Below are 43440 nucleotides of genomic sequence, written 5' to 3'. Positions count from 1 at the left end.
TGTTGAAAAGGCCCACAGGCTCTGATTGACAGCAGGGAAGGGCCTGAATAGGCCCCTCAGTTAGTTCTTTCGGGTTCTTTCAGGCAACCCGTGTGTCAGCCGGAGTGTCCAGACTAAACTGTTTAATGGCGGTTGCGATAATATGTCGGCCGATCGGTAGCGCTGAGGTGGCGGCGGGGGACGGCGCATTGCAGACGTTTATGGTACGGGCGCTATTGACGAACAGGAAGTCGTCGACCAGTTTACCGTCGTGAGATACCGCCTGGGCTCGCACGCCGGCCGGGTAGGGCTGCAGGTCCGCTTTTTCGATTATGGGGCAATACTTGCGCACCAGCTTCAGGTAACCGCCCTTGTGCAGTGAGTTTTTCAGTTCGGAGAGGCCCGGTCGCAAATTCTGCTTCAGCACCTTGATAATGCCTGGATAGGACAGGGTTTCGAGGCTGTCCCGCAACGAAATGTCGGTCTTGCGGTAACCCTCCCGTTTCCAGGCCAGTACCGCGTTGGGACCGACAGTGACGCTGCCATCGATCATCCGCGTCAGATGCACTCCAAGAAACGGCATCGATGGATCGGGAATCGGATAGATCAGATGGTTGACGATCTGATTGTGTTCGGGCTTGAGCCTGAAGTATTCGCCGCGGAATGGGCAGATCCGGAATGAGGGCTTCTGGCCAAGCATGCGCACGATACGGTCGGCCATAAGACCGGAGCAGGAAATCATATAGCGGCTGCTGAAGGTGCCCTGGCGGGTCTGGACCTGTACCTCTGACGCCCGCTCCTCAATGGTGGTGACGGTACTGTTGAAGTGGATCTCGCCACCCGTTGCAATGAACTCGCGTCCCATCGCTTCGGTGACGGCGCGGTAATCGACAATACCGCTAGAGGGGACGAAGATAGCACCCATGCCGGTGATATTGGGTTCACGTTCCTTCAGTTCGCCAGCGCTGAGCCAGTAGCGTTCCAGGCCGTTGGCCTCGGTGCGCTCCCATAAGGCCTTCATGCGCTCCATTTCCAGCGCGTTGGTGGCCACCAGCAATTTTCCGCATGTCTGATACGCAATGCCGTGGCTGTCGCAGAAGGCCTTGGTGTCGCGATTGCCTTCGAGGCAGAACTTCGCCTTCAGGCTGCCCGGGGTATAGTAGACACCGGCATGGATCACGCCGCTGTTATGGCCGGTCTGATGCTCGGCCAGCCGGGACTCTTTCTCGAGGACCAGAACCTTGCGCTCGGGAAAGGCTTTCAGCAATTGCATGGCCGTCGACATGCCAACGATGCCGCCGCCGATGATGATGAAATCGTACATCCAGACCTCACTTTTCGATCGCTTGGGCCACCGGTGCTACGGTGGCCGGAAGGTTGATGCGGCCCAGCCAGAGTTAACCTTAGGCTGAAGCGCTTGGTGTGCAGGGCAACCGTCAATGCCGGTAGCTGTTCGCGGCTGCCATGTTCAGGCGTTCGCTTACTGGCCCGGGTTGCGCAGGACCTTGGCGTGGGTGAAGTAGCCGCGCTGACGCATCAGTTCGCGACGCAGCCCTTCGTGCGGCGTGAACTTGTCACGGCCGTGGAGCCAGCAATGGTTGTTCATCAGCAGGAAGCTGCCGACCGGCACCGGAATGGACAGTTTTTGTGCGCTGTTCTCCAGGGCATCGGACAGATCGGCCAGCCATGTGCCTTCTGCGAAATCTTTCGGCTGCACGAACTGATCAATATAGGACATGATCGGCCGACCCAGGTTGTCGACATTGAACACCGGGTGGAATACGTCCTTGCGGATATTTTTGCTCGGCGGTGCGGCCCAGCGCATAACCCTGTGTGCCATCGGATCGGCGTTGAAGCACGCCAGATGTTCCCAGTCATCAAGATGCAACAGCAGGGAGTTTCCGCCGTCCATGTTCTGTTCATCGATTTTCAGCATCATCACGTAGTCGGTATCCTGCTCCACGTAGGTACCGTCATTATGCAGCTCCATGACTCGATGCGGCTGGCGCAGGTAGCTATCGGAGTTGTCCACATTCTGCACGACGAAACGAGCGTAGTACTGTCCGCTCATTGCATCGAGGTTGGAGCGTCCGAAGAGGTGCGCGACCGCCGTGGTGAGCTTGACCATCTCCTCAGCCTGTTCCACGCGTTCCAGCCCCTGCAGATTAATCAGCAGAGCACCGGTGGCACGGTCGGCCAGGGTCTCAATAAGCAGGGGCTGGAGCTGATTGCCGCAGAGGTCGTCCAGAATCTGGCCGGCCCGAAAGCGCAGGAAAGACTTGTACTCCAGCGCTTGCACCGGGTACTCGGCCATGGCTTCAACGAATTGACTGATGGTGTCGGCGGAGAAATCCAGCGACAGAAGCCGCTTGGAATAGTCACTCGCTCTCAGGGTAAAGCCCTGATAGTCAGTCATTCTGTTCAGATTAGCGGTGTTTTGGGCGGCGGCAACTTGAGTCATGGTGGCAACCTCGGAACGATAAGGGATAGGTTTAAGTGAATTAATATATTCGTTTTTTAAAAATATCTACATTTTTTGATTTCGTCAACAAAGTATTTGAATGCATTCTTTCTATCAGGCGAATTCAGTGGGTATAATCGGCTTGCTGTGAACTGACCCGGACTTTGTGACAAGCGATGATGATGGAAGCTGAACGACAGAATCAGGCGGTGATTGCCTACGGGCTGCTCAAGCGGGATATTACGAGCGGGCAATTCCGGCCGGGCGACAAGCTGCTCATGAGCCACCTGAAAGAGCGCTATCAGATCGGTGCCGGTCCTATGCGCGAGGCGCTGTCGCAACTGGTGGCCGAACGTATGGTCACGGCGGCCAGCCAGCGGGGCTTCCGGGTGGCGAAAATGTCACTGCAGGAACTGAACGACATCTACGATGCGCGCGCCCATCTCGAGGCTATGATCGTGCGCCTGGCCGTCGAGCGTGGCGATGAACACTGGGAAGCCGAGGTGATCGGCAAGGCCCACACGCTGGCCAGTGTTGCAGCACTCCACAGTACCGACGAGATGATATCCCTCTGGGACAAACGGCATAAGGAATTTCATACCGCCATCGCCCGGGGCTGCGGTTCGTCGAAACTGCTTGAGTTGCGCGCGACCCTGATGGATCAGGCTGAGCGCTATCGGCAGCTATGGTTACGTCAGACGGTATTTTCCACTGAAGCGCTGGTGAACAAGCGCCGGGAACATGCGGCGATAGTAGAGGCGCTGCTCGAGCGTGATGCGCAGCGGGCCGGAACCCTGATGTTGGATCATTTGCTGACGCCGGTGCCGATCATCACGGCGATCGTGCGCGAGGCGAAGCTCGCAGAGGAGTAGGCCTGCGCATTTTGGCAGGAAGGCCGCGGGCACTATATCTGCTGTAGCCAGTTCCTATGAACCACCTGAGTACCCTGATCGAGACTTCTCAACTGGCGGGCTGGCCACTGAACTCGTGGATGACGTCCAGAAAGAGCGCGGTGAGTCTGTTCGGCTGAGCGCGTTTCTTGGTAATGGCCGCGATCCCGAGGGTATAGAAGCGGTCATCACCGCCGAGCCGTTTCAGCTGGCCGCTCTGCACATAGGGCTCGGCATAGATTTCCGGCAGGAAGGCGATGAACTTGCCGGACAAAATCATCGCCAGTCGGGTTTCGTAGAAGTAGGCCGTCGCTCTCAGGCTCATGGCACAAAGCTGTTGACTGGCCTCCTCGTGGAGTTTCAGGCCGGGCTGTATCGCTGTATAGCCGTCGATCATCTCATCGGTGAGCTCGTCGTCGTTAAGCGCGAACAGGGGATTGGTCTGGCTACAGTAGAGCCGGCAGATATCGCTGTACAGGTGGATATAGTTTAGGCCGTCGAGCCTGCGGTGGTAGGGAGTCAGGCCCACATTAGCTTCATCGTTCAGCACTATGCGTTCGATATCGGACATCGCGGCGACCTCGCTGTGCAGTGTCATCTCCGGTGCCAGGTCGCAGAAGCGGCTGATCATTTCCGGGAATCGGCAACGCGGGTCCAGGCTGATGCCGTCGCTGACTACGATACGCAGTTCCCCTGCCGGGTTGTGACTCATCTCATTGGCAACATCGCGGAACTGCTCGAGGGAATCGAGCAGTTTGTTGGTCATTTCGTAGATCACTTGCCCCTCTTGGGTCAACGCAAAACCGCCTCGCCCGCGCCGGCATAGTGTCAGATTGAGACGCGCTTCAAGATTGGAGATATGGATGCTGACCGTCGAGCGACTGATATTGAGCTCAGTTTCGGCGGCGGAAAAACCACCGTTGTCGACCACCGCCTTGAATATCCGCAGCTGTTTAATTTCAAAGTCGCCGACCTGCCCGAGTGAGTAGTTCTTCTGACTCATGAGTTACTTTCTAAAACTAAACATTAAGAGACCATCATCTGTCGTGTGGCTGGCGATTGCTAGTATTGGGCGAATGACAGGGTGCATATATTAACGATGCGCAAAAATTCATGTTAAGCGACTTCGGATAGCATAACAATGCAATACAGCAATCTGAAACGAGAAGCGGCCTATATTAACGGTGCCTGGGTAACGGCGGACGACGGTGCAGTCATGGCGGTGATTAACCCGGCAGACGGTAAGCTCATCGCTAACGTACCGGATCTGGGCGTCGCGTCGGCCCGGGCGGCGATCGATGCGGCCAATGTGGCCTTTACCAGCTGGAAACATACCACTGCCAGAGCCCGTGCGGAGTTGCTGCGGCGTTGGCATGACCTGATCGTCGAGCACGCCGATCAGCTGGCCCGGCTGCTGACCCTAGAGCAAGGTAAACCGCTGCGCGAAGCAAAGGGCGAGGTTCTCTCTGCCGCCTCTTTCTTCGAGTGGTACGCCGAAGAGGCCAAGCGGACCTATGGCGAGAACATTCCGTCCAATAGCCGTCGCACCCGTTTGCTGACGATCAAGCAGCCGATTGGAGTAGTTGCGGCAATCACTCCCTGGAATTTCCCAATCTCGATGATCGCCCGTAAGGCGGCGCCGGCCATCGCCGCCGGCTGTACCATTGTCATCAAACCTGCGGAAGACACGCCGCTCTGTGCCTTGGCGCTGGCGGCGCTGGCGGAAGATGCGGGCATCCCGGCGGGCGTGATCAACGTCGTCACGACAGCGCGCCCGGTTGAAGTTGGACGTGAGCTCTGTACCCATCCGGTCGTGCGTAAGGTCTCGTTCACCGGTTCGACCCCTGTGGGCAAGGTCATCCTCAGTTTGGCGGCGCAAACCGTCAAGAAGGCCTCAATGGAGCTCGGCGGTAATGCACCGTTTATAGTGTTTGATGATGCCGATCTGGAGTCGGCGGTCGCCGGTGCCCTGGTGTCCAAATATCGTAATGCCGGCCAGACCTGCATTTGCACCAACCGGATCTATGTGCAGTCCGGACTTTATGAGCGTTTTGTCGCCCGTTATCAGCAGGAAGTGGAAAAGCTTCGCCTTGGTGCCGGCAGCGATGACAGTACCGATATCGGTCCGCTGATCAACGACGCGGCGGTGGCCAAGATCGACGGCCTGGTGCGCCGAGCGCTGGAACAAGGGGCAGTGCTGAACAGTGGTGGTTACCCGGTATCGCAGGGACAGCGTTTTTATCAGCCGACGTTATTAACCGAAGTGGATGAATCGATGGAAATTGCCCACGCCGAGCTATTCGGTCCGGTGTCCACGGTATTCCGTTTTGACAGCGAAGAGGAGGTGATTGCACGCGCCAATGCCACTCCCTACGGCCTCGCGGCCTATGTCTACAGTCGCGATATCGGGCGCGTCTGGCGGGTGTCCGAAGGGCTGGAGTTCGGCATGGTCGGGGTCAATGAAGGCATGATTTCCAATGAGCTAACTCCTTTCGGTGGCGTTAAGGAATCTGGACTCGGACGTGAGGGCTCACGTCACGGGATTGATGACTATTTAGAGCTGAAATATATCTGCATGGGCGGCATCTGACTGTGTTGTAGACGCTGGTTAGGAATTCATTTAATAGCGACCAAACCTTAGTTGGCGATGCGTTATTTTTCGCTTTGTCCGGTTGATATGTCGTTCAGGTTATACGTGTACCATTTGATCACTCTATTCGGGGTTTTTGTGAGATGAAAAAGTATAAAAGCCTAGATGCTTTTTGGATGCCCTTTACGTCGAACCGGTCTTTTAAAGCGAAGCCGCGTATTATCGAAAAAACAGAGGGCATTTATTGTTATACCGATGAAGGGCGCCAGGTTCTGGATGCGACCGCCGGCCTTTGGTGTGTCAACGCCGGTCATGGCCGCCCCGAGATAGCTGAGGCAATTGGCCGGCAGGCGCTTGAGCTTGATTATACCTCACCGTTCAGCTTCGGGCATGATATCGGTTTCGAGTTTGCCGAGCGTCTGATTCAGCATACGCCGGGAAACCTAAACAAGGTCTTTTTTGCCAACTCAGGTTCCGAAGCTGTTGAAAGCGCACTGAAAATTGCGCTGGCCTACCAGGTGGCCCGCGGTAAGGCTGGAAAATACAAGCTGATTGGCCGGGAATTGGCGTACCACGGGGTTAACTTTGGCGGTATATCGGTCGGGGGGCTGATGCCGAATCGCAAGGGGTTCGGGCCGTTGCTGCCGGTCGATCATCTGCCACATACGCTGGATTTGACCCGGAATGCCTTCAGCAAGGGGTTGCCGGAGCACGGGCTGGAAAAAGCCGATGCGCTGGAGGAGCTGATCCGGTTGCACGATGCCAGTAGTATCGCTGCGGTGATAGTGGAGCCGATTAGCGGTGCAGGTGGCGTTATCCTGCCACCGGCCGGCTACCTGAAACGGCTGCGCGAACTTTGTACCCAGCACGATATCCTGCTGATCTTTGATGAGGTTATCACGGGTTGGGGTCGACTGGGATCCGCCTTTGCATCCACCGAATTCGACGTGGTGCCTGACATGATCGTCTCGGCCAAGGGCATCACCAACGGTATCGTACCGCTGGGCGCCGTGTTCGTCGACGATGCCATTCACGACTGCATTATGGAAAGTGCCCCCGCTGGCGCCGTCGAGTTCTATCACGGCTACACCTACTCGGGTAACCCGGTCGCCTGTGCGGCGGGGCTTGCCACCCTGGATATCTACGAGCGTGAAGGCCTGTTGACACGAGCCTCCGGCGAGATCGGCCAGTACTGGCAGCAGTCGCTGCATTCGTTGCGGGATATCGAGCAGGTAGTGGATGTGCGCAACTACGGCCTGATCGGTGCAGTACAGTTTGCGGAAGGGGCTTTCGGCGACAAGCCGGTCGGCGCGGCCTTCCAGGGCACCTGCTACGACAACGGCGTGATGATTCGGGCGGTAGGCAACAGTATCGCCTTCTCGCCGCCATTGACCATCGAAAAGCCGCATGTCGATCAACTGGTGACCGCGATCCGCAAAACGGCTTCGCAGCTGTTTTGAGGGGGCTGCCGGATTTCCCTCGCCGCAGCGGCAGGTGAATGTTTGATGGCACCTCACCTTTAGGTGTGCAAGACGTGATGTAACGGCCGCAGGGCTGTTGTTAACCTGCCCGCGAACTGATGAGTGAATGGTCGGTTCGCGGCTATTTCAAATAACTAGAAAGGTAATTTTGGATGCGGACATTATTGGGTAGATTGAAGAAGCAATTGATGACGGGATCCGTTGCACTTCTGCTGGGCTGTACCACCCTGGTATCAAGCGCCTCGGCTGCGGAATACAACTGGCGTTTTGCCAACCTCTATACGCGAGGCACGGCGTTTGGTGAAGTTTATTCGAGCCTGGCACAGGATATTGAAACCATGTCCGGTGGGCGCATGGCCGTCAAAATGATGTATGCCGGAGAGGGTGTGGCGACCACCGGTATTCTGGGGGCGGTTAAATCGGGTCTTATTACTATGGGGGCACCTTTTCAGCCGATGAATGCCGGAGAGATGCCGGTGGGTATTGTTGAAGTGGGTCTGCCAGGCGGTACCGCCGATGTAGGGGAGCTCAGCGTCCTGTTTCATGAGAAGGGCTGGGATAAGGTGTTGAAAAGAGCCTACGGCGAGCAGGGGTTGGTATGGCTGGATCCCTATATTCAGCCGCCAGTCTACCTCTTGACCAAGGAACCGATCAATTCAATTGAAGACTTTAAGGGCTTGAAACTGCGGGCCCCGGGCGCCTATGGTAAATTCGTGCGCAAGCTCGGGGCTGCGCCTGTGTCCCTGACCTGGAGCGAAATCTATACCGCGCTGGCCACAGGGGTTATTGATGGCTCCATCGGCAGCAACCTGATTGATCATCGTGATGGTAACCATGTCGAAGTGGCGAAGTACATGTACCGTCTGCCGTTGGCCGGAGCCCAAGTGCTGCCGGTAGTGGTTAATCAAAGTGCCTGGAATAAATTGCCCGAAGACCTCAAAGCCATAGTGCAGTCTGCCACCGCCAAGCATGCGCAGCTGCAGATGACTAAGTCTCGTCTGTGGGAGTCAGAGGCTATCGCAGACATGGAAGCCAAGGGGATGCAGTGGAGCCCTCTGCCGAGCGCCGATGACCAGTCTGCCTGGGCCAGTGCAGGTGAGTCCCTGTGGGACGAGTACGCTGAGCAGGACAAATACAGCAAGCAGCTTGTAGATATCCTGAAATTGAAGTAATCGCCGACCCTCTAGACAGGGGCGCACTGTGCGTGCTGCGTCAATTATATTCATCGCCGCTACCCGAAGCGGGGGGCTAATTGTCGAAGGCACGGGTGTGGCCTCTGCCTATTCTTCTCAGAGCTTGTCCATGATTAAAAACGTTCTCAGAACCTACTGCGCCAGTGTTGAACGCCTAGTGGCCTTTATTGGCCGTTCCACCTCTTATCTGATGCCTTTGCTTGCTCTGATCGTGGCCTTCGAAGTGTTTTCCCGCTATCTACTGAATCAGCCAACTATATGGGCCTATGATTTGTCGTTGTTTTGCTTCGGTTATCTAGCGGCACTTGGCGGCGCCTATGCGCAACAGCGAAAGGCTCATATCAACGTCGATATTCTTTATATGTCGGTTTCCGGCAAGAGTCGCCGTATCTTTAATCTGTTGTCGGCGCTATTGGCGATTTTCTTTATGGTGATAGTCATTATTGTCTGCATCGAAAAGTTTAACGAAGCAATCGAGTTTAAATATCGCCGCATGAGTGAATGGGCGCCGAACATGCACCACTTCTGGCTTATGCTGGTGATCTCGGCGGTGCTGATGATCCTGCAGCTTTTCAGCGACATGATCAGGGATGCTTATCATCTACTGGCGGGAAAAGACCTGCTGCTGAATCCGAAGGAGGTCCGTGAAGATGGGAATTGAGTTGCTTACGGGTGTTTTGCTGCTTTGTATCCTGATTGCGTTTGTGATTGGAACACCGGTTGGTCTGGCGCTGGGCGGTATTGCCATGGCCGTGGGGTATGGCACCTGGGGCGAGGGGATTTTCAATATATTGCCCAGTACCTTTGAATCGACATTGTTCAGTTTTATCCTGCTGGCGATTCCGCTTTATATCTATATGGGCCAGTTGCTTACCCGCTCGGGCATTGGCGACGCGATGTTCAATGCCAGCCAGTTGATCATAGGACGGGTGCGCGGGTCATTGGCAATCAGCGTGGTGGGTGTCTGCTCCATGATTGGCGCAATGGTTGGTATTATCGGTGCTGGTATCATGACCTCCGGCAGTATTGCGCTAAGGCCGATGCTGGAGCGCGGCTATGACCGACGGCTGGCGCTGGGGGTGATTATGGCCGGCGGGGGCCTCGGGATTCTGATTCCTCCCAGTGTGCCTATGATCATGTTTGCAGCCTCCACCCAGAACTCTGTCGGGAGGATGTTCATTGCCGCATTGGTACCGGCGCTGGTTACGATCTGCCTGTTAGTGGCTTATATCGTTATCAGTTGCAAGCTAAATCCGGCACGTGCTCCGATGGGGACGGGAAAGGAAGCGTCGATGTCACCGCAGGAACAACTGCGGACGCTGCGGGATGGTCTGTTTTCTCTCTTGCTGATTATGGCGGTGTTGGGCAGTATTGTCAGCGGCATCGCGACACCGACCGAGTCCGGCGCCATTGGGGTCGTCGGGGCCTTGATACTTGCTTTCTTTTTCAAGCGTTTCCGCATGGGCATGTTTCGCATGGCCGGTATCGAGACGGCCATGCTGGTCAGTGTGGCTATGTGGATTATTCTGGGAGCCACGCTGTTCAGCAACTTTCATCTGATGATGGGCGTGCAGGATATGGTGGCCGGCTTCACCAAGGACTTGGGATTACCGCCTTTGGGCGTGGTAATTCTGATGCAGCTGATTATGTTGTTGCTGGGCTTCATTATCGATGAGTTCATCATCGTACTGATGTGCGCGCCGCTCTTTACTCCCATAGTGGTGGATCTTGGTTTTGATCCGATCTGGTTCGGTATTCTGATGATCCTGAATATTGAAATCGCGGTGCAGACGCCGCCCTATGGTTTTGCGTTGTTCTATCTGAAGGGAATTGCGCCCCCCGATGTCAGCATGCTGGATATCTACAAGTCGGTGACGCCCTTCATTCTGCTGAAGCTTATGGTTCTGGTGTTCTGCATGCTCTTTCCGGAGCTGGTCATGTGGCTGCCGAACCTGGTGATGGGGTAGGTAACGAGTATTGATTTTCTGAGATCAAGCGGGCGGTCAAGCTCTGCTGGTCGGGGCGGTAAGACTCTATTTTCGATCAGGTAGGTGCTCAAGATCGCACCCGTTTCTTTATCTTCTTTATTGCTGATCCCGCTCGGCGGATACTCAGGCTCGCAGCGGCCTCACGGCTACAGTACGGCCGCGGGGCCACCGCGGTTATAGGCATCCAGCAGGCCTGAGCCGATCACGGTGATATCGCTATGACGGTGCAGTGCCTGTACTTGGGCACAGGTTTTGATGCCAAAGTCGGTGGTGAGTGGGAGGGTTTTGGTGGCACGGATTGCGGCCACGTAGTCTTCCAACGACAAATCCGGGGTGCTGCTGCCAACTGTGGTTATGGGAGGCGGCCAGTCAAAAGGACTCGTAGGGAACGCTGGCAGTAAAGGCCGACATACCTCCTATTTCACCACTATAGCCTGGCACTGTTGTGATCATCAGGCCCCTAATCACCGTGGGCTGTAACTACTCTCATTGGTGTTATCAATCGATTCCGCAAAGGCAATTAATCTTCATGTTGCTTTGGCTTAATATCGGGCCGCCTGCTGTCGTATTGACTCGGCAGCTGAACAATTGTGGATGCGGAGACTGTGCTATGCGTCGAGTGGTTGTAACCGGAATGGGAATCGTATCGAGCCTGGGCAACAGTCTGGATGAAGTGTTTGCATCGCTAGTAGGCGGTTGCTCGGGCATCGGGATAAACAGCACTTACCGTGATGCAGGGCTGCGTTGTCATTTGTCCGGTCAGGTGACGGCTAATTCTGCGTCAATTGAGCGCAAGCAGGCACGTTTTATGGGGGATGCAGCTGTCTATGCCTGTTTGGCGATGCGAGACGCCATTGCCGATGCCGGACTGAATGCGGATTTGGTATCACATCCGCGAACAGGGTGTGTGCTGGGATCCGGGGGCGCGTCGAGTAAAGATATTGTCGAGGCTAACCGTCTGCTCGAAAATCAGGGCGCTCGCAAGGTCGGTCCCTATCGGGTACCCCGAACGATGGCGAGCACCGCGTCGGCTTGTGCATCTAGCTATTTTGGCATCAAAGGGCTGAACTACTCTATTGGATCGGCCTGTGCCACCAGTGCGCACTGTATAGGTCATGCCTTCGAGCAAATCCAGTTCGGCAAGCAGGAAATTGTTTTTGCCGGCGGTGCGGAAGCCGAGCACTTGAGTCAGAGCTGCATGTTTGATGGGATGGGCGCCTTTTCAACCCGCTTTAACGCCACACCTGAGCGGGCGAGCCGACCCTATGACCGGGATCGCGATGGGTTTGTGATCAGTGGTGGTGGGGGGGTAATGGTACTTGAGGAAAGGGATCACGCCCTGCGCCGCGGTGCCCATATCTATGCCGAAGTGGTGGGATATGGCACCGCTTCGGATGGCCTGGATATGGTGGCGCCCTCCGGCGAGGGCGCTCTGCGCGCAATGCAAATGGCACTGGATAGCTGGCACGGACCTGTTGATTACCTCAACACCCACGGGACCAGTACCCAGGCCGGTGATCTGGTGGAAATTCGCGCGGCGCTGGCTGCCTTTGGCGGTGAAGTGCCGCCGTATAGCTCGACTAAGGCACTGAGTGGCCATGCGCTGGGAGCGGCCGGTGTGCATGAGGCCATCTACTCATTGCTTATGATGCAACAGGGCCTGATGATCGCGTCCCATAATATCGAACAGCTGGATCCGGAACTGGAAGGCTGTCCGCCGATTCATGAAACCCGTAGTGGCTGCCGGGTCGATACGGTGATGTCTAATAGCTTCGGGTTTGGCGGCGTAAATGCCAGTCTTATTTTTGCTCGACATTGAGCAAGGGTAGACTTCATGGTTGCCATTGCGAGGTTCCTGAAGTGTTCGAATGTCATGGCTGGATTGAAGATAGAAAGAGCCCCTGATTAATATATAAAACGCTGCCTGGCGCGAGTTTTGGCCAGTCTACGGAACTGCTCTGCCAGCTTAAAGACCGTCTGGTATTCTGCGTGTAACTTGTAAAACCGGCGCAACTCCACCAGTACCGAAAAGGGCGCGGCCCCTCGCGACAGAGCGTCAAGTCTTGACGGTAGGTCGCCTCCATTTCAGGGGATGCCCCTTGATGGCCATCCTTCGGGACCGATACCAAGCTGTAACCTCAGCTCCTGCTCGTTTCGCCGTGCGCTTTCCGCTAAGGTCAGAATCAAGTTGAGAACTCGTGTGAGTGGGTCTTTGGATTTTTTGGATGGCGGAACCTTGTCGTGCTGGCTGTACTGATGGGCCAGCTCGCTGCAATGATCTTCCAAATGCGCTCTGAACAGGATCTCGATCGCGGTGGCTGTGCGTTTATGCCGCTGGCGGCGATATTCGAGTAGTGTCGTGGGATCGTAGTCTGTGGATGAGTCAGAGGCATTACTCACCTCTCAATCTTAAAGTGCCTGCTTGAGTAGCTCCTTGAACCGTCGTGCGCTAGGGCTTTCGTAGGCCGTGTTCCAGGCTGCGACAGTTTCGATGATGCTCTGGTCTTCCTCTAGTGGTACCACGACGATATCCCGGCGCGTGAAGTTTTTTACGCACTCCGCATAGAGTGAGATTCCCATATTGGCGGCCACCAGGCCGAAAATACCATTACTGGTGGAAGCCTCCTGAATTATTTGAGGAATAAAACCGGCCTTTTGGCAAATGGTGAATATATGGGCTCGGAAGGCCTGCCAGCCGCCTTCCGAGCCGATAATAAACTTCTCGTCGGCCAGCTCTTTCAGTCGGATTGTTTTGCGCTGGGCCAGTGGATGCTTGACCGGAAGGATTACCACCGTTTTTTCCCGGTCCACCAGCAAGGATTCGATGCAGCCGTCCTCGGACGGCCCTATTAAGAAACCGATATCTATCTGGCAGTCGCGTAGGGCTTCATGCTGGAGATGAGATGGTATATAGCTGAGTTCGACCGCAACCTGTGGGAACTTTTCCTTAAAGGCTTCGAGAATGCGCGGCAGGTTGCCGTTGATCGAGAAGTCATTATAAGCAATTGTAATATGGCCAATGTCCCCTTCGGCAGCGCGTTGCGCAAGATGGACTCCGCGCTCGATATGACTGAATGCCAGCCGACATTCATCCTGAAGCAGCCGGCCAGCCTCTGTCAGTGCTACCTGGCGGGTTGTTCGGGCAAATAACTCGGCCTTCACTTCATTCTCCAAATTCTTTATCAGGCGACTGAGGGCAGGCTGGGTGATAAACAGCGCCTCTGCTGCTTTCTTGAAATGGAGCAGTTCGGCAACGGCCATGAAGGCTTTCAGGTGGCGCAGATCAAATCGAACATTAATGCTCATGGAGTTATCAATTCTTCATTAAAATGAATTAGACGGTATCAATTGCCGAGCATAGACTAGGTTGCAAGTGGTGACAAGTTGAACAGCCACCGGATTCAGGGCCCTGGAACCTTTCGAATAAGTATAAAGATGGAGCAGAGTCTCATGTCTCAAGATCACAAGGGTATGCGCAATCATGCATCCCGAACGACTGTTCGCAAAAGTCGGCAGCAATCTGGCTCAGCAATCGACGTACAGAGGAAGCAAGCACTATGGCACGTATAGGCGTAGATGTAGGCGGGACGAATACGGACTTGATACTGGAAACCACGGAGCGTGACTCGATCGGCCGCGCGATCTTCAAGCACAAGGTGCCAAGTACCCTCGAGGATCAATCAATCGCCGTGATGCGGGGGGTATTGGAGCTCTGCAATCAGGCGGGTATCGGCAAGGAAGAGGTGGATCTGATCGTTCACGGCACCACAGTCGCAACCAATATCTCTATCGAGCACAACGGTGCTGAAGTGGGAATGCTGACGACCAAAGGCTTTCGCGACATCCTGCATATCGGACGGCACAAGCGGCCGCATAACTTTTCGCTGCATTTCGATGCTCCCTGGCAAACAGATCCGCTGGTCAGGCGTCGCAATCGCATACCCATCAACGAGCGGGTACTGCCACCGCACGGTGATGTTGAAACGGCTCTGGATGAAGCAGAGGTGCGAGAGGCGGCCCGGTTGCTTAAATCCCGCGGTGTTGAGGCGGTCATCATCGGCTTTCTCTATTCCTTCCTGAATCGGGACCACGAATTGCGAGCCAAGGAGATTGTGCAACAGGAGATGCCGGACGCTTATGTTTGCTGTTCGAGCGAAGTCGTCGATGTCATGCGTGAATACGAACGTTTTTCCACTACCGCAATGAACGCCTATATAGGCCCCCGAACCTCATTCTATCTGATCCATCTTTCCAGCCAATTACGTGAAAATGGCATCGATGCCGAACTGCGCATTATGCAGTCCAATGGCGGTGTCGCAACGGTTGAGAGCTGCTGCGAGCGCCCGGTGAATATCCTGATGTCCGGCCCCGCTGGCGGGGTGATCGGGGGACATTATTTCGCCAGCCTCGATGGTGAGCGCAACCTGATTACCGTGGATATAGGGGGGACGTCGGCCGATATCTCCACTCTGGTTGATGGCAGCATCAAGATTATGAATCCGCGGGACTCCTACGTATCCGGCCATCCGGTGCTGGCGCCGATGATTGATCTGATTACCATTGGGGCGGGTGGTGGCTCGATAGCGTTCGTCGACGAGGCGGGAGGCTTTCAGGTCGGGCCGCGCTCGGCTGGATCAAACCCGGGGCCGGCCTGTTATGGCCGAGGAGGCAGCGAACCGACGGTGACGGACGCCAATATTGTCCTCGGTAGGCTGGACCCTGATCAGATGCTTGGCGGCGATCTCAAGGTAGACCGGGCGCTGTCGGAACAGGCCATTCGCGAGAAGATTGCCGAACCTTTAGGGCTGTCGCTAGAGGAAGCGGCGCTGGGTATCCTCAAGATCGTTAATAACAACATGGCCCTGGCCATTCGCTCCAGCTCTGTTGCACGGGGGGTTGATCCACGCGATTTCGTGCTGATGCCCTTTGGCGGGGCAGGGCCGGTGCATGGTCCGGCACTGGCCGAGGAAGTGAACGCGAAGGCGGTACTGGTGCCGCCTGCCCCTGGTATTACAGCTGCCGCTGGTCTCCTTACGACTGATATTCAGTACGAGAATACCCGGTCTCTGATGTGTGACCTTAATACCATTAGCGATCAGCAGCTTGAGCGTTTACAGCTGAGTATGGATAGCCTGGAGAGCGAGGTTCGTGAGCAACTGCGCAATGACGATGTATCGGAAGAGATGATGCGCATCAGTCGGATCGCCGAGTGTCGCTACTATGGCCAGGGCTTCGAGTTGCGGGCCGAGTTCCCCGCGGGAGCTATCGATAGCAATGCGGTAAATCAGGTTATTGAAACCTTTCATCGGCAGCATGAGCAGGACTACGGCTACTGCTTTGAGGGGGCGGTTGTTGAGCTTGTGACATTGCGCCTGATCGGAAATTCTGAGTCGCAAAAGCTCGAATGGCCACCGCTGGCTGCTGCTCAGCCCGGTGATACTGTCGATGCGTTTCTCTACGAGCGCGAAACAATATTCGACGATGGTAGCGCACGCATAACACCCCGCTACGACCGCTCGCGATTGCGGGCAGGGCAATTGATCGAGGGGCCAGCCATGCTGATGCAGCATGACTCCACGTCGCTGGTGCCACCGGGCTGGGTCGCCAAAGTGACGCCCTACGGCAATGTCATCATCTCCCAACATTAAATGCGAGGACGAGGCCATGAACACTATTAAAGTTGACCCGATCACCCTGCAGGTGATCAGCGGGGCGCTCGATACCATCGCCGAAGAGATGGGGCATGTGCTGTACCGCATGTCGTTCTCGTCGATCATACGTGAATCCCAGGACCTGGGGGCCGGGCTGTTTGACCTGAATTACCAGACGATCTGTGAATCAGAATCGACGCCAATGCATATCGGTTCAATCCCGGCCTACCTGCGGGGTATTGAACAGACCCTGCAGGGTGGCGAATGGCATGAAGGTGATGTTGTGGTGCACAACCACCCTTACTACGGCTCAAGCCACAGCCCGGATCTGGCCGTGATCATTCCAATTTTCCACGAAGGTGAACTGATCGCCTTTGCGGGCAATACCGCCCACCATATCGATATCGGTGCGGCTACACCGGGGCTGATCATTGATGTCGCCGATGTCTATGCCGAAGGCATGCTGCTCGCTGGCATCAAACTGTACGAAAAGGGCAAGCGTAATGAGGGTCTTGCGCAAATGATCACCCATAACAGCCGTGCCTCGACGCAGCTGATACGGGATATCGAGGCCCAGGTCGCCTCTGCGCAGTTAGGTGTAAAACGATTCAAGGAGCTGCTGACGCGTTATGGCAAAGACACCGCCTTCGCGGCGATCGAGCAGTTAATCGACTATTCCGAAACCATGCTACGGCAGCGTATTGCAGCGATTCCGGACGGTGATTATCGCGCAGAGGGGTTCCTCGATGATGATGGCCGCAATCGTGAAACCCGATTGCCGGTGGTTGTCACGGTAACGGTGGCGGGGGATTCAGTCACGGTCGACCTGACCGGCTCCGCCGACCAGACGCCAACTGCTTACAACGTACCCTTTGAAGGCTCCTGTAAGGTGGCGGCTTACGCAGCCTTTCGTATGCTTTTGCTCGATAGCTACACACTGGAAACGCCGGTGCCGTCGAATGAGGGATCGTTCCGGCCCATCAAGGTGGTAGCGCCCAAGGGGTCCATCTTTAATCCGATATTCCCGGCAGCGGCTGAGGCACGCTTTACCCAGTGCAATCGTATGATCGATCTGATCATCCGTGCCCTGGCACCGGTGCTGCCGGAGCGTGTGATTGCAGGTAGCTCGGCGTCAATCTCTTTTGCGTCCTATTCGGGCCTGAAGGAGGGCGGCGACTACTGGGTGTTTCTTGAGGTCAATGAAGGCGCCTATGGCGGGCGGCCACGTTCGGATGGCCCGGACTGCATTGACAACCTGATGGCAAATACGCGCAACAACCCGATTGAAGACCTGGGCATGCATCTGCCGATGATCTGCGATCGTTACGAACTGCGTGACGATGTCATGCCGGGAGCAGGCAAGCACCGCGGTGGTATAGGGGTGGTTAAGGCGCAACGCGTTTTAACGCCAGGTTTTATTACCCATGAGAGTGAACGCCATTACGATGTGCCCTGGGGCATCTTCGGTGGCACTGATGGCGCGGTGGGCAGAACCGAGATCTACAACGCGGCCAACCCCGATGAGCGTACTCTGATGCCGTCCAAGTTTTCCGGTTACGCCACTCAGGCCGGCGATGTGATGGCCTACTATTCGCCCTGCGGCGGCGGCTACGGTGACCCGCTGGAGCGCACGCCAGAGCAGGTTCGCGAGGACGTACTAGATGACTTCTGCAGTCTAGAGCATGCCCGTGACATCTATGGTGTGGTGCTCAGCGAAGCGGTAGTGATCGATGCGGATGCAACCCAGCGCCGTCGTTCAGAAATGCGACAACGCCAGGCTATCTCGGCCTAACGCAGGCTTCAATCCGGGAGCGGACGCCGTCCGCTCCCACCCGTTCGATTACTACATCAATAGGGTACCCTATTATGACTTCCGATACATCATCGGCTGTGGCTGGCGCTCGTCTCGAGTCCGCCGCAGTCAATCATTTGCTCGAAGAATCCATTTTGCCGGTCAGCATACAGCAGCGCCCCATCGGCGCGCTGGGGTTTGTCTGGATATGGATTGGTATCGCGGTGATTATCGCGACCTTTCAGCTTGGCGCCAACGGTGTCGCCGGCCTACCGCTACCACAGGTGGTCGGCATTATCCTGGTTGCCAACCTGGTGCTGGCGTTACTGATGACGCTAACCGCCGATATTGGCACCGAACACGGCCTGTCGTTTTCGGTTTACCTGCGTGCTCCCTTCGGCATCTACGGTACACATCTGCCGTCGATATTCCGTGGCCTGATCGCAGCGATCTGGTTTGGTATCCAGACGTACCTTGGCGCGCTGGCGCTTAACGGCATTGTCGAATACCTGAGTGGATTCTCCAGCTGGCCTCTATGGTATCTCGTGTTTGCGCTGGTGCAGATTGGGAATACCGCGCTGGGTATCAAGGCCGTTGAAGTGCTGGCATCCATTGCAGCACCGGCCATCATGGCGATCTCTGTGTGGATGTATTTCACCCTGGATGTACTGGCCAACACCCAGGGCATCAATATCTGGACCTTCGTCGGCGAGCAAGAGATCGCGCCGCTGACGCTGTTCCTAGCCAATGTGGCCTTCTGGTCGACCCTGGCTATCGATATTCCGAATATTACCCGCTATGTGAAAACCGAATCGGGGGCGCGGGTTTTTGTTCGGCGTAACAAAAACATCTTTGTGGCCCAGCTGATTGCACTGCCGCTGACTCAGACCTGGATCGCGGTGATTGGCGCCGCATCCTTTATCGCCGCTGGTGACTGGAATCCGATCAATGTGATCCAGGGACAGAGTGAGGGACTGAGTCTAATAGTGCTGCTGGCGTTGGTACTACTGGCACAGTGGTCAACCAACAACGCGGCCAACCTGATTCCGGCGGCCTTGACCTTTGTCAATGCCGGTGCACCCTACATAAAGTACCCGGTGGCGGTGCTGCTTACCGGAATTATTGGCACTCTGGCAATGCCCTGGGTCATTCTCGATAATCTCTTTGCTTTCCTGTTTTCCTATGGAGCCTTTCTATCGGCCATCGGCGGCATAATGATCGCAGACTACTATCTGATCCGTCGTCGCCGTCTCAATGTGCCGGAACTCTATCGGGCCGAGGGTCAGTACCGCTACAGCAGTGGTTTCAACCTGGCGGGCATTCTTGCCTGGGCCCTTGCTGGCGGGCTGGCCTTTTTCTCTGGAAGCTGGGCGTTTGTCGTTGGTTTTGCCGCCGGCCTGGTGTTCTATTACTTGCTGATGAAATTCTGGGTACTAAAACAGCATCCTCAGGCCGAAGTTCGCGCAGTTGACGGCGACCATTATCTGGCGACCAGCGTTGGCGTTAACTGGGTGCATGATCCGGCCTCTGGTGGCTTTCGGCGGATTAAGACCGAGCAGCTGGCGCTGAATGGCAACGAGGAGGTTTCATAAGCCGACCAGAATCCTGATCTAGGGATGGTGCAAATACCGGCCGGTCCCATTTACTGTATCCTTTTTATGCCTCGACTCGTTCGGGGCCTTTTTTTGCGTGGGGGAAGGTGTCGAATTATCTATCCGGTCAGTTTTTTGATGGCGGCCCAGAGGGCCTTTCACCCGTTGGGGAGCCGGAGTGACCTCGTGATGATGAGTTGCGGAAGGGCGGTGAGAGCCTGAGCGAAGAAGGTCGCTGCGTGAGTGAGCTTAAAATGGAGTTGCTTGACACCAGTTGGTTCCTGTCGGTGACCGAGAAACTGCTCTGTCGGCGTTCTACCAGGGCCCACATCGGCGCGTGGGCGGGCTTTAGAAAGGCGCTGCGGCAAGGCCTAGAACGATGCCACGATGTCGTTAACTCTATATCGGCGATAAGGTTTTTTTGGACTGTTTTATGGGTAATGAAGTGGCGTTAACCGACTAGCGTTGGCGCTCGGTTGAGCGAAGGCATTAGATGAATTCCTCGAGGAAAGAAGGTTTGTTTCTTCGGATCGATGCCTATTCGTTGGCCGAATCAAGCCGATGGTTGTGACGTTTTTGGCCGTCGGACAGTGGGCGTGCGCCCCATTGCGTTGTATTTTAGGGCGATTGCCGCGAAGCCTAGCAGTCATGGCCGCGATCGGAGTAGACATTCGGGCTGGTGTTATAAAGGGCAATTACCTGGTCGCAGCGGCGGTTGTCATGCACGGAAGCGGTGCCGGTCTCAATTGAGCGAATCACCTTATAACGTGATTAGTTCAGGCTTTATCTGACACCTTGTAGCCGAAATGGCGCTTGCCATGCTTTTGGTCCAGGTGGCATCCAGGTCTTTCTGACTGCGCTGGGCCTGCTTCCAGTCGACGGGCGTGGCCTGCTGCTTGATGATGTCTTTTCATGACTGCGAATACGCTGCTTGGGCAGGGGCAAGCGTCGCATCGATGATCTGACCGCCGCTCGCAATATAGCTCCTGCGCATCAGTTGGTTCACTACACCATCAAACAAAGCTTTGGTGCCTGCATCATCAATCTTCGCGTCAGACAGGTTGTATCGCAGTTTGAACACCAGAACACGCACCACCGTGTTCGCCGTCTAGAAGGGAGGCCGGCCACTCTGCAGGGCGCAACTTGACCAACGATTGCCGCCAGGGGAAAAAGTCGATGTGCAGATTGATCTCCACCAGCGGATCAACCAGGCGATAATTATTCTCCCGGTGCTGGTCGACGGCAAACAAATCGGTTTTGAGGGCACTGTGTGGTTTTTCATCGGTGTCAGTCCATCGCTGTATCAGACGCAATGAATTTAACTCAAGGGTACTGCGGGCCTGCGAGGTTTTTCGAGGTGCCTTTTAGTCAGCATGGTTCACGTTACTCGGTCTCGGGCAACAGTTTCAGGGCTCTTGAGAAAAAAGCTGAAAGGGTATCCGCTGCAAGGGACGCTCCGAGCGTTCTCCACGCTGTAATTTGAAGTCACTCAGTACATACACCCTTCCGAATTTTTGTTTCGCTGATACCTGAATTCGCATATTGGAACGCTACGGTTTTCGGATGAGTTATATGCAAGGTGCCACTTCGAGGGGGGCACTGATAAGGCGTGGCGACACATTGTGGCACAGCATATTAGAGGGTGAATGGAGCACCTCGACCGCCTGCACGAAGAGGACTTCCTACTTCTGGGGCGAGGTTACTCCAGTCACTGGTTGGTGGTATAGCTATTCCACTATCGCAGGATGTGTTGTCGTTGGTCGCACGATGAATCTTCAATCACCGAGAAGGTTTGTCCAAGCCACGCAATACCCAGCCAAAACCATAGAAGTTTATGGTTCGGCAGCAAGGCTGAGGCGCTATGGCTTAACTGGGGTTGCGCTAAGGGCAGGTTCCTCTCAATTCAAAACCATATCAGGCAACCACAACACTATTACCGGAAACAGCGTCAGTAAACCCACTGCCCCAAGTAATATAAGCCAGTAGGGCACCGAGGCTTTGGCGGCTTCGGCGATATTGACCTCGTTGTTGGTGATCGAGGTAAGCACGAACAGATTCAACCCTATCGGTGGAGTAATCATGCCGACCTCCATCAGCAGGGTGACGATAACGCCGAACCAGACTGGGTCGAAGCCAAGGCTGGTTACCATCGGGAAGGTGATCGGTAGTGTCATTAGTAGCAGCGAGATACCATCGAAGAAGCAGCCCAGCACCAGATAAATCAGTACGACCATCACCAATACGCCGTAGCGATCAAAACCAAGTGTCGAGATCATGTCGACGGCTGTACGGGGGAGGCCAAGCAGGCTTACTGCCTGGGCCAGGATTACAGTGCCAACCAGGATTAGGGCGATGGAGCTGAACATCATGGCGGCGCGCTGGAAGGCAAGCCAGAGCTTGGGCAAGGTCAAGTCGCCCCATGTCAAACCTAGGCCGATCGAGGCGGCTACGCCCAAGGCAGCTGCTTCCGTGGGGGTCGCGATGCCCATATAGATGGTGCCAAGCACGAAAAAAATCAGGATCGGTAGGGGCCAGACTTGCAGCAGGCCGCGTCCGGCATCCAGCCAGCTGAAGGTATCTTGTTCCAGCGGCGTGACCCTGCTGCCGATACGCGAGCGTAGTAGGATCCAGCAAAAGAATCCCAGTGCAATCATTACGCCGGGTACGAGTCCTGCGAGGAACAGTTTGCCGATCGATACATCCTGGGTCGCACCATAGATTAGCAGTGAAAGGCTTGGCGGAATCAACAGGCCGAGTGTTCCGCCGGCGGCCAAGGTGCCGACCACCATGGCAGGGTCATAACCGCGTCGGCTCAGCTCCGGGTAGCCGACTGAGCCGATTGCAGCGGCCGTGGATGTGCTTGAGCCGCTGACGGCCCCAAACAGGGTGCAGACGGCGATGTTGGTATGCAGTAGCTGGCCCGGCACGCAGCGAAACAGTGGTGCAAGCCCGTTGTAAACCCGCGTCGACACGCCGCTGGCCAGCAAAATATCACCGAGAAAGATAAACAGCGGTACGGCGCTAAGGGTAAATTCGGTCAGAAGGTTCCAGGCCGCATTGACTGCCAACGAGCTGGCGCCGCCTGCCTGGAAATGTAACAGTATAAAGCCGGTCAACCCCAGTGCGGCACCCAGCAGGGCGCCAGTGCCTAGCAAGATGATCAGGCTGGAACCCAGAATAATCCAGCTCATAGGGGTGTCTCCCTAGTACTTTGGTTAAAGGTGTTTTTAAGTTGAATCAGGATGGTTAGCACCATCGAAAATGGCATGATCGCCATCCAGGGCCAGAGCAGCAGACCACTGATATCAGAGCGAGCGCTGATCTGGTGGGAAAATGTCATGAATTGCCAGGACTCCCAGGCAAGGATCAGTGCGAAAGCAATAAAGATCAGAGCAGCCAGCCATTGCACATAGAGTTGCGCTGTGTGGGACAGCATGCCGGTAAACAGGTCCAGTCCTATATGCCGGTTCTGATTCAGCACATGAGGGATGGTGGTAAAGGCCAGGGTGACGAACATCAGCCCAGCCAGTTCGTCGGAGAATCCAATCGGGTGGCCAATCAGGTAACGCAGTAGGGTGCTGGTGAAGATCAGCACCGTCATCAGGATGCCTGCCAGCACGCCAAGGATGAACAGCATCCGGGCCAGGCGGTCGATCAGCGTCGTAAGCATGGACATAAGCTGTACCTGGAAATGGCCGGGCCAAGGCCCGGCGCAATGGGGTTCGGATCAGTGGTGGGTTATGCCGGATACGGTACGGTAGTAATCGAGGCCTTCGGGGCCGGCACGTTCGGCCATTTCTTCCCATGCACGGTTGGCGGCGCTAACAAAGATTTTTACGTCATTTGTGCTGAAGGCCGGCAGCATGGTGATACCTAATGCTTCACGCTCAGACCGAGCCAGGCGTTCACGCTCCGGATCTACGGCCAAGTCGCGGGTTTCAGCCCAAACCTCTTCGCCAGCCAACTGCAGAATAGTGCGATGCTCCGGGCTCAGGCGTTGCCAAGTTTTGTCACTAACACCGAAGATCCAGGGCGAGGCTGCCCAGGGATGCAGGTAGGCCTCATACTTTGTGACTTCCTGTAGCGAGACGGTTTTAGCAACAGTAGAAAGGTAGTAGGCGCAGTCGACGACGCCGGTCTGCAGCGCTAGGTACATATCGCTTTGCGGAATCACCTGGGCGCTGATACCGAGATGCTTGAAGGTATCGACTAGATGGCTGGACCATACGCGGACTTTTTTGTCCTGCAGTTGTGCAAGGGAGTTGACTGGATCCTTGCAATGCAAGCCTACATCGAAAACTGGTGCAACAACGCCACCCACGCTGTGGATGCCCCATTTTGCGTAGGCCTCGCTATAGAGGTCGCGCAGGGTAGGCAGTACCTCAAGATGTTGGCTACCTTCAGTGATGGCGCCTTGGGCGTAGATCGCCGGCAGTGCAGGCGCATCGCGGTTGTAGTATTCGCCGTAGAGGAAGGCCATGTCGACTAGTCCTGCCTTCATGATCCGCATCATATCGGTTTCCTTGAGGCCGAGGGATCCTGAATGGTAAACCTCGATTTTCAGCTTGCCGCCGGACTTTTCATCCACTAGTACTGTTTCACAGGGCGTTTGATGGGTTGAGTTCATTGTAGGCTCGACCCAGCTTGCGTCTGGCATCTTCCACCTTGAACATCCAGTTGATGCTGGCCTTGGCCTCGTTTCTTCGTGTTTCCCAGGCCGCGAGTTCTTGCGCCAGGGTATCCCAGTCCGGAATGCGTCGATCCAGACACTGTTGGTTCATGTTTCCGATTTCGATCTCGACCATATTCAGCCAACTGGCGTGTTTGGGCGTGTAATGGAACTCGAGCCGGCGCAGGATACGCCGGGCTTCTGCTGCCGGAAATGCCTTGTAAAGTGAGGCGGCTTTGTGCGTCGACAGGTTATCCATGACCACCCGGATGACCTCAGCCTCGGGGTAATGAATGTCCACCAGGTCGCGCATGCACGCGGCAAAGTCGATGCAGCGCTTTTGCTGCGTTGGCTTCACTTTCCGCCATCCCCGGTGGCGATCAAAAAAGACAAACAGGTTCGCGATCCCTTTACGGCAATACTCGTAGTCCTGTCGCGCAGGCTGTCCTGGCTTCATCGGTACGGGATCACGGGTATCAGCGACGAGCTGTTTCATGGCTTCGTCGAAGTTGACCACCGGGCGTTTCTCGTCAGCGGGCTCGACATACAGCTCCAGCACTGACTCCATTTGCGCGATGAAGTCTGCATCGAGCGTTGGCAGGCACCACATCTTCTTCTGCCAGGGTTTAAGCGCATTTTCTTTGAGGCGGCGGCGAATGGTTTCGATAGAGACGGTTTCCAGGTCAGTCAGGGCGACTAACCGTTCACCCAATAAACTGAGCGTCCAGCGCGCACAGCCTTGCGGTGGCTTGCTGCAGGCCAGTGCGATTAACTTTGCTTCATCGACCGCGTTGAGTAACCGAGCGCCTCGCGGCTGACTCCCCTCAGCTAGGGCGCTCTCCAGCCCGTATTCGACAAAGTTGCGCTTGGTGCGATACACCGTGGCCGTTCCAGCCGACAACGCATCGGCGATAGCCTGATCGGTATGCTTGCGCTGATCAGCCATCAACAAGATGTTGGCGCGCTTGATCGTGCGGGCACCGGTGCTGCCTTTGGCGGTGATGGCGTGCAGGTATTCACGTTCCTCTGACGTCAGGTCGATACGGTACTTGATGTTCACAACGGGTCCTTGTGGTGGTACAACCGGCAAAGAAGAACACCGTCAATGACCGATGTCGACCCCGAAAGGTAAAGCATGTCCGTGAGCTATACCGACAAGCAAGGCCAGTACCTTGCGTTTATCTACTACTACACCAAGGTGAATGGCTATGCGCCTGCTGAGCAGGACATGCAGCGATATTTCGAGGTCTCAGCCCCCGCTGTCCACCGGATGGTCGTTGAACTGGAAAAGAAGGCTCTGATACAGCGCACCCCACGCAAGCCACGCAGTATAGCGCTCAGGCTGTCGCGCTCTGAGCTACCAGACCTGAAGTGATGCCTCGCTGGTCAGCAGCCAGGGGCAGACAGGGAAAATGATGGAGTTCCAATCAATCATTTTCCCTGTGAAACGGTACTAGTCGAGCGAAGTGTTCGACTTGCTGTGCCTCGGGGCGTGTTTGAGCGATGCTGCTATGCAGCTTGAGTCGAGTAGCCTCATTGGCATGGGCTATTGGCATCAGGGCCAGTAGCGAGGCCAGTAGCAGTGTTCGGATAACTGTGCTCATTACCGTTCCTTCTTCTTGTTGTGGGTAGGCGGTATAGGTTATTGGCTGTACTTGAAAAAGGGGCCCTCGCTGCGGTTGTCGGCGTTGGGTGTCGACTGCCACGATTGTGCAATGCGCGGGGCCCCGATGCAGTCAGTCTCAGCCTTTCGCTGCACCAACGGTATTCAGGTAATCAACACACTTGTCGACCGGCTCCACATCGGCGAATTTAGCGTCGATATCGAACAGATTCCAGGCCACAGCCCCAGGCACGCGGTCACCGATACATTCTTTCACTGCGATGGTGCGAAAGCCTTCAGCCAGACCGTCGCAGAGGGTAGTGCGAACACAGGCTGACGCAGTAACACCGGTTACCAGAATGGTGTCCACGCCGGCTGCGCGCAGGAAGCCTGCCAGGTAGGTGCCGTGGAAGGAGCTGGCGCGTTTCTTGATTAGTACTTGTTCGCCCTCGATCGGCGCAATACGCGAATCGATTGCCCAAAGGTCTTCATTACTTTGATCCACCACGTCAACCGGGATCTTGTTGTGCCACAAGCCCATATCGGTATTGGGGTTTTCACGGTCGGTGACTTGATAGCAGGTGGTGACATGGATAACCGGGAAACCGTGGGCACGGCAGGCTTCAAGCAGACGCTGCACGCCAGGAATGATTTCGTCGTCAATTTTATCGCAGGTGAAGGGGTTGCCTGGACGTGTCCAGGCGTTGGCGAGGTCGACGTTGATCAGCGCGGGTTTCTTACCGAAACCGACGCGACGCTGAAAGCCGCGATCCTGATAAAGCTTGGTGGATTCCTCAAACGCCTGTTCAAGCATTTCCATCAGTTGTTGAGACATGTCTTTTGCTCTCGTGTGATTTACTGGATAAGTGAGTGCCGGGACTGGGATCGCCCTTTGCTCCGGTAAAGACACTTTAGGGTGATTGATTGATGTCGTCTAATTCATTGTTGTAAGTGATTATTATCATTTTTGGTATTAAAGTATTTGGGGTGCCGTGAGAGACCAGATGCAGAAACGTAAGTGAGCGGTGATCACACCGGCAGCGCCCATGCGCCGCCACGGCAGGCCTTACACAAGCGCAAGAAGTTTTGGGTTCAGCTCCAGACGCTCGCCGCGCCAGGTCTCATCAATACGGATAATCGCAGCGGTTCTTGTAACCAGAGCTGGCAGCGATCGGCCTGCGTCACGGGCCAGTTCACGACCAGGTTACCGCCCGGGCGCGGGATCTCGATGCGGATGCTGTCGTCAGAGCTCAGTATCATTTTTTGATCTGGAGGGGCCGACAACGCGAGCGGTATAAAGGAAGATGTTGAAGACGGTGGTGATTGCGCGGTGCGAATCCATTTATGGACCAGGTTGGTATTGAGCCCATGGTCCAGCGCGGCCCCGGCGACTGAGGTACTCGGCTGCTGGCAGGTTGTCACAATTCTGGATTTGAGCTCGGCGGTATAATGACGATGCTTCAGATAAGCTTCATAAAGTCATCATAGGTTTCCACTTGAAGATGGGTGGACACTATCGGATAGCTACCGTATCTGGCTCAAGATGGGTTCACCGCAATTAGTCGTAGGTCGGAAGGGCCTATCGGGCGTGAACCGAACTACAGGTAGGGCTCAATATGACGGAATTGACCTTCACTCACCGATGAATTGGCCCTGGTTTCGTTGTCGCCTTAGGGACGCTGCGCAGTTGAGAAAATCATCGGTTATTCGAGATGCACTTGTCTGTCGAAGCAGGTTGGGATTGCATGGGAGGCATCATTCTCTGTAAGAAGTTGTAAACGCTGCCCTAGTATTTGCCAAGCTTCTTGCATCTCTTTGGCATAGTTGTGCCGTTGGTATGTGCGCTTTACTTTGTTTTCTTCGGTATGGTTCAAGCAACGCTCTGCAACCTCCGGTAGCACCCCTGAGGCAACCATGATGGTCGCTCCGGTGCGGCGGAGGTCATGTGGGGTCCATTTGCCACCAGGCATTAGCAAAGCCTGTCCATTCTGGCTTCGCCCACTCATGGGTCCTTTCTCCAGTGGGCGTTGTCGATCAGTCAGCTGTTTGGTGATTGTCTTTGAGCATACTGACGTTGAGCCGCTGCGGTTAGGGTAGCACCAGCGGCCTGCACCCGTAAGATTATGAAGCTGCTCAAAATGTCGCATTGCAAATGAAGAAAGGTAGACGGTGTGGGGTTTCCCGTTTTTGCTATTTTCTGCGGGGATTAGCCATTCCTGTTTTCTGAGGTCAATATTTCGCCACTCAGCAGCTAACAGCTCTCCGATGCGACAGCAGGTGGAAAAGCATATCCATACAGCAGTTTCCGTGGTTATTAGCAGCCCGGCGTTCGGAATACCTTCCTTTAACTGGCGGATTTCATCATCCGACAAAATACGATCTCGTTCTATGCTTGGTCCACCGATGCTGGTCTTGCTGATAGCTGCTGTTGGATCGGCGTCGAGAATTTCACGTACAACTGCAAATCGGAACATCTGCCGGAGTGAGCTGAGTGTAACTTTCGCCATACGAGGCACGCCTCGTGCCAAGAGGGTGTCGGTAATGTTGGTGATATCGCGGCGGCGAATATCTTCGACTGCGATCGAACCGATTAGCGGGAATACCTCTTTGGTGAAGAGGCGGCGCATCTCTGCGCCCTTGTCCTTGCGGCGTACCAAGTCTACTTTTGCCCAATGCTCGAACAGCTCTGTTACTGTTCTTCGGCTGCGGTGCGTCTGACTCTCTTGTTCTAAGCGCACAAGCTCGATATCCCGCTCAGCCTGTCGCTGGCGCTCCTCTGTTTGGAGGTGCTCACGGATATTAGAGAGGCCGCTCTGGTGAAGTGCCGCCAACTCTTTGGCCTTCAATCTGGCTTGAGTCAGGGTGAGGTAACCTGGCTGTACTTCCCGGCTATAACTTCCGATGGGGAGCCGATCCCGACGGCCTTCATTATTGGTGTAACGGAAATAAAAGGAGCGCTGGCCGCTTGGTGTGATGCGGGCTACCAATACACCATGACCTCGAATAACGGTTTCATTCAGCCAGCGATCCTTGCTGTCTGGTTTAGCATTAATCTGTCGATCCGTAATCGTTGCCATACTAAGTCGCTTCTCGTGCCCGTTCTGTGACCGTTTGAGAATAGCTTTGGTGGGACGCCATGGGAAGGCTAGGGACAAGAAGATGATGAATTTATGTCTAAGTTATTGATATATAACAACGTAGTGGACTGGGTGGGATCGGTGTGGATGTTGACTTTCTTTTATGGGGTGCAAGGGGTAGAAGGTTCAAATCCTTTCGTCCCGACCAACAAATTCAAACACTTAGGCCGATAGATCATCTATCGGCCTTTGTCGTTGTGCGCCAGGCATGGCGCGTAGCGCCTTGATTGGCGCTGTTCCGGTACGCGTGGTGGCGGCCGGATGACTTGGTGGTGAAAGTCCACTATCGGCCCGGCAAGGGGAACGATTAGCCGAACGGCAAGGGTGTCCACCGCGAGGTGGAATCTGAAGGAAGCCGAAGGCAAAGCACTGGCCCGACGAACAGAAATCGCATAGGAGGCGGGCGCCGTGGGTGAGGAGGCAATTATCTTCAAAGCCCCATTCTTGCACGGAAACGGTGGACGTAAATGCGGCGGGTATAAGTGTGAAGGTCACGTGTCTTACCCTGGGAGGTCTGCTGTGCTGCCTCTGGCTACGATTGTCGCGAGGCGGTCTGTAGTGGTCAACTAATACCGGACAGTACATTAAGTTTTTCTTCGGCTCTTGCCGGCGGAACACCATCGTTATACTGATGAGGGCGCAGCCAGTTGTAGCGCTGCATCAGGTAGTAGCTGAGGTCACGTTGAGCCTCGAGAGGGCTGACATAGCCTGTCGGTGGTACCCACTCTGACTTCAGGCTCCGGAATACTCTTTCCATCGGGGAATTGACGCTCCTATGTCAAGAAAATCGCGCCGATTCGGCCAAGTCAGCCAGAATCAGCGGGTACAGTTCTCGGACAATGTAGCGCTTCAGGCAGCGATGGATCTCCTTGGAAGACAGGCCTTCAGCCGTTCTGCGCGCAACATAGGCCCGTGTTCGCGGTTCACTTCGCATCCGTACCATCGCAATCGTCCATAGAGCGTTGTTTGCCACGCGGCTACCACCGCGATTGAGGCGGTGTCGGATGGTCTTGCCGGACGACGCGGGCAAGGGGTTCACGCCGCACAAGGCGGCTAATGCCGCTTCGTGTTTCAAGCGTTCCGGGTTATCCCCTGCGACAGATAACAGTATTGCCGCCGTTTGTGGGCCAACACCAAATTGCGCTCGAAGACGCTTGGCATGCTGCTGCGTAAGATCATCCAGGGTTTTATCATGCGCCTCGACTTCTTCAGCCAGCATGCGCCAGCGCTTGGCCAATGCACGTAGCGTGGTCGTCAGCATTTTTAGGTGAGTGGTTGTCCCTAACGCCCGCAGGCATGAACAGGCGCTTACACAATCAGCGGGCTTACTGCGCCACAGGCGTACGCGGATATCCGCTGGCGCGCTGACAAGGAGCGCTCGAAGCTGATTAATGGCCTGAGTTTTGGCTTTAACTGCGCTACGCCGTGCGACAGACACGATGCGCATGGCTTCAGCCACACCGGACTGCTGCTTCGGGATTGCCGTGGCATGTCCTGCCAGTACCGCGCGGGCTGCATTTTCAGCATCGAGAGGGTCTGACTTACCCTTGAGTCTGCGCTGCCGACGATCAGGGCGATTGACCTCCAGGACCTCGATCAGCTGTTCCCGCAATACATGGACCAGGCCTGCACCATAGGTGCCGGTGCCTTCCACGCCCGCTCGCTGTAAGTGCCCGAGTGTTTTGGCCCAGGCCACTAGTGCCTGATACCCCGCGGCATCGGTCGTTACGGCCAGGGTTCCAAGTAGCTTGCCGGCACCATTAATCACGGCGCCGACATGAATATCGAGATGGGTATCAACCCCTAGAATGACGTCACTCGGCGATGAATCATGCATGGCACTGCTCCTGTAATAGATGCATTACCAACCCCATCGCAGGACAGGACACTCAGGGTGCAATACAAGGCTCCTATCAGGTCACAAACGCTGGGCCCGGAATGCTCGGGGAACACCGACGTCGATCGACAGGTCAATACAAAGGCAGTTTGGCCAATCCCAGCACGGGTCAGATCGGGGCGGTGTTCGAAACTATAGTGGACTGAGTATCCCAGCAATTTCCGCGGCGACTCATGCTCTGGCACATGCGGTAGCGCCAGATCCGCTGCTGGAACAGGCGGCTCGCGTATTGACTGCCCTGGTCGGAGTGAAACATGACACACGGCGGCTTGCCGCGCTGTTCATATGCCATATCAAGCGCTTTCACGACCAGCCCAGCATTGGGCTGACTAGAGAAAGCCCAACCGATCACACGGCGCGCATACAAATCCATCACCACGGCCAAATAGTGCCAGCGGCCCTGAGCCCAGATATAAGTGATATCCCCGCACCACACCTGATTTGGGCGTGATACCGCAAACTCACGGTTCAAGAGGTTAGGGATATCAGGACGCTCAATAGGTGCATGCTTGTAGGCATGCGCTCCCGGTTGTTTGCTGATCAGGCCCAGCTCTTTCATCAGTCTATTAACCTTGAAACGGCCAATTTCAATGCCCTCGCTCTGCATCACCTCACGGATGGTTCGACTCCCGGCAGAGCCGCGGCTTTGCGTGAAAATTTCGCGCACTTTACAGCGCAAGTTCAGGCGCTCCACGTCAATACGGCCACGCTTCGTGCGGTATTCATAATAACTGGAGCGGTGTATATCGAACGCAGCACAGACCATATCTACAGGCTCCTGCTCACTCAACTGGTCTATCAGCGCGTACGATCGAGTTCGTCCGACATCAAGAGAGCGGTAGCCTTTTTTAGAATGGATTTCTCACGTTCCAAGCGGTTGATGCGGGCTTCAAGCTCCTGGATGCGCTGCTGCTCCGGTGTAAGCGCTTTGGCTTTGGGCGTAGCGCCTCCGCGTTCGTCTTGGAGCTGCTGAACCCAGCGACGCAACGCAGTGCTGCCAACGCCCAGTGAGCGACAGGCCTCGGTAATGGAGTACCCCTGATCCAAAACAAGGCAGGCAGCCTCGTGCTTGAACTCGGTTGAAAATGAACGACGTTGTCTTGCCATAGAACACCTCATCTGCGGTGGTGACTGTACCACCTAAATCGGTGTCCGGAATCATTGAACCACTACAGACTTTGCTACATCGGGGATAAGAGGGGCCGAGAGGGCTCCGCTGGACAATGGAGTGTTCATGTCGTAAGTACAGTCAGCAGAAGCCATACTCGATTTCTGGACTTCGGACCTGAAAGAACGGGCCACCCAATTGCGCGACAAGCGCCACGGCCCGATGCCAGAACTCCATGAACGGCCGGTGCTGAAAATGGGCCGTTTTCTGTTTCAGTTACCGTGGCTGATGGCGTTCCAGAACAATTCGACGGCGGCACTTAACAACCTGCGCCGTATTTGGGGGTCGAAGACAGGAAACCCGGGATGAAACCCAGCGTATCGAGACACGGTTGGCGGAGCAGTTTGCAGCGCGTGGATTCAGAGTCGTAGCGAATTATCAGTCCCCTAAGACGGATGACTATGATCCGGGTGAAATCGATCTGATCTGCCAGCGGGATGGTCACCTACTAGTGCTGGAGATCAAGTCTACCTTCTTGCGCAATTCGCAGTTCGATGCATGGCTGCACAAAACGCAGACGCTGCGTAAAGCCGGGACGCAAGTAAAGCGGCAGGTCGAATCTGTTACTGAGGTGTTGAAGACCGATATGACCCTGGCAACTAGTCTGGGACTGGAGAACGACGCTGATGGCCTGGAAATCCATGGCTAGATTGTAGATACGTCGATTGAACACGACCATGAGCGTTTTTCGGGCTTCCTGAAGGTTTTGATCTTACCCAGTAATCGTGGACACGGGTTTAAGCGACGTCTCGGGACTCGAAGTCCTCCGGACTCATAAAGCCAATCGTACTGTGCCGGCGTTGTCGGTTGTAGTCCAGTTCAATGTACTCAAACACCTGATGGCGCATACTCTCGCGCGTCGGAAAATGCTCGCCGTGGATGGCTTCAACTTTCAGGCTGTGGAAGAAAGTCTCGGCACAGGCATTGTCGTAGCAGTTGCCTTTCGCACTCATGCTGCACCTCAGTTTTTGGGATGATAGCAAGCGCTGATAATCCGCTGAGCAATACTGACTTCCCCGATCGCTGTGAACAATCGTGCGGCTTGGGTGCTTGCGCCCCCACAGCGCCATCTGGAGGGCATCACACACCAAAGCGGCGGTCATGCGCTCGCTCATGGCCCAGCCGATCACGCGGCGGGAGTACAGGTCGATGATGACCGCGAGATATAGCCAGCCTTCACCTGTTGCAAGGTAGGTGATTGCCGTATTGCCCCTAGCTGAATACAGCGGTATACCTTACCGCTCCATATTTTCTCTGTTGGATCGGACCAGTGAAGCGATTTTTATAAGGTTTTAGGGGTGAACGTTACGGTGATTACCGTTATTTACCCTATCGAACCTGTGGATGGCGTGCCGACATTTTCTATCCAACGAAGGGATTGTCGCCTGTAATGTGGGGAATAGCCACGAAAGACAGAGCTATTCAGAGTTTCTCTCTTTATTAATTGCTCTTTGATAACTGTGAATGCTTTCAATATTACTAATATAGCGTTCAATATTGGGGAATTTATTTACAATTTTTAGCCTGTTTAGTGCGCCATGTACGACAAACCCAAGCATGAAGTCTGCTCCTGTAAGACGATCTTCTACTAAGAAGTTTCTACCTTTGAGGTGGTTATTTATATATGAGAATATCTTGTTGAATTCTGTTTCGGCATAGTCGCTTAGGAACTTTAGGTCGGTTCCTGATTGGATTTCATATTGATTGAATACTTTTAGTAGAAACGGAAGCATGGCTGAGCTTTCTGAGAAGTGAATCCACTCTAAGTAATCAGTGTATTCTTCTGAGAGTGCATTTGGTGCTAAATGAGGAGCGAATCTATTAATCAGAATCTCCACGATAGCGCCAGACTCTGCAATTATCTGCCCATTTAATTCAATGACGGGAGATTTTCCGAGAGGGTGGATGGCCTTCAGTGAGGCGGGGGCTAAGTGTGTTTTTTCATCGCGGTTGTACTTGATTAACTCATACGGTTCGCCTATTTCCTCCAGTAACCACAGGATGCGAATCGAGCGTGAATCATTAAGATGGTGAAGTTTTATCATCGTTTTGGCTCCATTTGTATGTGACACACCGGACATCTATGCCTGGTGATTATTGCTTGTTAATTAAGGTGGTTATTTGCTTGATATTCAGGCGGTACTCCTTGTTGGCACGTCAACGCATAACCGCCACCAGCGTCGGATCAGAGGGGCTGAGCAGGGAAGTATTTCACCTTGTCGCGCCACTTGTAGAAGGTCGCCGATCTGGTGCCGTGCTCGCGATAAAGCTCCGAGACTGGGGCTACCGACCTCAGCTTGCTTGAGAATGGCAATGACTTGGTTGTCCTAAAAACCACGCGATGTCTTCGCACAAAAATTCATTGTTCCGATTAGGAGAAAAATTCTAGTCTGACAAGCACTGATTTCAGGGGACATTGCCATCCGAGCGTGTGAACAGGGCCCTTCAAATGAGCGATCTGAGCGCTTCAATGAATGCCGAAATATTTTGATCATGGCGCTTGTAGTATGTCCAAGGGCCAATGCGCTGGGAGGTCACCAGCTGAGCACGCTGTAGAGCGGTTAGGTAAAGGGAAACAGTGGACTGGGACAGTCCAACCCGCTTCTGAATGATGCTCACACAGACCCCAACCTCCTCGGGATCAATCTCCTGCTCGGGGAAATGCTTCCGAGGATCCTTCAGCCAATTCAAGATCGCCAAGCGCATTGGATTGTCCAAGGATTTAAGTGCTTCGCTGACATCTGTACTCATAAAAATTCGATACCTGTTTTTCTAGATATTACAATTTTAGGATTTATCGAGTCCAGACGCAAGTTACGCCCTTGTAAGGTAGGGGGCCGTGCACTGAGGGCTCTTTATTCGTAAGTTGGGTAGTCGATGTAACCTTTCCCCGTCCCACCGTACATAGTGCTGGGGTCTACAGGGTTCAGCGGCCAGTCATTGGCGATGCGGGTCGGCAGATCTGGATTCGCAATAAATGGTCGACCAAATGCAACCAGATCGCCCCAGCCAGCCTCGATTACGCGAACGCCACGCTCAGCCGTGTATTTCCCGGCGTAGAGAATCTTGCCACTGAAGGTTGAGCGAACTGCGCTTCGGAAGGTTTCCGGCAGTTCAGGCGCGTTATTCCAATCAGCCTCAGCCAACGAAAGATACGCGATGCCAACTTCTTCCAGAATCTTGATGGCCTCGACATAGGTTTCATGCGGATTTTCTTCTACCAAACCAAGGTAGACACGGTCTTCGTCGGTGCTAGCAAAAAGTGGTGCGAAACGAACGCCCAAGCGCTCCTTCCCAACAACCTCCGCGACGGCCTGAGTTATCTCACGCAGGAGTCGCAAGCGGTTTTCCAGGGAGCCACCGTATTCATCTTCGCGGTGATTCGTGTGAGCTGAAATGAACTGGTTTACCAGATAGCCATTAGCGCAGTGAATCTCAACACCGTCGAAGCCTGCATCAAGCGCATTTCGAGCAGCTTGGGCATACATCTGAACAATTTCTTTGACCTCTGAGGTGGTCAGAGCGCGTGGAACCGAGGGGGGAGCAAGTGCCCCGGCGCCAGGAGCTGTTTCGATAAATACGCTGACGTTGTCGGCAGCAATCGCAGAAGGCGCAATCGGAGCTTCCCCACCTGGTTGCAGTGAGTTATGAGATACGCGGCCCACATGCCACAATTGGGCGAAAATTACGCCGCCTTCTTCATGCACTGCGTCGGTTACTTTGCGCCAGCCTTCGACCTGCTCAGCACTGTGGATACCTGGCGTCCAAGCGTAGCCTTGACCACGTGGTTCGATTTGAGTGCCCTCGGTGACCATAAAGCCGGCACTTGCGCGCTGTCGGTAATAGGCCGCCATCAGGTCGTTGGCGATATTACCTGGTTGCGAACTCCGCGAGCGAGTCAATGGCGGAAGAACGATACGGTTCTTCAGGGTATAAGGCCCAAGCTGAGTGCTCTGGAACAGAATAGAATCTTTCATTTTAAATACCTCAATATCTAGAATTTTAAATATATAAAGTTAAAATTTCTAACTCTTCAGCGTCAGAAAAGTCCGAGCGGGGCTTCGCCGAGGCTAATGAAGACGTTCTTCTTTTGGCTGTAGGCTTCAAGCATCGACTTGTGCGTTTCGCGCCCTAGGCCTGACTTCTTGTACCCACCGAAAGGCGCGTGTGCCGGAATTTCGTGATAGGTGTTAACCCAAATCCGGCCTGTTTCAACTGCTCGCGCAACCCGCAGCGCCCGGTTTATGTCTTGAGTCCAGACGGCGCCAGCAAGGCCATACTCAGAGTCATTCGCCATAGCGATGACTTCAGCCTCATTCTTGAATGGGATTACGCATAGGACAGGGCCAAAGATTTCCTCGTAAGCGACCCGCATATCGTTTCGGACATCGACAAGGATGGTTGGCTCGAGATAGAAACCAGCATCATATTGACCGCCAGCGATCCGGCCACCACCGGTGAGAACACGAGCACCTTCTTTTTTTGCGATATCGATGTAGCCAAGGATCCGATCCATCTGAACTTTGCTGATCTGAGCGCCCATCATCGTTTCCGAATCTAGTGGATCCCCAATCCGGACGTTTTCGAATTTTTTCTTCAGTTGACCCACGAAACGCTCAAAGATCGACTCGTGAACGAACAAGCGAGCACCCGATTCGCAGACCTGCCCCTGATTCCAGAGGATGGCAAGCGCAGCACCTTCAACCGCCTTTTCCCAGTTAGCATCTGCAAATACGATATTGGCCGATTTGCCTCCCAGCTCCAGCGTGGCAGGGATAATTTTCTTGGCAGCAGCTGCTGCAACTGCTTCCCCCACGCGGGTCGAACCGGTAAAGGCAAGTTTGCGGACGTGGGGGTGATCCAGCAGTGCCTGGCCTGCGACGGCACCAACGCCAGTAATGATATTGACTACACCAGGCGGAAGTACTTTCGCAATCAGCTTAGCCAGCTCGAAGATGGTGATAGGCGTCATTTCAGATGGCTTGATTACCACCGTATTACCCGTTGCGATTGCAGGAGCGAGCTTCCAAGCGGCCATCAACAGAGGAAAATTCCATGGAATAACTTGGCCAATGACCCCGAGGGGTTCGCTTAATGCAATGCTGAGTGTCAGCTCGTCAAGCATCACCGCCTCGTCTGAATGACTGCGGATTGCCCCAGCGAAGTAGCGAAAATGGTCGATGGCCATCGGTACGTCAATTGCCCGGGACTCGCGGATCGGCTTGCCGACATCCAAAGTCTCAAGCACAGCGAATCGCTCGGCTTCAGCCTCCAATAGGTCAGCGATCTTAAGAAGCGCATTGGATCGCTCGGTGGGAGTGCTGGTACGCCAGGTGTTGAAGGCACGCGAGGCGGCTTGGACAGCGCGATCCACATCCGCAGCAGTAGCGTTAGGGATTCGAGTGAGGAATTCGCCGGTAGCCGGGTTTAAATTGTCGATTGTCTCTCCGCTCTGTCCCTCAACCCATTGATTGTCGATGAACAAGCCGTAACTGGTGTCCGGACGGAACGCAGAAGGAATATCTTCCAGGTGTTTCATGTGAGCCTCCACTGTTGGCTGTGCGAGCAGTGAAGTTATACTATTCGCGATATTGAAATTTGTCAATATCCAAATATTCATGGCGGCTTTCCATGCTTTCGGGCCTCGAGGTACAGAGCATCTATTGTGGATATTAATGTTTTGATGCCAAGGGGAAACTGTCCGAACCGGCCAAACTTAGCCGCAAACGTCAATAGCTGCTAAAGGCCCAGGCCAGTCGACAGACTATGCAGATAAGCTGGCGCGTACCCGAAATCATCTGGGTTTCATCCGGCGCCGGCCGGTCAGAAACCAGGTATGTAGCTCGCCGATGCCTTTGGCCTCGATGAGACCGCGTTCCTCGAACAGGAAGGCCTCACCGAGCCGGTGGCGAGTTTCATCGGTCAGCTGCACGCGTCCAGGCAGGCCGTGGGACTCCATCCGGCTGGCAGTGTTGACCGCGTCACCCCAGAGGTCATAGATGAACTTGCGCTTGCCAATGACGCCGGCCACCACGGCGCCGCTATTGAGACCGATGCGCAGCTGCAACTGGTAGCCGCGGTTTACGTTGAAGCGCGCGAGCGCGTCCTGCATGTCCAGCGCCATATGCGCCGCCCGCTCGACATGATCAGCTGCCGGCACCGGCACCGGCACCGGCAGCCCTGCCGCCGCCATGTAGGCATCGCCAATGGTCTTGATCTTCTCGAGGCCGCGGTTGTCGGCGATGCTGTCAAAGTCGGTGAATATTTCATTGAGCACCGCCACCAGCCGCTCGGGACTCATGCCGGCTGAAAACCGGCTGAACTCGACGATGTCCGCGAACAATACCGTCACGTCCTGAAAGCTGTCGGCGATCACGGTCGGCGAGCTCTCGGTGATAAGGTCGATGGAGGGGCTTCAGGCGCTCAGCAATCGGTGCGGGTAATAGGTTGAGCAGCCGCCGCTCGGACATATTCTGAGCCGCCACGATATTGTCGTATAGCCCCCGCTCTCGGACCTCAAAGAAAAGATTGAAGTCATACGTGGCTGGACCGTGAACGAGGCCCTATCCAAGGGGAGTCTGAAAGCGGCAGCAGCCATACTCGAGCCGGACGTGCCATGAAACGGACTGTCCTTGCCGTGCGCCCCAATATATATCACTGCGCCTTATGATCGGGCATGGAGTGGTAATCAGGTGCTTAACGTTGTCAGTGGCATCATGGGATCTAGCCTCTCATGGCAGTAGTATGTGCAACATGCACAATGGTTTATTGCTAAATGTATCATTAATGAACATTTGTTTTGAAAGATGTGGATTGGTCCGCTCTCTGGAATGGGAATTGCTCTCACCAATACTGAGAATGCGAATGTCCTATTTAAATTGGGGTTAAGACTATGGAAACGACCGACTACCCTTTGAGCGAAGTGCCCAAAGATAAGCGTAAAGGGCTCCTTTCAATATCCGTCATATTGCTAGGCTTCACGTTCTTCACTTCGACAATGTGGGCCGGAGGTTCACTCGGTCAGGCTTTTGCGTTTGAAGAGCTGCTATCGGCTATCCTCATCGGCAATCTGCTGCTGGGAGCCTATGCCGCGGCATTGGGTTACATCGCGTGCAAAAGTGGTTTGAACACTGCGCTGATGGGTCGCTTCTGCTTCGGGGAAGTGGGAAGCAAGCTGTCGGACGTTATACTCGGGTTCACCCAAATCGGCTGGTACGCCTGGGGAACCGCTACGATCGCCATCGTGCTGGTAAAAACAACAGGGCTTTCCGAGTCCTTTGAAATCCCCTTGATGATACTGTTCGGGTTCGCTTTCTGTATTACGGCGATGATTGGATATAAAGGTCTGGACTGGCTGTCTCGTATTGCTGTCCCTGCCATGATGCTGTTTATCCTGGTTAGCCTGTACACCGGTCTTGTTGACGCGGGTGGCCTGTCAGGCTTGATGGGGCAGGAACCCAGCGAAAGCATGAGCTTTGCAGCCGCAATTACCGTTGTGATCGGTACCTTTGTCTCTGGCGGTACTCAGGCAACCAACTGGAGCCGCTTTGCCAAAAGCCCCCAAGTGGCGGTTATTGCCACAATGGCAGCTTTCTTTGTTGGTAACGGCTTGATGGTGTTGACAGGTGCACTTGGGTCACTGATCTACCAGCAGGCTGATATTGTTGATGTGATGCTGGCGCAGGGCTTTGTTGTGCTTGCGGTGCTGATGCTGTTCCTAAACATTTGGACAACGCAGGACAACACCATTTACAACTTCGCGGTTGCCGGTTGTAACCTGCTGCGCACAGACAGGCGGCGCCTGGTCACGGTTGGGGGTGCAACTATCGGTATCGTGCTGGCTGTGGGTGGTATGTACAACATGTTGATCCCGTTTCTGGTGCTTCTGGGTACCTTTATTCCACCGGTTGGCGGCGTGATTATGGCTGACTTCTGGGTCAAGCATGGTGGCAGCTATCCGAAACTCCAGGAAGCCAGCCTGCCCGCATTCAACTGGACCGGTCTGATCTCTTACGCAATCGGTTCCGCAGCTGCGTACTTCTCGCCGGTATTGCCGCCGGTGATCGGTGTCTTCTGCGCCATGCTGTGCTACGCGGCTCTGGACAAAGCTTTAGCGCAACAGCCTGCTTTGGGTGAGGTTCAGGGCTGATATGGCTATCACCTGTGCTGACATCACGCGCCTGCCGGGGCTGGAAGAAATCCGCTTTCGCGCAGGCCTGCAAGGAGGCGGCAGGGTGGTACGCTGGCCGTATTGTGCGGAGAACGACAGCTTCGTGCCCTGGGTGACAGGGGGGGAGCTCGTATTTGTGACGGGTATCCATCACCGCCGTAATGAGGCCAACCTGATACAGCTCGTTCACGACGCTGTGAAGTGTGACGTCGCCGGACTGGTGATACTGACGGGCTCTGAATACATTCAAAAGATTCCGTCCCGAGTTTTGGAGCTGGCCAATGAACTCAATTTACCGGTGCTGGAGCAGCCCTACTCACTGAAGCTGGTCTATGTCACGGAGGTCATCAGCAATGCGATCATTCAGGGAAATCTGATCGGTCAATCTACCAAGCTGTTTCTGACCCGGTTGATCAATGGCTTTGCGGATACACCGGAGCTCATTCACCTCAGAGCGGCTGAGCTCGGCCTGAATGACAATCGGCCCTATTGCACGCTGAGCATCAGGATCTCCAAAGTTCAGCAAAGACTAGCAGACAAGGATCAGGAGCAGAAAAAGCGACTTTTAACTCAACGTGACCAGCTTGAGCAGTACCTCGAGAATCTGCTGAAACGCAGAGGGATTGAGTGGCCGGTATTGGTATTTGAACACGACTTGATCGCTATCTGGCCGTGCGACAGTGGACACTCCAGTGCGTTGGAGGAGGAGCTTAACGACGCAATGACCGCTTTACAGGCTCAGCTACCAGAAGAGCCCATCTGCATGGGGGTCAGTGATCTGCACCCTGGATTAAGTCAGCTCTCCCTGGCGGTGGAGCAGGCTCGCCAGGCTGTACAGTTTGCTGCCCAGAGTAGAAGCCAGAAGTCGTTCTTTTATGATCAGCTTGGTATTGCTCGTTTGTTCTCGGCGATCCCACAAAGAAATATTTTATCAAAGTTCTGTGAGCAGCAACTTGGTGAACTCTGTTTTTCGCGCGATAGCCAGTCGCTGGAGTTGAAAGAAACACTAGAAAAATATTTAAGTTTCTTCGGGAGTCAGCAGCATACGGCTGAATATCTGGGGATTCACCGTAATACGCTTAGGCACAGACTCAAACGTATAGAAAAACTGATAGGGCACAATTTGAACGACTCCTTCGCTCGTCTCAATGTGCAGAATGCGCTGCTTATCGAGCACATTATTTTTCAGAATCACAATATCGATTCGTAAAAGATTTATTCATATTAGGTCAGAGTCAAGATTATGAAGATTATCAACGCCCGCTTAAGACAGAGTGAAGCGCTATACTCCCTTACGGTTGAGGATGGCGTATTTGCTGAGATAAATAGACAGGACGGTTATGTGGCTTCTCGTGAGGGCGTAGTCGACGCACAAGGCAAGCTGCTGTGTGCCCCCTTTGTAGAGCCGCATATTCACCTGGATGCGGCGCTGACAGCTGGAGAGCCGAACTGGAACATCAGCGGTACGCTTTTCGAAGGTATTCAGCGTTGGAGCGAGCGCAAGCCGATGCTGAGTAAGGAAGACGTACGGAGCCGGGCGCTGGAAACGATCGAGCTTCTGGTGAGCAATGGCGTGCAGTATATCCGTTCCCATGCTGATATTTCAGATCCAAGCCTGATTGGTCTCAAGACGCTGTGCGATCTTCGGGATGAGCTGAAAGACAAGGTCCGGATTCAGGTCGTGGCTTTCCCGCAAGAGGGTTTGCTGTCTTATCCCAAGTGCCTTGAGTACATGGAAGAGGCGCTGGAGTACGGCGCAGATGTGATCGGCGGTATACCGCACTTCGAGTACACCCGAGAGGTGGGTGAGCAGTCGATGAAGACTGTTATCGAATTGGCGCTGAAGTACGACCGTTTGGTTGACGTTCACTGTGACGAGACCGACGATCCAAATTCACGATTCCTGGAGGTGCTCGCGCACGAAGCCCTGGTGAGCGGTCTTGGGTCTCGGGTCACGGCCAGCCATACCACCGCGATGGGCTCCTACGACAACGCTTACTGCTCGAAGCTGTTCCGCCTGCTGACAAAATCGCAGATCAACTTTATCTCCTGCCCGACGGAAAGCATCCATTTGCAGGGCCGCTATGATTCCTATCCCAAGCGCAGGGGACTCACACGCGTGAAGGAGCTCACGGAGGCCGGGATGAATGTGTGTTTTGGCCAGGACTCCATCTACGATCCCTGGTATTCCCTGGGGAACGGCAAGTTGCTGCGCACCCTGGATTTCGGGCTGCATATCTGCCACATGATGGGGCACAAGGATTTCAGCTCGGCCCTGGATTTAATCACCGACAACGGTGCGCGTACGCTAAATGTCGAGCATGAATATGGAATTGAAGTCGGCAAGCCGGCCAACTTTATCCTTCTCGAAGGTGAAGACGATTACAGCGTATTGCGTAAACAGGGCGAAGTCCTGATGTCAGTTCATCGCGGAAAGGTATTAACAGGCTGTTGATTTTCTCCCCTGTGGAATGGGGCTTTGGTAGACTGCCAGCGGCGATAACACTTTGAAACGGCTCGAGTATGCGCGGCGAAGACATTATTCAGGAATCCCTTTTCACCACAGTTCATCTGGACGCTTTTGTTCCCAGTGATCATCCACTGAGGCCCATTCGACGGCTGATCGACCAGGCCATGGCGCGTCTCAATTGGTTGTTTGATGGCATTTATGCTGACGGCGGTCGGCAGTCGATTCCGCCGGAGCGCCTGATTCGCGCCCAGCTGCTGCAAGTGCTCTATTCCATTCGCAGCGAGCGCCAGCTGGTCGAGCAGATCAGCTACAACCTGCTGTATCGCTGGTTTGTGGGGCTCACCATCGACGATCCGGTGTGGCATCACTCGAGCTTCAGCACCAACAGGGACCGGCTGCTGGCACATGAGGTCGTCCCTCATCTGTTCGAGGAGGTCGTCAATCTCGCACGGGAGCGCAAGCTGCTCTCCGGCGATCACTTCAGTGTCGATGGCACCCTGATTCAGGCATGGGCGTCGCAGAAAAGCTTTCGCCGCAAGGATGGCAGCGACGACCCGGACCCGGACGGGCCCACCGGCCGCAATGCAGAGCGTAATTTCCGGGGTGAGAAACGCAGCAACGAGACCCACCAGTCCACCACGGATCCGGAGGCTCGCCTGGCCAGGAAGAGCCGAGGCAGCGAATTACGGCTGGCCTACATTGGCCAGAA

The 43440-nt window shown here is 54.8% G+C and carries 37 protein-coding genes and 4 pseudogenes; 17 read left to right on the top strand and 24 right to left on the bottom strand.

From position 1 onward, the window contains the following. Positions 1–79: 79 nt before the first annotated feature. Both lhgD and glaH read right to left on the bottom strand, forming a co-directional pair. Positions 80–1303 (bottom strand): L-2-hydroxyglutarate dehydrogenase, encoded by a 1224-nt coding sequence (gene lhgD / locus MPRO_RS18925; RefSeq protein ID WP_067296662.1) that lies wholly within the window; start codon positions 1301–1303, stop codon positions 80–82. Between the two features lie 156 nt (positions 1304–1459). Then, positions 1460–2440, bottom strand: coding sequence for a glutarate dioxygenase GlaH (gene glaH / locus MPRO_RS18920; RefSeq protein ID WP_067296659.1), 981 nt, complete (start codon positions 2438–2440; stop codon positions 1460–1462). A gap of 182 nt (positions 2441–2622) precedes the next feature. Between glaH and csiR the strand changes: the two genes are divergently transcribed. Further along, on the top strand, positions 2623–3312 hold the full coding sequence (gene csiR, locus MPRO_RS18915) for a DNA-binding transcriptional regulator CsiR (protein ID WP_067296655.1): 690 nt from the start codon (positions 2623–2625) through the stop codon (positions 3310–3312). An 88-nt stretch (positions 3313–3400) separates the two neighbouring features. On the opposite strand, the gene MPRO_RS18910 is transcribed toward csiR, so the two are convergent. Continuing rightward, positions 3401–4333, bottom strand: a complete 933-nt coding sequence (locus MPRO_RS18910) for a LysR family transcriptional regulator (protein WP_067296652.1) — start codon at positions 4331–4333, stop codon at positions 3401–3403. A 138-nt stretch (positions 4334–4471) separates the two neighbouring features. On the opposite strand from MPRO_RS18910, the gene MPRO_RS18905 reads away from it, so the two are divergent. The 5 genes from MPRO_RS18905 (at position 4472) to MPRO_RS18885 (ending at position 10561) form a co-directional block, all read left to right on the top strand. Further along, complete coding sequence (locus MPRO_RS18905) at positions 4472–5920, top strand: NAD-dependent succinate-semialdehyde dehydrogenase (RefSeq protein WP_082708969.1); 1449 nt, start codon at positions 4472–4474, stop codon at positions 5918–5920. A 143-nt stretch (positions 5921–6063) separates the two neighbouring features. Beyond that, on the top strand, positions 6064–7380 hold the full coding sequence (gene aptA, locus MPRO_RS18900; RefSeq protein WP_067296645.1) for an omega-aminotransferase AptA: 1317 nt from the start codon (positions 6064–6066) through the stop codon (positions 7378–7380). 209 nt (positions 7381–7589) lie between these two features. Beyond that, complete coding sequence (locus tag MPRO_RS18895; RefSeq protein WP_245635141.1) at positions 7590–8573, top strand: TRAP transporter substrate-binding protein; 984 nt, start codon at positions 7590–7592, stop codon at positions 8571–8573. A gap of 28 nt (positions 8574–8601) precedes the next feature. Then, positions 8602–9255 carry a TRAP transporter small permease subunit gene (locus tag MPRO_RS18890; protein ID WP_245635140.1) on the top strand — a complete coding sequence of 218 codons (654 nt, stop codon included), beginning with the start codon at positions 8602–8604 and terminating at the stop codon, positions 9253–9255. Further along, complete coding sequence (locus MPRO_RS18885; RefSeq protein ID WP_067296637.1) at positions 9245–10561, top strand: TRAP transporter large permease; 1317 nt, start codon at positions 9245–9247, stop codon at positions 10559–10561. The genes MPRO_RS18890 and MPRO_RS18885 overlap by 11 nt, the downstream gene beginning before the upstream one ends. Before the next feature lie 167 nt (positions 10562–10728). Here MPRO_RS18885 and MPRO_RS25950 read toward each other — a convergent pair whose 3' ends face one another. After that, positions 10729–10902 carry a beta/alpha barrel domain-containing protein gene (locus MPRO_RS25950; RefSeq protein ID WP_158651876.1) on the bottom strand — a complete coding sequence of 58 codons (174 nt, stop codon included), beginning with the start codon at positions 10900–10902 and terminating at the stop codon, positions 10729–10731. A gap of 290 nt (positions 10903–11192) precedes the next feature. On the opposite strand from MPRO_RS25950, the gene MPRO_RS18880 reads away from it, so the two are divergent. Continuing rightward, positions 11193–12401 (top strand): beta-ketoacyl synthase N-terminal-like domain-containing protein, encoded by a 1209-nt coding sequence (locus MPRO_RS18880; protein WP_067296634.1) that lies wholly within the window; start codon positions 11193–11195, stop codon positions 12399–12401. 590 nt (positions 12402–12991) lie between these two features. Here MPRO_RS18880 and MPRO_RS18875 read toward each other — a convergent pair. Next, complete coding sequence (locus tag MPRO_RS18875) at positions 12992–13888, bottom strand: LysR family transcriptional regulator (protein ID WP_067296630.1); 897 nt, start codon at positions 13886–13888, stop codon at positions 12992–12994. A gap of 251 nt (positions 13889–14139) precedes the next feature. Here MPRO_RS18875 and MPRO_RS18870 point away from each other — a divergent pair, with 251 nt between their 5' ends. The 3 genes from MPRO_RS18870 to MPRO_RS18860 all read left to right on the top strand — a co-directional run bounded on the left by MPRO_RS18870 (position 14140) and on the right by MPRO_RS18860 (position 19617). After that, complete coding sequence (locus MPRO_RS18870) at positions 14140–16230, top strand: hydantoinase/oxoprolinase family protein (RefSeq protein WP_067296627.1); 2091 nt, start codon at positions 14140–14142, stop codon at positions 16228–16230. A 16-nt stretch (positions 16231–16246) separates the two neighbouring features. Continuing rightward, positions 16247–18025, top strand: a complete 1779-nt coding sequence (locus MPRO_RS18865; RefSeq protein WP_067296623.1) for a hydantoinase B/oxoprolinase family protein — start codon at positions 16247–16249, stop codon at positions 18023–18025. Between the two features lie 74 nt (positions 18026–18099). Beyond that, positions 18100–19617 (top strand): NCS1 family transporter, encoded by a 1518-nt coding sequence (locus tag MPRO_RS18860; RefSeq protein ID WP_067296620.1) that lies wholly within the window; start codon positions 18100–18102, stop codon positions 19615–19617. 910 nt (positions 19618–20527) lie between these two features. Here MPRO_RS18860 and MPRO_RS18855 read toward each other — a convergent pair. Beyond that, positions 20528–20713, bottom strand: coding sequence for a hypothetical protein (locus MPRO_RS18855; RefSeq protein ID WP_067296617.1), 186 nt, complete (start codon positions 20711–20713; stop codon positions 20528–20530). 82 nt (positions 20714–20795) lie between these two features. Between MPRO_RS18855 and MPRO_RS25945 the strand changes: the two genes are divergently transcribed. Further along, complete coding sequence (locus MPRO_RS25945) at positions 20796–20933, top strand: hypothetical protein (protein ID WP_158651875.1); 138 nt, start codon at positions 20796–20798, stop codon at positions 20931–20933. A 582-nt stretch (positions 20934–21515) separates the two neighbouring features. Here the strand turns inward: MPRO_RS25945 and MPRO_RS18850 are convergent. From MPRO_RS18850 to MPRO_RS18835, 4 genes are read right to left on the bottom strand one after another with little or no spacing between them, the layout of a single operon-like run. Beyond that, entirely contained in the window at positions 21516–22808 is a 1293-nt protein-coding gene (locus MPRO_RS18850; protein ID WP_067296615.1) for a TRAP transporter large permease, read from the bottom strand. Continuing rightward, positions 22805–23293: a TRAP transporter small permease gene (locus MPRO_RS18845; RefSeq protein WP_067296611.1), complete on the bottom strand. Its 489-nt coding sequence runs from the start codon at positions 23291–23293 to the stop codon at positions 22805–22807. The genes MPRO_RS18850 and MPRO_RS18845 overlap by 4 nt, the downstream gene beginning before the upstream one ends. Positions 23294–23344: 51 nt before the next feature. Beyond that, positions 23345–24244 carry a TRAP transporter substrate-binding protein DctP gene (gene dctP / locus MPRO_RS18840; RefSeq protein WP_245635139.1) on the bottom strand — a complete coding sequence of 300 codons (900 nt, stop codon included), beginning with the start codon at positions 24242–24244 and terminating at the stop codon, positions 23345–23347. Next, positions 24216–25346 carry an IS630 family transposase gene (locus tag MPRO_RS18835; protein ID WP_067296607.1) on the bottom strand — a complete coding sequence of 377 codons (1131 nt, stop codon included), beginning with the start codon at positions 25344–25346 and terminating at the stop codon, positions 24216–24218. The genes dctP and MPRO_RS18835 overlap by 29 nt, the downstream gene beginning before the upstream one ends. 75 nt (positions 25347–25421) lie before the next feature. On the opposite strand from MPRO_RS18835, the gene MPRO_RS18830 reads away from it, so the two are divergent. Further along, complete coding sequence (locus tag MPRO_RS18830; protein ID WP_067296604.1) at positions 25422–25661, top strand: LexA family protein; 240 nt, start codon at positions 25422–25424, stop codon at positions 25659–25661. 52 nt (positions 25662–25713) lie between these two features. On the opposite strand, the gene MPRO_RS25940 is transcribed toward MPRO_RS18830, so the two are convergent. From MPRO_RS25940 to MPRO_RS25195, 7 genes and pseudogenes are all read right to left on the bottom strand, one after another. Further along, positions 25714–25890 (bottom strand): hypothetical protein, encoded by a 177-nt coding sequence (locus MPRO_RS25940; protein WP_158651874.1) that lies wholly within the window; start codon positions 25888–25890, stop codon positions 25714–25716. A 138-nt stretch (positions 25891–26028) separates the two neighbouring features. Beyond that, positions 26029–26724, bottom strand: coding sequence for an isochorismatase family protein (locus MPRO_RS18825; protein ID WP_067296601.1), 696 nt, complete (start codon positions 26722–26724; stop codon positions 26029–26031). 257 nt (positions 26725–26981) lie between these two features. Next, positions 26982–27353 (bottom strand): IS66-like element accessory protein TnpA, encoded by a 372-nt coding sequence (gene tnpA, locus MPRO_RS26675; protein ID WP_082708968.1) that lies wholly within the window; start codon positions 27351–27353, stop codon positions 26982–26984. A gap of 239 nt (positions 27354–27592) precedes the next feature. Beyond that, positions 27593–28966: a tyrosine-type recombinase/integrase gene (locus MPRO_RS18820; RefSeq protein ID WP_067296598.1), complete on the bottom strand. Its 1374-nt coding sequence runs from the start codon at positions 28964–28966 to the stop codon at positions 27593–27595. A gap of 622 nt (positions 28967–29588) precedes the next feature. Next, positions 29589–29792: pseudogene (locus MPRO_RS18815) on the bottom strand (IS3 family transposase); the annotation flags it as partial. Positions 29793–29804: 12 nt separating this feature from the next. Beyond that, on the bottom strand, positions 29805–30863 hold the full coding sequence (locus tag MPRO_RS18810) for an IS110 family RNA-guided transposase (RefSeq protein ID WP_067296592.1): 1059 nt from the start codon (positions 30861–30863) through the stop codon (positions 29805–29807). A gap of 208 nt (positions 30864–31071) precedes the next feature. After that, positions 31072–32030, bottom strand: a pseudogene (locus MPRO_RS25195) (IS3 family transposase); the annotation flags it as partial. A 305-nt stretch (positions 32031–32335) separates the two neighbouring features. On the opposite strand from MPRO_RS25195, the gene MPRO_RS18795 reads away from it, so the two are divergent. After that, positions 32336–32740 (top strand): NERD domain-containing protein, encoded by a 405-nt coding sequence (locus MPRO_RS18795; RefSeq protein ID WP_500778572.1) that lies wholly within the window; start codon positions 32336–32338, stop codon positions 32738–32740. An 88-nt stretch (positions 32741–32828) separates the two neighbouring features. Here the strand turns inward: MPRO_RS18795 and MPRO_RS18790 are convergent. From MPRO_RS18790 to MPRO_RS18765, 7 genes and pseudogenes are all read right to left on the bottom strand, one after another. After that, a pseudogene (locus MPRO_RS18790) lies at positions 32829–33290 on the bottom strand (IS3 family transposase); the annotation flags it as partial. A gap of 219 nt (positions 33291–33509) precedes the next feature. Beyond that, the gene (locus MPRO_RS18785; protein ID WP_067296581.1) at positions 33510–34136 is read right to left on the bottom strand and encodes a glutathione S-transferase family protein; all 627 of its coding nucleotides are present in this window, start codon (positions 34134–34136) and stop codon (positions 33510–33512) included. Positions 34137–34306: 170 nt separating this feature from the next. Beyond that, positions 34307–34406, bottom strand: a pseudogene (locus tag MPRO_RS25935) (transposase); the annotation flags it as partial. A 130-nt stretch (positions 34407–34536) separates the two neighbouring features. Then, on the bottom strand, positions 34537–34842 hold the full coding sequence (locus tag MPRO_RS18780; protein WP_067296579.1) for an ArsR/SmtB family transcription factor: 306 nt from the start codon (positions 34840–34842) through the stop codon (positions 34537–34539). A 104-nt stretch (positions 34843–34946) separates the two neighbouring features. Continuing rightward, positions 34947–36068 carry an alkene reductase gene (locus MPRO_RS18775; protein ID WP_067296577.1) on the bottom strand — a complete coding sequence of 374 codons (1122 nt, stop codon included), beginning with the start codon at positions 36066–36068 and terminating at the stop codon, positions 34947–34949. 62 nt (positions 36069–36130) lie between these two features. Continuing rightward, positions 36131–37711 (bottom strand): aldehyde dehydrogenase family protein, encoded by a 1581-nt coding sequence (locus MPRO_RS18770; protein ID WP_245635137.1) that lies wholly within the window; start codon positions 37709–37711, stop codon positions 36131–36133. Positions 37712–37885: 174 nt separating this feature from the next. Next, positions 37886–38467 (bottom strand): adenylate/guanylate cyclase domain-containing protein, encoded by a 582-nt coding sequence (locus tag MPRO_RS18765; RefSeq protein WP_216821332.1) that lies wholly within the window; start codon positions 38465–38467, stop codon positions 37886–37888. Between the two features lie 516 nt (positions 38468–38983). On the opposite strand from MPRO_RS18765, the gene codB reads away from it, so the two are divergent. The 4 genes from codB to MPRO_RS18745 form a co-directional block, all read left to right on the top strand. Further along, complete coding sequence (gene codB, locus MPRO_RS18760) at positions 38984–40240, top strand: cytosine permease (RefSeq protein WP_067296574.1); 1257 nt, start codon at positions 38984–38986, stop codon at positions 40238–40240. A gap of 1 nt (position 40241) precedes the next feature. Further along, on the top strand, positions 40242–41471 hold the full coding sequence (locus tag MPRO_RS18755) for a PucR family transcriptional regulator (RefSeq protein WP_067296571.1): 1230 nt from the start codon (positions 40242–40244) through the stop codon (positions 41469–41471). Between the two features lie 33 nt (positions 41472–41504). After that, positions 41505–42716 (top strand): cytosine deaminase, encoded by a 1212-nt coding sequence (gene codA, locus MPRO_RS18750; RefSeq protein ID WP_067296568.1) that lies wholly within the window; start codon positions 41505–41507, stop codon positions 42714–42716. 68 nt (positions 42717–42784) lie between these two features. Further along, on the top strand, positions 42785–43440 hold a 656-nt coding region (locus MPRO_RS18745; RefSeq protein WP_158651872.1), incomplete at its 3' end, for an IS5 family transposase.

Source organism: Marinobacterium profundum (assembly GCF_001528745.1).
GTDB lineage: Bacteria > Pseudomonadota > Gammaproteobacteria > Pseudomonadales > Balneatricaceae > Marinobacterium_A > Marinobacterium_A profundum.
This window is presented reverse-complemented; position numbering and strand designations above follow the sequence as displayed.

Excerpts from the sequence above, each read along its gene's own strand:
- MPRO_RS18755 (WP_067296571.1), top strand. The coding sequence starts at position 40,242 with ATGGCTATCACCTGTGCTGACATCACGCGCCTGCCGGGGCTGGAAGAA.
- aptA (WP_067296645.1), top strand. The coding sequence starts at position 6,064 with ATGAAAAAGTATAAAAGCCTAGATGCTTTTTGGATGCCCTTTACGTCG.
- MPRO_RS18825 (WP_067296601.1), bottom strand. The coding sequence starts at position 26,724 with ATGTCTCAACAACTGATGGAAATGCTTGAACAGGCGTTTGAGGAATCC.
- MPRO_RS18775 (WP_067296577.1), bottom strand. The coding sequence starts at position 36,068 with ATGAAAGATTCTATTCTGTTCCAGAGCACTCAGCTTGGGCCTTATACC.
- MPRO_RS18830 (WP_067296604.1), top strand. The coding sequence starts at position 25,422 with ATGTCCGTGAGCTATACCGACAAGCAAGGCCAGTACCTTGCGTTTATC.
- MPRO_RS18885 (WP_067296637.1), top strand. The coding sequence starts at position 9,245 with ATGGGAATTGAGTTGCTTACGGGTGTTTTGCTGCTTTGTATCCTGATT.
- codB (WP_067296574.1), top strand. The coding sequence starts at position 38,984 with ATGGAAACGACCGACTACCCTTTGAGCGAAGTGCCCAAAGATAAGCGT.
- MPRO_RS18770 (WP_245635137.1), bottom strand. The coding sequence starts at position 37,711 with ATGAATATTTGGATATTGACAAATTTCAATATCGCGAATAGTATAACT.
- MPRO_RS18810 (WP_067296592.1), bottom strand. The coding sequence starts at position 30,863 with ATGCATGATTCATCGCCGAGTGACGTCATTCTAGGGGTTGATACCCAT.
- MPRO_RS18910 (WP_067296652.1), bottom strand. The coding sequence starts at position 4,333 with ATGAGTCAGAAGAACTACTCACTCGGGCAGGTCGGCGACTTTGAAATT.
- MPRO_RS18860 (WP_067296620.1), top strand. The coding sequence starts at position 18,100 with ATGACTTCCGATACATCATCGGCTGTGGCTGGCGCTCGTCTCGAGTCC.
- codA (WP_067296568.1), top strand. The coding sequence starts at position 41,505 with ATGAAGATTATCAACGCCCGCTTAAGACAGAGTGAAGCGCTATACTCC.
- glaH (WP_067296659.1), bottom strand. The coding sequence starts at position 2,440 with ATGACTCAAGTTGCCGCCGCCCAAAACACCGCTAATCTGAACAGAATG.
- MPRO_RS18865 (WP_067296623.1), top strand. The coding sequence starts at position 16,247 with ATGAACACTATTAAAGTTGACCCGATCACCCTGCAGGTGATCAGCGGG.
- MPRO_RS25940 (WP_158651874.1), bottom strand. The coding sequence starts at position 25,890 with ATGAGCACAGTTATCCGAACACTGCTACTGGCCTCGCTACTGGCCCTG.
- MPRO_RS18845 (WP_067296611.1), bottom strand. The coding sequence starts at position 23,293 with ATGTCCATGCTTACGACGCTGATCGACCGCCTGGCCCGGATGCTGTTC.
- MPRO_RS18785 (WP_067296581.1), bottom strand. The coding sequence starts at position 34,136 with ATGATAAAACTTCACCATCTTAATGATTCACGCTCGATTCGCATCCTG.
- MPRO_RS18895 (WP_245635141.1), top strand. The coding sequence starts at position 7,590 with ATGACGGGATCCGTTGCACTTCTGCTGGGCTGTACCACCCTGGTATCA.
- MPRO_RS18880 (WP_067296634.1), top strand. The coding sequence starts at position 11,193 with ATGCGTCGAGTGGTTGTAACCGGAATGGGAATCGTATCGAGCCTGGGC.
- lhgD (WP_067296662.1), bottom strand. The coding sequence starts at position 1,303 with ATGTACGATTTCATCATCATCGGCGGCGGCATCGTTGGCATGTCGACG.
- MPRO_RS18850 (WP_067296615.1), bottom strand. The coding sequence starts at position 22,808 with ATGAGCTGGATTATTCTGGGTTCCAGCCTGATCATCTTGCTAGGCACT.
- MPRO_RS18875 (WP_067296630.1), bottom strand. The coding sequence starts at position 13,888 with ATGAGCATTAATGTTCGATTTGATCTGCGCCACCTGAAAGCCTTCATG.
- MPRO_RS18820 (WP_067296598.1), bottom strand. The coding sequence starts at position 28,966 with ATGGCAACGATTACGGATCGACAGATTAATGCTAAACCAGACAGCAAG.
- MPRO_RS18870 (WP_067296627.1), top strand. The coding sequence starts at position 14,140 with ATGGCACGTATAGGCGTAGATGTAGGCGGGACGAATACGGACTTGATA.
- MPRO_RS18780 (WP_067296579.1), bottom strand. The coding sequence starts at position 34,842 with ATGAGTACAGATGTCAGCGAAGCACTTAAATCCTTGGACAATCCAATG.
- csiR (WP_067296655.1), top strand. The coding sequence starts at position 2,623 with ATGGAAGCTGAACGACAGAATCAGGCGGTGATTGCCTACGGGCTGCTC.
- dctP (WP_245635139.1), bottom strand. The coding sequence starts at position 24,244 with ATGAACTCAACCCATCAAACGCCCTGTGAAACAGTACTAGTGGATGAA.
- MPRO_RS18905 (WP_082708969.1), top strand. The coding sequence starts at position 4,472 with ATGCAATACAGCAATCTGAAACGAGAAGCGGCCTATATTAACGGTGCC.